The organism is Ignavibacteriales bacterium (genome assembly GCA_026390815.1).
Lineage (GTDB): Bacteria > Bacteroidota > Ignavibacteria > Ignavibacteriales > SURF-24 > JAPLFH01.
Genome location: JAPLFH010000032.1, coordinates 1 through 57671, shown reverse-complemented (window position 1 = coordinate 57671; position 57671 = coordinate 1). Strand labels below are relative to the sequence as shown.

Below are 57671 nucleotides of genomic sequence, written 5' to 3'. Positions count from 1 at the left end.
GTAAAAGTATTATCACTAAGATCATTTACCGTTGCATCACCGGCATCACTTATTCTTACTTTACAATTTGCTGATGGAGCATTCGGGATTACCCAGTTGTAGCTTGCAGGTATTGCCGCCACACTTGCAATGATTGTATTCCAGTTTGTTCCGTTGTTGGTTGTGTACTCAAGTTTTACGTTAGTTACATTACTACTTGTCCAAGTAATGTTCTGGTTAGTTCCAACCAACCAGTTCTCACCGCCATTTGGAGAAGTTACAGTAACTGCTGGCTGATAGATTGTAAAAATATTATCGCTAAGATCAATTACCGTTGCATCACCGGCATCACTTACTCTTACTTTACAATTTGCTGAAGGTGTATTAGGAACAGTCCAGGACATTCCAAGAGTTGCATCAACACTCGGATCAATAACTATCCAGCTTGTTCCATTATCTGTTGTGTATTCTACTTTTACATAAGTGAATCCGGACTTCGTCCAGGTAATATTATGTTGAGTTCCTACACGCCAGTTCTCTCCACCATTTGGAGAAGTAAGATTAATCGACTTTTGAGAAATTGTAAAAGTATTATCACTAAGATCATTTACCGTTGCATCACCAGCATCGCTTATTCTTACTTTGCAGTTAGTTGAAGGTGCATTTGGGATTACCCAGTTGTAGCTTGCAGGTATTGCCGCCACACTTGCAATGATTGTATTCCAGTTTGTTCCATTGTTGGTTGTGTACTCAAGTTTTACGTTAGTTACATTACTACTTGTCCAAGTAATGTTCTGGTTAGTTCCAACCAACCAGTCCTCTCCTCCGTTTGGACTAGTAACGGTAACACCCGACTGGTAAATATTAAATGTATTATCACTTTCATCAATGAAGGCATCATCACCATCTCCCCATACTTGTACTTTACAGGTTGTTGATGGAGTATTTGGAACTGTCCAGCTATAACTGCCAGTTGCAGCCGCCACAGAAGCCGCAACAAGTGTCCAACTACTTCCGCTTGTTGTCTGATAATAGATTGAAACATTTGTAATAAAATTACTTGTCCAGGTAATATTATGTTGAGTTCCTACACGCCAGTTTTCTCCACCATTGGGTGAAGTAAGAGTAATCGACTTTTCATATACAGTAAAAGTATTATTACTAACATCATTTACTGTTGCATCTGCAGCGTCACTAATTTTTATCTTACAATTTGCCGATGGTCCATAATTAACAGACCATAAATAGCTTCCGGTTGCGGCACTTGTACTTGCCGTTACTACATTCCAGTTTGTTCCGTTGTTAGTTGTAACTTCAATCTTAATATTTGTTACATTACTGCTTGTCCAGGTTATGTTACGGGTTGTTCCATATTCCCAGTTCTCTCCTCCGTTTGGAGAGATAACGGTTATCGTTTTAGGAACATTAGAATATTTCAGCAAAGTACTAGAAGAACCGCAAGCCCAACCTGTATTTGCATCTAAAAAGAATAGTGATTTAATTATGGAAGTAACGCCGCTTGCCTGGCTGCTCCATGTAGTACCACCGTTTGTTGAATGAATAATAGTTCCAGCATCATCGGCAGCCCAAATTGTTTGGTTGTCAATCGCACGGATATCATAAAGAGCATTCGTAATACCGGTGGTGCAAAGCGTCCAGTTAGTTCCTCCATTATTGGTTTTATAAACCGTACCATTTCCACCTGCTAAAAAAGCGTTATTCACATCAAGAGCAAAAACAGAGGAAAAACTTTCGCTGCCTACTGTGCCACCAGTCCAGTTAGCACCTCCATCTGTTGTTTTAGTCCATTGCCCGCCTGGTCTGCAGCTCCAACCGTTGTTTTCGTCAAGAAAGAATAAATCATTTACATAAAAACCTCCCGCATTAACTAAACTCCAGCTTGTACCGCCATTAGTTGTTTTAAAAATATATCCATTTGTTCCACCTACATAACCGGTGGTTGAAGAAACGAATGAAATTCCATCAAGCGTGTTTAATTGGGGAGCCCATGCCGGTGTGGTTTTTTGAATCCAGGTTGAACCGCCGTTTGTTGTAGCATAAACAAATTTATCGCCAACAATTGCAAATGCAGTGTTTTGGTCAACTACGCTTACTTTTTTAAAACCGTAATTTGTTGATTGATCAATCCAGGTAGTTCCGCCATTTGTAGTTTTAACAGAATTAGAACCACCAAAAGCCCAACCGTTGTTTGCATCAAAGAAATGAATTGTATTAAAGTCAACACTTACCGGGCTTGTCTGCTGTGTCCATTGTGTGTAAGCATTACCGCACAAGAACAGAATCAATGCGATTGTAAAAATTAGATTCTTCATTTTATTACCCTCTATAAAATTTATTTTTAGTAACCCAAAATTATTTCCTGAATTGAGCTTAAATTTTCCTTGAGTACATAAGCTAATGCTCCGGCTTCTCTTGCTGCAATTCTAAGCGAATCATCATTGAAATTTGTTGTAATAATTATTTTTGCTTCGGGATATGATTTCACGATTTCATTCGTTGCAGAAATTCCATTCATCTCTTTCATCTTAATATCCATTAGTACCCAATCCGGTTTGTATTTGTTGTAATCATTAACAGCCTGCTTACCATTGCTGCATTCATAAAATTGTTTAAACAATCCGGAAAAGGAATCTTTAATCATCTGCCGGATTCCAGCATTGTCATCAACTATCATTATTTTCATAAACACACCTTCTTTTCGGTAAGTAAATTGATAAGTATTAATCAATAAGAAAATAGTTGGAAGTACTTATTTTATATGAGTAGAGCTACTCAGGTTAAAGGTGCTGGCAAATTAAAAAGTTAGTTGAAGAATGAATCCAGTGTTAAGTCAAACATCAGAAATAAAAAGGGGAATTAGATCAATTATTCAATATTTACCATCTCACGCCTGTCCGCCGAGTCTGTTGCAGAACTAATCAGCTCGGCTGTCACGGACCAAGAGCCTGTCCGAGAACTAGTATTGCAAGAATAAAAATCCAATAAGAGGGGGTTATAAATTATTTAAATGCAATATTGTGAAAATTAATTTAACAAATCTAAGTTCTCGGACAGACTCCCAATCCGTGACAGAAGCGCAAAACATACACAACCAGAACAATTCAGTCACGGTGTGGACCGTGACTGCCAAATGAAAAAATTAGATGTTGATTTAGAGTTGGATTTAGAAAAGCTGCTTGTTTTCTATGGCAAACTTTATTAATGAATTGATCCCGTGCAGTTCAAGTTTATTACAGATATTCATCCTGTGATTTTCCACAGTTCTTTTGCTTATAAATAAAACATCTGCTATTTCCTTACTGGTTTTCTTTTCAGAAATTAATTTTAAAACCAGTCGTTCTGAAGGAGATAGTTTATTTAATCCTGTTTTCTCAATTTTATCTTTGCTAAGTTTTTCTCGGTTTAAGAGCAAATCAGAAATTTGCGGACTTATATAATGCTTGCCATTTATCACCCCTTTAATGCATTCAATAATATCATCGGTGGCACTTTCTTTTAACACATATCCACTAACTCCAATATCCATTGCATGAAAAAATACTTCCTCTTCTTTGTGCATAGTAAGGAAAATAATCTTTACTCCAATTTCTTTTCCGCGGAGCGTATTTACAACTTCAAACCCGGTCAATCCTGGCATTCGGATATCAAGTATTGCAACATCCGGTTTAAGCTTTTCTATTAATTTAACAGCGGTTTTTCCATCACCGGTCTCAGCAGAAATAATAAATGATTCCTCTGAAGAAATAATTTCTGACAGACCTTTTCTGAAAATTGGATGGTCATCGGCGATAACTATGCTAACTTTTTTTTGCAATTATGCCCTCAATAATTGGTAGTTCAATTTTTAAAGTTGTTCCATCGTTTGGTGCAGATAAAATATGTAAACGACCATGAATGAAATTTATTCTTTCTGTAATTCCTTTTAATCCAAAGCCCATTTGTTTCTTCTCACTACCAGCCGGTATGCCCCTGCCATCATCACGGATTATAATTACTACTTTATCCTTTTCCCTGTTAATTGAAACAATTCCTTGTTCAGCATCTGAATGTTTAATGATATTATTTATACCTTCCTGAATTATCCTAAAAATATTTATTTCCACATCAGCAGGAAACAATCCATCAATATTATCAGTGTATACCGAGAATTTAATATTGCTCGATTCAGACGATTTATTGAGCATAGATTGAATGGTATTTGTTAATCCAAATTCGTCCAGATTGTATGGATGAAGATTATAGGCTATTTTTCTTACATCTTCTATTGATTCTAAAGCTAAGTCCGAAATATTTTCAAGCTGCTTTTTTATGTCTTCATCTGTTTTACTTTTCAATCCCAATTTAGCGCGATTATTCATAATTAAAAGATTTTGTCCTATTCCATCATGCAATTCACCGGCAATTCTTTTCCTTTCCATTTCCTGAGAATCAATAAGCTGCTTGGAAAACTGCTGCTGAATTTCCTTTTCATTTTTTAATTGATTGAATCTTGTCTTAATAAAAACCAACACAATACTTACAAACAGCAAAACGGAAAGACTCTGAAACCACCAGGTTTTCCAATAAGGCGGCGATATAAAAATCTTGATTGCAATTCCCTTATTGTTCCATACTCCATCGCTGTTTGATGCTTTAACTTTAAAAATATATTCGCCTGGTTCCAAATTTGTGTAAGCAGCATAACGCCGTGTGCCAGAATAAATCCATCCGGAATCCGCACCCTCCAGTTTATAAGCATATTGATTTTTGGCAGGATCTGTAAAATCGAGTGCAGTAAACTCAAAGGAAAAATAATTGTCTGAATAAGAAAGAGCAACCTGCTCACCATCAAGCAGGAATTTTTTCAAATTTATTTCCTTGTTAAAAATTCTAAACTTTGAAACAACAATATTTGGCTGGAAGGTATTTTCCAAAAGACTGTCCGGATAAAAACTTGTTAAACCATTTATGCCGCCAAAAAAAAGCTTCCCTTTTTTATTTATTAAAAATGCTCCGGTGTTAAACTCGTCTGATGCCAAACCGTCTTTCAAATCATAATTTTTAAATTTTTCTTCTTTTGTATTGAATTTGGTAATTCCTTTATTTGTAGATAACCATATGTTTTCTTTCCTATCAATTAGTATCCCATAAATAACATCGTTTTGCAATCCATCTTTTTCAGAATAATAATGGACTGTATTTTTAACCGGATCGAATTTTACCAATCCCGCATCTAAAGTCCCCAGCCAAAGGATGTTATTTTTATCTTCAGATATTGCAAAAATGGCTTTAATAGCCGGTAACTTTTGGTTTTGTTCTGTTTGAAAATATCTTGTGAATTTACCGGTAGTCCGGTTTAAAAGATTTAACCCGAGTGAAGTACACAACCAAATGTTGCTTTTACTATCTTCAAAAATTCGAAGGACAATATTATCTCGAATGCTGGTTAAATCATTCGGATCATTCGTGTAGCTTTTATATTTATTCCTTAATTGATCAAATTTAATTAACCCTCCACCGTAAGTACCAAGCCATAAAACGCTGTCACCATCATTAAATACACATCTTATCAAATTGAATGGAATACTATTTTTATCGGAATAGCTGTTTACAAAGCGAACAAATTTGTTCTGACTGATATGATATTTATTTAATCCTTGTTGAGTTCCAATCCAAAAATTACCAGCTCTGTCTTCCGTTATTGCCCAAACTTTACTATTGCTTAATGAATTCTTGTTAAGCGGATTATGAAAAAATTTTGTCAGCTTTTTTGTAATCGGATCAAATTTATTAAGTCCATCATCTGTACCAATCCACAGGTTTTCATTTCTATCTTCAAAGATGGAACGCACGCTACTATTACTTAATGGAAATTCCGAATTCGGATTAGACGAAAAGTTATCAAACTTTTTAGTCGTGATAAGCAATTTGTTCAAGCCGCTTGTATTAGTGCCAGCCCATAAGATTCCGTTTCTATCAAGCAAAATTGAAGTGATATTATTTTCGCTTAAGCTATTTAAATTATTTTCATTCTTCTGAAACCGAACAAATTTTTTCTCTTCTTCATTAAAGTAATTCATTCCTTCCTCAACTGTTCCAATCCATATACCACCAATTTTGTCCTTGTAAACAGTTTGGATATCATTTCCACTTAAGCTTGCATTATTTTGGGGATTATTGCGGAATATTTCAATTTTATTGGTTTTAAGATTTAAAATATTAAAACCGTCCGCTGTTCCAATAAATAATTTATCGGGTGAACCAAAACAAATAGAAGTTATAATATCAGAGCTGATGCTGTTGTTATCATTTGGATTGTGTTTATAATTGTAAAACTTCTCGGTTGCTTTATGGTATCTGTTTAATCCTCCACCAAATGTACCCATCCACAAATTTCCGCTTTCATCACCACAAATGGATATTACACTATTATGACTAAGACTGTTAACATTTTTATTGTGTAAATATGTGATAAAATTATTATTCCTTTTATCAAACTTGCTTACGCCACCCAGGTATGTTCCTACCCAAATTGTTCCGTCTGTATCCTCATACAAAGATAAAACAGATTCCCCTTGCAAAGAGTTTTTATTATTCGGTTTGGGAACAAAACAAGTAAACCTGTTATTAATTGGATCATATTTATTTAAACCACCAAGAGTACCGATCCACAAAAAGCCATCTCTATCTTCCAGCAGGCAGGTTACTAAGTTTCCAAGAATAGAATTTGAATCCGAAGGATTGTGTTTGAACACTGTAAACTCATAACCATCATAACGATTCAGGCCATCTTGTGTACCGAGCCATAGAAAACCATGTTTATCTTGCAGAATACATCGCACATTTGCTTGCGATAAACCAGCCTCAAGAGAAATGTGCACGAACTTATTAGAAAAGTTTTGAGAGAAACAATTAACTGAGAGATAAAGGAAAATTAAAAATATTGTTGAGTTGTTTATCATGGAAATCATTTTATGAAAAGCCTGTCTGATTTTAAATAAATTATATGTGGGAAACAAGCAAAAATAATTTATTAGACGGGCGTTGTGTTATGGCTGATTCAATCTCCTAATTCGATTTATCATCAATGTTCTAAAGAAAAGAGTTAGCCGGGTAACAATTAAAACAATTTGATGCCACTAAAAAATCAGGGCATTGGTATTTTCATCTTTATAACCTATCTTATAAAAAGATAACCTCTTCAAAACAAATTGAAGAAAATAATTCTATACATCAAAAAAGAAAGAAGGATTATATGACAACTCTTAAAGAAGGAATGAATGGTACTGAAGTAAAGAATCTTCAGCAAAAATTGAATGAACTGGGATTTAATCCTGGAGCTATTGATGGCGATTTCGGATCGGGAACTGAAGCCGCACTAATAAATTTTCAAAAGAGCAAGGGATTGCTTGCCGATGGGATTGCCGGACAAAATACTTTAGATGCATTGGGTTTGGATATTAAAGTTGAAGTTCCAGATTCAACTTCCAATGTTACCGTTGCGATTGTATGTAAAATGTTTCCATCTGCTCCAATTGATAACATAAAAAAATATCTGCCATATATTCTTAATGCTTTGGCTGATGAAGGATTGAATGATAAAAGATTTATTTTAATGGCGCTTGCAACTATCCGTGCAGAAACAGAAGGTTTTGTCCCGATAAGTGAATACATTTCACGTTACAATACTTCGCCGGGTGGAAAGCCTTACGATCTTTATGATAACAGAAAAGATATTGGCAACCAGGGTGCGCCTGATGGAGCCAGTTTTAAAGGAAGAGGATTCATTCAGTTAACTGGCAGAGCCAATTATCAAAAGTATGGTAATGCAATTGGATTGGGAAATAAGTTGATTGAAAATCCAGACCTTGCCAATGACCCGGAAATTGCAGCCAAGCTGCTAACTAAATTTCTTAAGGATAAAGAAATGAAAATTAAAGAAGCGCTCCTGGATGATGATCTGAAGTCTGCCCGGCGGTTGGTAAATGGTGGAAGCCATGGGCTGGATCGTTTTACAAATGCGTTTGAAACCGGTAATACATTAATAGCCTGATATGAATTTTACAGCGGAACTATTTTTTATTTTTGTGCAATAGAAAATTCCGCAGCCAATTTTTCGCTGAAAGATTCAATTGAATCAGAACCCATTATTTCAATTCTTGGTAAAGAAAGCAGTTTATCTTGTAAAGTGCTTAAAGTATATTCAGTTGATACTGCATACAAATAGCCGCAAGCACCAATAATGTGTTTAACGGAATCGTTAACATCACCATATGGATATGCGAATAAATCAACTTGCGTTCCCAATTCACGCGATAAAATCTCTCTTGATTTGATTGCTTCTATTACCACTTCTGTTGGTGGAACAGAAGTTAACGGCAGATGATTTAGTGAGTGGGACCCAAACTGAATTCCCTGTATTTGCAGTTCCCGAATCTCATCCCAATTCATCAATTCAATTTCTTCACCATAATGACTATCCCATTTATTGGTTTTACCAATGCAATTGACCACCAAAAATACAGTTGCAGAAAATCCAAACTCCTTCAAAATTGGGGCAGCATAAGTGTAAAAATCTTTAAAGCCATCATCAAATGTTAGGCTTATAGCTTTGCCTGGAAGGGGCTTGTTGTTAAGTATCGCTTTTCCCCACTCATTTATGGAGATAGTATAAAAACCATTTTCAAATAAATATTTCATTTGTTCGTAAAAATCATCCGGCGTAATCTTATATCTCGAAGTTTCAACCAATCCATCGGCCGAAATCCGATGATACATTAATATTGGTAAACTTGAGTTTAATTCTTTGGATTTTACAATGCTATCCGGAACTACTTTTCCCTTCCACAAAACCTGGGAATAAACTTCTTTTGTTAATTTTGCCTGGAGAGGAAGTTCTATAATATTGGGTTTACTAAATATTCCAAAATCAATTTTCTGCTTCTTCATGAATTGCTGAATATGATATAGCGGGGTTTTTAATTCTTTTATTTTTCTTATGGAATTTATTGATGAAAAGGTTTCACCAATTACTTTTGCTCCAAAAGGAACATCCCAATTGAAACCCGTTTCATTCGGTTCATCTGCAGCTACATTACCATTTGCCATTATTAAAGTTCCACCAGGTTTTAATGCAGCAGAAATTTTTTTAGCAACTGCAATTAAATTTTCCTTCCCTTTCATGAATAATAGAACCTCGCTGCAAATAATCAGATTGTATTGTTCTGGAATGGCATCTTCAGAAATATCTAATTGAAGATAAGAGATGTTTGAATAAAAACTACATCTTGATTTTGTTCTTGCCAAAGCAGTCTGCGAAAAATCTGCCGCAGTAAGTTTCATCACACGCGGTGCAAGTTGAGCTGTAAAATGCCCTTCTGCACAAGCGATTTCCAGGGCTGAATTAATTATTTTTTTTGGAACTAGTGAAAGTGTCTGCTCATATTTAATCTGTTCATATTCAGAAGTATAATTCCATGGATCTTCAGCCGCAGAAAAAAGGTTTTCGAAAAAATCTTTGTCATAATGCGTAGCAATCATTGTCCTATCAATTACAGGTTGATGATTTTCCTCCTTCCTTATTAACGAAGGTAATGATGAAGAATTAATAACTTCGGGATTGTAAATAACTTTATCTGGTCCTTTTCCATTAAAGTTTTTTAATACAAAGTCATTATTCACTTTAGAAGAATTAAGCAGCTCCATATAAATCGATTTGGGTAAAATTGCTTTCCGAGAGGCACTTGTTCCAAATGAATCCGGATATCGCCTTCCAATTATCATACTACCTTCAGGTAAGGTAAATGATTGGAGATTAATATTGGAATCATTTTTACTATCTGAAATTGATTTTTCTTTTAATCTCTTTTCATAGGAAGCAATTAACCTGTTGTATAAAGTACCGGCATCATCGAATTCACTTCCAATTAATGTATTTTTTACGACTGCTTTGCAAAGTTCATATCCGGTTTTAGTTGTTATCTCTGTCCTAATTTTACCAGCAGAAACTTTACTGTGTTTAGCTTCGATATTAACAACACCAATTTTCTCTCCGCCAACTGAAACAAGCACATTCAAATATCTTGTAGATACTTGAACATCATTTAAGGCGCTACTAATTTCTATATTAATCAATCCGTCTTTTAATTTGATTTTTTTTGTGTTAAATAAACTCAAATTTGGATTGTAAAAATCATCACTGCTATATTTGGGTAAGTGCCAGGCTTCTTGCAGGAAAACAGTCCATCCAATATGATCATGAATTTCATCCCAATTAATTGTTTCTGATTTACTGTTTAATTCTCCTAATACAAGACTCCCTCTTTTAATCAGCAATTTATTTCCATTTCTAATTAAGAAGAGTTCTTTATATATCGTTTCTGAAAAATATTTTCTCAAAATGTCCCACGAGCATTTATTTGCAATATCGTCTATCAAGACATCCGCCGGAACAAAATTATCAAAGACCGGTAATTCAATATTTCCAATAATGTTCCCCTTGTAAAGAACCTGACAACCTAATCTTTCAACAGAATGCGGAAGATGCAGATCCATAACTTTTTTAGTAACCTCAATACTTGTCCAAAATGTCTTACCAAGAATGACCGGCTTATCAAATTTTATATTTTCTGCAATTATTAGTTCTAGTGACTGTTTAACTCTAAGCTTTAATCTTGTTGCTTTAGATTTAATTTCCAGAGCATCCAGGAATTTTTCCAAATCATTCTCAATTTCCGGTAAAAGTTGGACCCAATCTTCGGGCATCAAACACTTTGGGAGGGGAACAGATTCAAACAAAGTTTCTGCAATACCGTAGGGTTCTATTGTTGGGCAGGCTTCATCGCCTATTAGATCGAGCAGAGGAATCGGATCCTTTTTATTTCCTAATGCTAAACCTATTCCCCAAAAAGCAGAATGATATTTACGGTAAGTCAGCTCTTTTTTGGGCAAACCAAATTTATGTTCAGGTTTTGGATTTGGTACTCTTGGATCTTCTGAGTGCCCACGTTCTAAAACAAAAAGTGCGTCCTTAACCATTTGAAATCCATCATTGGATGCTGAAAATTCTCTCATCCGGTAAAAGGCGAGCACTTCATCAACAAATCCAAAATTTGCCCCGCTTCTGGTAATTTTTTGCCAAAGATCCCAATCCTCGCAGGTATTTAAGGAAGTATCAAAACAGCCAACTTCTTCAATAAGACTTTTGCGGAAAAGACAGGGATGAATAGTAATAGCGCAAGTTCTTGCAAATGTTTTAAATAAATCACCAGTCTCCTTAAAGGGTTTTTGATGAATGATTTTGCCGCCGGTTGCAACACGTACCCAATTTGAATGAACTGCATCGAGCTTGGGATCTTCTTTTAGTTTGGCTGTTAGCAGTTCAAGGTGTTTATTCGCTATCCAATCATCAGAATCCAAAAACAGAAGCCAGTCATATTTCGCATGTTTAATTCCAGTGTTTCTGGCTGCGCCAACTCCTTGATGTGAGCCATTTACAATTCGAAATCGTTTATCTGATTCAATGAATTTTTCTACAATCTTTGCAGTATCATCAGTTGAGCCATCATTTATAACAATTGCTTCCCAATCTTTATGTGTTTGTGCTTGAACAGATTTTATTGTGTCGGATATTGTTTCTGCCGAATTAAAAGCCGGAATTATTATGGATACTTTCAAATAGTCCTCAAAAAATTTTTAGATTGATGCAACTTATCATTTGCCACATTTATGGTACCTTATTAAAGGTAACCATTTTCGATTAGTATTCAATGATAATAAGCACAAACCAGCTTATTAGTTTCTTAACGAATCTGATATTAATTGGAAAGTGAATAGGAAAGTAATTCTATGAGTTAACCACCAATTTAAAACCTCTGCCGTGAACATTAACAATTGATATTCTTGAATCTTCCGCGAGACATTTTCTGATTTTGGAGATAAAAACATCCATGCTGCGGGCACTAAAATAAGAATCGCTTCCCCAGATTTTAGTAAGGGCTTCATTGCGGTCCAAAACTCTATTCATATTTAAGCAAAGTAAATGAAGAAGTTCTGATTCTTTTGTTGTTAAGAATTCTACTTGTTTACCAATCTGCAATGTTTGATTAATACTATCAAAAAAATATCTGCCGATTTTGAATTGAATAAGTACCTCATTTTCTAATCCATTAACACTTCGTCTTAAAACCGCTTGAATACGCAGCAGGAGTTCTTCCATACTAAATGGCTTGGTAATATAATCATCACAGCCAACTTTAAATCCGGTTATCCGATCTTCCTTAAGTGATTTTGCAGTTAGAAAGATAATTGGGATTTTCTGATCTTTTTGGCGGACTTCTTTTACAAAAGTAAAGCCATCCTTCTTGGGCATCATTACATCTACAAGACAAATGTTGTAATTGGCTTTATTATATTCGATCATTCCTTCAACACCATTTGTAGAAAGTTTTACATCAAACTCTTTCATTTCAAGATGTTCTTTAAGTATAAAGCCAAGATTTGCATCATCTTCTAAAAGTAGAATTTTCATCTTTTGCATTTATTGTAAATCCTTTTTAGCGAATGATGGAAGAAATATTTGCACTTCAGTTCCTTTATTGTATTTGCTGTTCATGGTGATGGTGCCTTTGTGAGCTTCCACCATTAGTTTTACATAACTTAATCCCAATCCAAATCCTTTAACATCGTGGATATTACCGGAGAGCACGCGGAAATATTTATCAAAAATTTTCTTTAAATCTTCTTCTTTAATTCCAATTCCTTTATCAGAAATCTTAATTAAAATCCCATCGTTTAAATCAACTGTAGTAATGTTTATTTCGATAATGTCCGGAGAATATTTAACTGCGTTATCTAAAATGTTATGGATAATGTTTGTCAGGTGAACTACGTCTCCTTTAACAAAATGGTTTTGGGCTGTTAGATTTAATAAAAGCTTACCACCATTTCCATCAACCTTTAGTCCGGTATTTTGTGCTGCTTGTTCAATTATTGAGTGAAAATCTAAGTTAGTTAAATCCAATTCATAATCACCTTCTTCCAGCACAGCCATCTGAAGAATTTTTTCTACCTGCTGGCGCATTCGCTTATTTTCATCTTTAATAATTCTATTGTACCTATTAAGTTTTTCTTTATCATCAGATACAACCGGATTATCAATAGCTTCTGAAGCAAGAGATATTGTGGAAATGGGTGTTTTAAATTCGTGCGTCATGTTATTAATAAAATCAACAACAAGGGAAGCAAATCGTTTTTGATTTACAATTGTTCTGATTGTATAAATAAAACTTAATACGATAATAAGAATAAATAAGAATGCCAGGATCATCAATAAAGAAATTTCTTTTAAGATGAATAATGTTCTTTCCGGAAAATAAATGGTTAACATATTCGGCGATGTAAGAACATCAGTCGGAAATAATTTTACTTTCAAATTTGAGGTAAGTAATTTTTTATCAGCTCCAACTGGAAATATTTTTAGTTTATTATCTTTTTCTGAAGTGATTCCAAATTTATAAGCTAAAGAAACCCCGGTTTCATTTAGCTTACTTTTTAGCAGGGAATCCACAGTACCAAGATTGATCCTTTTTTCTATCGGTATTTCATCGGTTAGGATTAGCCGGTCCATTACCCGCGTAACAATTCTCTTTTTGTTTTTTGTTGAAAGTTCACGAAGAAATATACCCACCTGTTTTTCGTCATCAATTTTAAAATCAACATTGCTATCTAAAGAATACTTATACGCAAATCCTTTTCTGCCGGAAGGCAGCCGTACATCTGGCTTAATTTGCAAAACAGAATCTTTAATTACTGTTGTTCTCTTTCCGGTAGAATCAATTTTAATTACAATATTTTTCGTCTTTCCATTTTCGTTCGAGGAATATGTAGATACAAATATTTGCGTTGGTTTTTTCATCCGGGAGTTATTTCTAAAATATTTAATTGTATCTAAATCAGGCTGAGGAAGTTTGCCATTCCAAAATGTGGTATCGTTAGCAGCAACTTCAAAAATTCCTTTGGTTGCCTCGTTTGCTTCAAGTTCTTGAACAACATTGTTAAGTACAATTTGAATATTATGATCAAATGCTTGTTCCTTTTGTTGAATTGCATTCTTTAAAAAATATATTTGCAGTAAAATCAATCCTGTTAGAGCAATTGAAATTAAGATTGTTATTAATATGATTGCTTTTTTCTTCAACTTCATAATACAAAGGTAACAATGGATAAGATAAAAATCTTCCATCTTAACATTTCTTAACACTTTGTTTGGTGCAATTTAAATCGAAAGGAAGTTAGAAAGTTAAAATTTATAGAGTAGCTGGATTCCTAAATTCTGTGGATGGATTATTGGAAGTATTGACAATTCATTATTAGTGGATTTTCCATTTGATTGTTCAACAGTTTTTTTCGTTGGGGCAACAATATTTCCCAATGTGTATCCAAGATAAATTCCGAGCGGAAAGTCGCTGTACCAGTGCCAGCCTTTGCTTACAAGAGAAATTCCGACAAGCCCGATAGCTGCATAACTGACTGGTTTAATCCAGGTTTCTTCCGGATAATTATTTGCTATTACCGTTAATGTGGCTGTTAAGGTTGCAATATGTCCGGATGGAAATGCGTAATACTTAGACTGGTTATTCTGATATTTTTTTATTGAAGGGAATAAATCCCAGTTGCCGCTTCCTGTTGAATTCACCGCGGGGCTTTCTCGTCCGAAAGATCTTTTAAGAACCTGAACCAAAATTCCGGTAGCAAGCAAGGCTTCAATTAAATTGCTGGAAGTTTTATAACTTTTTTGGTCGTTGGCAGCCAACCCATAAATGGAAAATAATCCGGCAACTATTAAACTAAATTTGCCATCACCAAGATATAATAATTTTTCTTTTGTATCGCGAACAAATGGATTTTTGGTGGATAATTTGTCGGTAAAATCCCATGCTTCATGATCCACCAAAGTTAATAATCCTGTTAAACTTACTACTCCAAATATTTCCCGGGTATTTTCAAAGTTTGTATGATACTTTCCAAAAGAATAATAATCATCCGGAATATTTGTAAACATTTGGTGCCATGTTATGGAATTTAACTTTTCTTTTTCAGAAGAGATTATTTGGGTTGAATCGATAACGTGCACATCAATGGGCAGGCTATCCTGTGCGTTTACAATCAAGGTAAGTAATAGAAAAAAGTAAGGAAATATGGAAAATATAATCATCATTCTTTAAAAGCTTAAATTGAAAGACAAGCCGAGACTGGTCCTGTTAACATATGGCAAGATGCTAAGTTTCTTTTTGCTGTTTTCATCTTCAGTTAAATTAATACTTTGTGGATTGGCAATCAACTTTCCAAAAGCATAACCAATTGCAATACCCAAAGGATAATCGCTGTACCAGTGAATTCCACTGTTAACCATGCCAAAACATATCAGAGCGGATAAGGCATAGCTGGCGTGAATCGTCCAGCTTTTATATTCCGGATAATTTTCTATAATAACAACAAACGTCGCAACAGAAGTCGCAATATGTCCCGAAGGGAATGCATCATAAACCGGAACATGTTTATGATATTCTATCTGGTTTGGAAAGAATCGCCACTTGCCTGTAGAGCTTGATGCAACAAAAGGGCTTTCTCTTCCGGTAACATGTTTTATTAACTGAACAACAGAACCTGCCGCAAGAACTGCTTCTACAATTTGACTTGCTGTTTTTAATGCGCGGTGATCATCTGAAATAAATCCAAATGCTGCAAACCCGGCTGCTAACCCAAATTGAGTTCTGCCGTCACCAATTTCTTTAAACCAATCGCTAAAGTTTCTTGTAAACTGACTCTGTTTATAAAATTTATCTGAGATTTTAAATGTATAATCATCATTAATAATAAGTGCGGTAGTTGCCCCAGCCAGCAAAATATAAAGCGGGTAATTGGGTTCATTAAATTGGTCCTTTGTAAAACGCCACCAATCATCTGGTACATTAGTTATCATTTCATACCACTTAGGAAGAATTACCGGGGGCAATTCTAATGAATCTTTTGAAATACTTTCAGAAGATACTTTTAGTGAATCGTTTTGTTGGGAGACAAAATTGGAATCGTTTAATGGCTTTGCAAAACTTTCTTTTGTAGTGATACTGCTATCCTGGGTTTTGGGGAATATTTTTTCCGCACCTTGTAAATTAGTTGAGAAGAAAATTGCAATTATAAACAGATAACGAATGGAAGTAAAAGTGCGTATTATTTTGTACCTCTCTAAAAATTGTTGTATCAAGGAAATATCTTGTTTGGGATAATTCTAAAAAATGGAGACGGATATACCGTCTCCTAAAGTTTATATGATTATTCTACAAATTGTTTAGCGTAATACTTCGCGGTTAATTTTTCTCCAGTGGCTTTTTCAATCATAGTATTCCAGGAATATTTTTCTCCAACGGAAAAGATATTGTCTATTAAATATTTACCAACTTCCTTTTTATTGTAGAAACTTTCGTTTTTAGGATCGGAAGATTTAAGAATTTTATCGGCAATATAATAACTAAGCTGTGAAGCAAACAACTCACCAAGCTGATAATTATGGTAGTAAGCTGGGTAACTTGCAATATGAATCTTAGATGCCCAATCCGGTTCGTTCCTTCCTTCAGGTCGTTTCAACATTTGATATTTTTCCACCAGGTCCCACCAAAGTTTATTTAAATCCTGATCCGGATTTTCATACATACTTTTTTCAAAACGGTAAACAACCTGTGTCCATCTGCTGAATACTAATTGTTCAAGCCGCAGCGATTTATTTGCGTCTTCTGCGATTTTTGTTTTTTCAGCATCAGAAATACCAAGATTGTCTTTCATCCATACTGGATTGGAAGCAAATCTTCCGAACAACATTGCAATTGCTTCTGTTGTAAAAGTGTGGGCAGGTTCGCGTAAAGTCCAGGGAAGTTTTTGATCGATATTTTTATCATACACCGCATGACCAAATTCGTGAAGTGATGTGCCCATCCAATTATAATTTGGCTTAACGTTCATTACAACTCTAACATCAGTATTACGCTCGATGGTTGTGCAATAAGCATGCTGGTACTTGCCTTCTTTTTCATAAAGGTCGCTTTTGGAAATCATCTCGTCTATTGGCAAACCAATGCCATCATAATATGTTTTGGTGGTGTTTACAATGTCTTTATCCTTGTAGTAGGAATCTAAATTAACGCTGTAAATTTTTGGTGCTTCCTGGAAAAATCTATTTTGATAATGCCAGGGCATCAGCTTTTCTTTTGCAATGTTATATTTTTTCGCCAGAACATCATCCATTTCACTTTTAATTTTTACAAATGTATCTCTTGTAAGGTTATCTAATTCATCAAATATTTTCTCTATCTCCTGTGGGTCTTGCTCGCTAAGCTTCAAACTCATTTCGTGGTAGTTATTAAAACCAAGTTCTTTTGCTGCACCATTTCTAAGTTTTACTAAGTTAACAACATCAGATGCAACAACTCTACCAATAAGTTTACTTCCGAGCCATGCTGCCTGAAGTTCTTTAGAATCCTTTGAATTTTTTAATATCTCTTCAATTTGATTATCAGTTAATTTCTTGCCGTTAACTTCTGTTCTGAAAGTAGAAAATTTGTTTTCAATTTCACTTTGCGCTTTAATCATCTTCTCAAGTTTGGCGTCATCAATCTGATTCCGGAGATAAGCATAATACATTATATCAAGCTGCCGCTTAAGGAGTTCGTCTTCTATCTTGTTAGATTCTTTAATTTTTTTCAACTTCGCAAAATCTACCTTGTTTGAATAGATCTTACTTCTTTTAATTTCTATCTCCGCAGACTTATCGTAGTCCTCCTTCCTACCGGAAATAGAAGCGTTGAAATATGCTAATGCTGATTCGTTGGTTAAAGGAATTACTTTTATTTCGTAATCCTTTATGAACTTGGTTAGTTCTTCTTTCATTTTTTCGCTCTCCGATTTACCGCATCCTAAAATTAGAGTTAATAAAACAAGGAAAGATCCGAAGTAAATTATTTTGGATTTCATAAAACACCTTTATTTTTAATTAGCTTTGAAGTCATTTGAATGAAAAAGAAAGAATCAGTCGTTTCATGGTAGTCTTTTTAATAATTAAGCATATCCTCTCTGAACAATAAAAGGACGGCAGATTGCGGAACGATAAGGAGTCTTTCTTTTTCAACTTCTATTTCAATAGCTTCCTTGCGAAGAAATACAGCAAGATCGCCATCCTTTGCTTGGAGTGGAATATATTTGGCGGAGTTTTTCTTTTCCTTCCAGGGTTCATCCTCATCCATATTTGCTGCCACCGGATAACCGGGACCAACCTTCAAAATATAACCAGACTGAACTTTTTCTTTTTCCTGTACATTTGGAGGTAAGTATAAACCGCTATTCGTTTTATCTAAATTTTCTTCCGGTTTAATTAAAACGCGGTCGCCTACTACAATTATTTTCTGAATGTTAACCAACTTTATTCCGTTACTTTTACGACCTAAAAATATTCAGAAAAAAATAGAATTGCTATGGTAATGTTTTAATATATCTTAAAGTGTATATGCAATGTTGAACGCCAAATTGTGTTATTTTGTTAACGGGTAAAGCAATAATTAATTTAGGAATTTCTGGAAATGGAAAAATTTTGGAATGAAAGATATTCAACCGAAGAATTTGTTTACGGCAAAGAGCCCAACGAATTTTTTAAGCAGGAGATTGAAAAGCTAAATCCTGGTAATCTGCTGTTGATTGGTGAAGGTGAAGGAAGAAATGCTGTTTATGCAGCTAAACTTGGCTGGCAGGTGGATGCAGTTGATTTTAGCGAATCAGCAAAACGGAAAGCACTTATTCTTGCAAAGGAAAATGATGTTGTCTTAAATTATAATGTACAGAACTTAATCGATTTTGTACCAGTTGAAAATTATTATGACGCTGTGGGAATAATTTACCTGCATCTAGAGGAAGAACTACGCAAAGCAGTACACAAAAAAATTTTTAAGGCATTAAAGAAAGATGGGGCGTTAATTCTGGAAGTATTTGAAAAGGAGCAAATCAAATACAGCTCCGGAGGACCGAAGGACGTCGCTTTGCTTTATTCGCTTGAGGATATCGTCGTAGATTTTATCGATCTTGATTTTAAGAAGCTTAGCAAAGAATCTCTGAACATTAACGAAGGGAAACACCATTTGGGAAAAGCGGCTGTAATTCGTTTTGTTGGAATTAAAACTACCGAATAACACTTTTTGTTACTTCCGAAGTTTTTTTGTAAAAAGATGGAAACTGCTCTTGACAAAATAGTTTCCGTTTGTTATTTTAGAAACCAGAAAAACTAAAATAGTTTCCAGAGGTAATGATGGATGAAGATAAAAACAAAATACTAAACTACGCTCACCAGAAATTTCTAACTGGAGGATTTTATAAAGTCTCCATGGATGAAATTGCTTCAGAGTTAAGAATGAGCAAAAAAACAATCTATAAATACTTTCCTTCCAAAGAAAAACTTGTGGAAGAAGTTTCTCTTCAATTAAGAGAAAATATGCGAGATAGAGTGAAAGAAATAATTAAATCCGATGAGAATGCAGTTGTTAAAATTATCGGACTCTTAAGAACCGTGGGAGAAGTATTCGCAAAAGTAGATGAAAGAATGATGGTTGATCTGCAAAAACATTTACCTAAAATATGGGCTGGTATAGATGAATTCAGAACAAAACAGATTAATCAATTCTTTACACTTATTGTTAACCAAGGAAAGAAGGAAGGATTTATTATTGATTTCCCAATTGAAATTATAATGACAATTTATATTTCATCAATACGAGCAGTAATCAATCCTACATTTGTAATGAACAATAAATTTACATTTAAGGAAGCAATGGAGTTTACTTTCAGAATTATTCTTAACGGTATTCTAACAGATAAAGGCAAGAAATTATTTAATCAATCAATCAAAGGATTAGACAATGAATAAGATATTTATATTATCAGCATTTATTATTTCGATGTTTATTTTGGGTTGTGGAAAAGGAAATAACCTAAAAACTATCGAAGCATCAGGTACAATTGAAGCAACAAATATTATTGTAAGTTCAAAATCCTCCGGACAAGTGAGTTCCCTAAATGTTGATGAAGGAACCATGGTTAAAAAAGGAGATACACTTTTGGTGATTGATCACGAATTACTTGATATACAATTAAAGCAAGCAATAGCAGGAAGAGATTTATCTTCAGCACAATATGCTATGTTGAAAAATGGTGCCAGAACTGAGGACATAAAACAAGTTGAAGAAGTGTTGAATCAAGCTGAAATTAACTTTGGCTTAGCTGAGAAAGATAAAGTTAGAATGCAAAGTTTGTATGAATCAAAATCTATAACAAAGAAACAATATGAAGATGCTATTGCAAAATTTGAAATCACTAAAGCCCAATTTAATTCTGCAAAAGAGAATTTAAGGAAGATCAAGAATCTGGCAAGACCCGAAGAACTGCAGCAGGCAGAGGCAAATTTTAAAAAATCGGAATCCAGTGTTGACTTATTTAAAAAGAATATTAAAGATTGCAGTGTGGTAGCGCCAATGGGTGGATTTATTGTAAAGAAATTTGTTGAGATCGGTGAAATGGTTAATCCGCTATCTTCTTTATTCAAGATATCAGATTTAAGCACAGTCGACCTGGTGATTTATGTTTCCGAGGAAGAACTGGGCTTGGTTAAACTTGGTCAAAATGCTGATGTTTCTGTTGATGCATTCAAGGATAAAATATTTGAAGGAGAAGTAATTTTCATCTCTCCGGAAGCTGAGTTTACACCAAAAAATATCCAAACTAAAGATGAAAGAACAAAACTTGTTTTTGCAGTTAAGATTAAAATAAAAAATCCCAGCTTTGATTTGAAACCTGGTATGCCGGCAGATGCGATTATAAAACTTTAATTACAAGATTACAAAATTACAAGATTGCAAGATTGCAAGATTGGAAAATTTAAATGGTATGCAGCAATTCTGTAAAGAATATAAAAGGAAGCAGGAATGAAGATTGAAAATTTGAAAGGTTCATTGATTTTTATTAAACCAATTTATAATCTCAAACTTTTCGTGAAAGTAAAAGAAGAATTGAAATTGACCGTGTTACGCTTATCTCTTCGAAAAGACTAAGAATATTAAAAATAAACCAAGTGTTGGCATAACAGTTTTAAAAGAATTGTAATAAAAGTTGGAAGTTTAATGGTCATTTTAATTTTAACATTAATTGCAGCACAATTTTCAAATTTTATAAAATATTTACGCGAAAGAATCAAAAAGTGAAGAGTAAAATAATTTTGAAATTTTGCAATCCTGCAATTTTGCAATAAGGATAAAATGAATTCAGCAATTAAAATAGAAAACCTTAAAAAAAGTTTTGGGGAAGTTAAGGCAATAAACGGAATATCCTTGGATGTAGAAAGTGGAGAGATGTTTGGCTTAGTTGGACCAGATGGCGCTGGAAAAACAACTACGATCAGAATATTGTGCAGCTTGCTAACACAGGATGAAGGGAACATAGAAATTCTTGGTATGGATTTGAAAAAAAATAAAAGTAAAATTAAAAATCAAATTGGTTACCTTTCACAAAAGTTTAGTCTTTATGGAGATTTGACGGTTGATGAGAACATAGAATTTTTTGCAGACATTCACGGTGTAAAAAATTACAAAGAAAGAAGGAACGAACTGCTTGAGTTTACAAGGTTAACTCCATTCCGCACACGGCTTGCCGGAAAACTATCGGGCGGAATGAAACAGAAACTTGCATTAGCCTGCACGCTTATTCATAAACCGAGCATTATTTTTCTTGATGAACCAACTACTGGTGTGGATCCGGTCTCGCGCCGCGACTTCTGGAAAATTCTTGCAAGTTTGTTAAAAGAAGGAATTACAATTTTTATGTCTACACCTTATCTTGATGAAGCCGAACGTTGCAACCGCGTTGCACTTATGAACAAAGGGGAAATTATCAGCTTCGATACTCCACAAAAAGTAAAATCGGCTCTTGATAAAGATGTGGTTGAAATTGTATGTAATCCTATTAGAGCGGCATATGCCATCATCAAAGAAAAGACGGATTTTGAAGTACAGATGTTTGGGGACCGGTTAAATGTTGTTGTAGATAACTGTAAAAACGATTGCAGCGCTTTGGAAAAACTTCTGACGGAAAATAATATTTCAGTAATGGATGTTAGATCTATTACACCTTCGCTGGAAAATGTTTTTATGCACCTGATTAAAGAAGCAAATTAGATTAAAGAATTATTGCAGGATTAAAATATTATTATTGATTCACTTGAACAAAGAAAATGAAATTTGAGGAAAATGGAAAATGAAAAAGTTGATCATTTTAAATATGTTTTTAGCGATTGGATTATTTGCCCAGGCACAAAAATTTACCTTAAAGGAAAGTATTGAACTGGGTTTAAAGAACAGCAAGGATTTGAAAATTTCCCGCTCCAAAGTTGTTAGTACCGATGCTAAAATAACTGAAACAACATCGCAGCTTTTGCCGCAGTTAAAATTCCAGGCTGGATATTCACGGTTAAGTGATATTCCTCCCTTTGAAGTTAAAGTACCATTCTCCCCAACTCCAATAAGATTGTCTGACGTAATATTAAATAATTACACAATGAAGTTATCGCTTCAGCAGCCTCTGTTCACAGGATTTAGATTAACATCCATTCGCAGTGCTGCCAAACTAAATAATCAGGCAACTGAACTGGAATTGATAAAAGATATAAATGAAGCAGCTTTCAAGATTCAAACTGCATTCTGGAATTATTATAAAGCTCAGCAGCAAATAGATTATATCAATGAAAACCTTGTTCAAACAGAAAAACATTTGCAGGATACGAAAAACTTTTTAGAGAATGAGTTGGTTACAAAGAATGATATGTTAAAGCTCGAAGTCCAATATTCCAATACAAAATTAATGCAGATTGATGGACAGAATAATTTAGATATTGCGCGAATGGTATTTAACCAGGCGCTTGGTATTCCTCTTGAAACGCCAACGGAAATTGATATAAAAGATATTAATTCTGAGCAGGCAAATTATAAATTGGATGATCTTTTTCAGGAAGCTAAAGAAAACAGAAATGAATTGAAAGCAATGCAGTATCGCCTGGAAGCAAGCGAAAATGGAATTACTGCGGCTAATTCTGGTTGGTTTCCATCGATTTATCTCTCCGGAAATTTTTATTACAACCGACCAAATCAACGCATTTTACCAACACAGGATAAATTCAAAGATACCTGGGATGTTGGTGTGGCACTTAACTGGGATTTGTGGAATTGGGGATTCACTTCATCCCAAACTGCACAGGCAGAACAAACAAAGATTCAAACAGAAACTTCTCTTGCACAATTAAATGAAGCGGTGGAGATTGAAGTATATCAGAATTATTTAACTTATCAACGTGCAGCAGAAAAAATTTCTGTTAGCAGAACAAGTCTTGAACAAGCAAAAGAGAATTACAGATCGATAAAAGAAAAATACAATGCTCAGTTGGCAACCAGCACTGATTTGATCGATGCTGAAGCGTCGGTTCTTCTAGCAGAAACAAACAACAATACGGCATTGGTGGATTACCAGTTAGCAAAGTCCAGGTTAGAAAAATCAGTTGGAAGAAAAATTTATTAAATAGAAGACAGAAGTCAGAAGGCAGAATTAAAAGCGTATATACTTGAAATAACTTGGTTTTCAGTTCCTTTAAATAAGTTATGCTTTATGGAGATGCAGGGTATAAGGATATAAAGGTATAATGGTATAAAGCATGGATATTTACCTTATGCCCTATACCCTATACCAGTATACCTATTTTAGGAAAACCACTTTTCATTTAGTATATGCATATTCGAAAGCAATATTAAATCAAGCAGGGAATGTGGAAAATGAATAAATTATTTTCTAACAGACTCCTTACTTCTGTCTCCTGGCTTCTTCAAAAATTAAAAGGATAATTAATTAACGAATGTATTCAATTGAAATAAAAAACCTAACAAAGAAATTCGGCAAGTTCATCTCGGTTGATAATATTTCCTTTAATGTTAAGGAGGGTGAAATATTTGGATTCCTTGGTGCAAACGGCGCTGGTAAATCTACAACAATAAGAATGCTGTGCGGAATTATAGAACCAACCAGCGGAGATGCTTTGGTTGGCGGGTACAGCATTAAAAAAGAACCCGATATGGTTAAGAAAAATATCGGTTATATGTCTCAGCGTTTTTCACTTTATAATGATCTTACAGTTGAGGAAAACATTAATTTTTTTGGTGGAGTTTATGGTTTATATAATCACAAGCTGAATGAAAGAAAAAAATGGGTTCTTAAGGTCGCAAATCTTGAAGGAAAAGAAAACACATTAACCGCTTCATTACCCGGTGGAATAAAACAGAGACTCGCTCTTGGTACCGCAGTTATTCATCAACCAAAAATTGTTTTTCTTGATGAGCCTACAAGCGGAGTTGATCCAATTTCCAGAAGAAATTTCTGGGATCTGATTAACGATCTTTCTGCCGAAGGAACAACTGTATTTGTTACAACGCATTATCTTGAAGAAGCAGAATTCTGTAATAATATTATTTTAATTAATGCCGGTAAATTGATAGCCGAAGGAAATTCAAAAGAATTAAAAACAAATTATCTGAAAGGAACAATACTGCAAGTTGAATGTGATAAACCGGTGGCTGCACTTGAGATTCTTGAGAAAGAAAATTTTGTTGATGAAGTTTCTATCTTCGGCAACAATATCCATCTGGCTGTTAATGAAGGGTATATTGATGAAAGGCAGATTTTTGATGTCCTGCTGCTTAATTCAATTTCCACAAAACGGGTGGATAAAATTGTTCCAACACTTGAAGATGTTTTTATTCACCTTTTAGAAAAGGATAGCAAATAACACCAACCTTCAAGGTTCTTAAAACCTTGAAGGTTCTATTGGGACAAAAAATATGGAAAGCCCAAAATATTATCATATGAACACTTATCATCATCTTTATAACCAGGGTGTAAACAAGGATAAAATATTTAGTGATAAAAGTGATTATGTGTATTTCTTAAGAAAGATGGTGGAGTATAAATTAAAATATTCCGTGAAAATACTTTGTTATTGTTTAATGCCAAATCATTTTCATTTGTTTGTAAAACAGATTACCACTGAGCATGAAATCGGAAAGTTTATTGGAGATTTAACCAACGCTTACACTAAAGGAACAAATAAAAGGTATGGAAGAACGGGGGTTTTATTTCAAGGACGAACAAAAAGTAAATTAATAATAGATAAAAACCATTACATAACACTTTTCAAATATATTGTAAATAATCCAGTTAGATCCGGTTTAGTATACTTGCCAGAAGACTGGGAATATTCTTCAGCAAAAGAATATTTTTCTTATTCATCTATAGTAACAGATACATCTGAAATACTAAAGATATTTGACAAGGTCGCGGATTTTAAGAATCTCCTTATTCAGAAAGAAGAAAGATTTGATTATTCAATTTTATTTTAACTAAAAAAAGACAATAATCTTCGAGGTTTGTTGAACCTCGAAGGTTGTAAGGGAAAACATGTTTAATAGAATTAAAGCAATAGCAAAAAAAGAAATAAGGCAACTTAAAAGAGATGTTAGGATGCTGATGGTACTCTTTCTGTTTCCAGTTTTACTGCTGGTAATTTTTGGCTATGCTATAAATTTCGATGTTCATCATATTAAAGTTGCAATTTATGACAAAGATAAATCTTCCAACTCCCGTGAATTTATAAATGCATTAACAAGCTCAAATTATTTTGATTTGGTTGGTTCCCTAAATAACGACTATCAGATAAAGGAATATCTTGACGGGCAGAAAGCACAATGCGTGATTGTGGTTTCAAAAGAAACATCGCACGATATTTATTCCAAAAACGATACTAAAGTGCAGGTTTTAGTTGATGGAGTAAATGGAAACACTGCAACTATTATAATGAATTATATGAATGCTGCAACACGGGATTACTCGCAAAAATTTTCTAAAGAGTACTTGGCAGTAACCGGAAAAAGTTCTTATGTACCAATTGATTTACAACCGGTTTTTTGGTTCAATCCCGATTTGAAGTCAACAACATTTCTTATTCCAGGCTTAATTGCAATGATTATGATAATAACTTCTGTCATTTCAATTTCACTTTCTATTGTTAGAGAAAAAGAACAAGGAACAATTGAACAAATAAATGTGTCACCGGTTAATGCCATCGAGTTGATGATTGGTAAAACTATTCCTTATGCAATAACTTCTTTAATGATAGCCGGGATGATTTTGATAGCAGGATATTTTTTATTTGGAATAGTAATTAAAGGAAGCATATTACTTCTTTTCATTACAATGTTGATTTTCATTTTCGCTTCTTTAAGTTTAGGTATTTTTGTTTCTACTATTGCCGAATCTCAGCAAGTTGCATTTCAAATGGCAACGCTTATTTCAATGCTGCCATCTTTTATACTGTCCGGATTTATTTTTCCAATAGAGAGCATGCCGGTAGTAGTCCAGATTTTTACAAACATTACTCCGGCAAAATTTTTTATTGTTATTCTAAGAGATATATTAATTAAAGGAGTGGGGCTTGAAGCGTTTTGGCAACAGGTTATTTACTTAATCATTTTCTCAACCATATTTTTAGGATTAGCAACAATCAGATATAAGAAATCTACAAATGCTTAGTTATGCATCATCATTCTAAAGTTAGGAGATAATTTTGAAAACGATATTTGCAATTTTAATAAAAGAATTTATACAAGTTAAACGCGATCCTAAATTATTTGGAATCATTTTTCTGGCACCGGTGCTTCAATTGTTACTGCTGGGGTATGCTGCAACCATGGATGTAAATACAGTTAATACAGTTGTATATGATCAGGATAAATCCGAAACAAGCCGGCAGTTTGTTCGAAGTCTTGAAGGCTCCGGATATTTTGCTGTTGATTACTTTGCTGATAACTATGAACAAGTAACAGATCTTATCAATAAGGGAAAAGCAGTTGCTGCTTTAGTAATTCCTAAAGATTTTGAGAATAAAATAAACAGAAGGGAAACAACACAGCTCCAGGCAATATTTGATGGTTCTGATGGAAACAAAGCTTCCATTGCATTGGGGTATGTTCAGGCAATTACAATTGGTTTTTCAAAAAATATATTACTCGATATTCAGGATAAGAGCGGAAGAAAAGGTTTACTTGTTGGTTCGTTAACCCCGGAAGTTAGGATTTGGTACAATCCCGATTTGAAGACACGTAATTTTATGGTACCAAGCATTATGGGATTAATTCTTATGGTAATTACAACCATTCTTATGTCGATGGCTGTTGTTAAAGAAAGAGAAATTGGAACACTTGAACAGTTAATTGTAACTCCTATTAAACCTTACCAGTTAATAATCGGAAAGCTAATTCCGTTTGTTATCATCGGTTTTATTGATGTACTTATCGTTACCACAATTATGGTTTTCTGGTTCAATATTGGAATCCGGGGTAGTTTTTTCTTTTTAATGTTTACATCCCTATTATTTGTTTTGTCTACTTTAGGATTAGGATTATTTGTTTCCACAATTTCTAAAACACAACAACAGGCAATGATGGTAGCACAGTTTGGCATCCTTATGCCAATGATATATCTATCCGGTTTTGCATTCCCAATTGAGAACATGCCGCAGGTTATTCAATGGATAACTTACGTTATTCCTCTTAAGTATTATATTACAATTCTTCGTGGAATAGTTCTTAAAGGAATTGGCTTTTCCGATCTCTGGTTGGATACTTTAATACTTTTCTTAATGGGAATTGCAATTCTTATAGCAAGCTCTTTAAGGTTTAAAAAGAAATTAGAATAGAATAGTAATTTAGAAAAGGGGATAGGAGCATTAAAATTTATTTGGTACCTGCTCTTGTCCTCAATCTCTCGTCACTCACCCTCGCCTCGTGTTTTCTTCCAAAATCTTACTGCTCATTTTTGGTATTAAACTATTTTTACTTTTTTCGATAATCATATTGAAGCAGGATTATAAATGTCGTTAGAAATTTTTGCTAAAAATATTTGTCCTGCTTTCAATGTTCTCCTTAAAATTTATTTGTCTAAAAGCACAATTATTGTTGAATAAATTTTGTTAATAAGATAGGAGCAGCGTACAACCAAAAGAAAGAATATTTGTAAGGGAAAAGCGAAATGAAAAAACTAACATTAGATACATTTTTATCATCGGCAACTGATTATGAAATGAGTCAATATCAGTTGCTTGGAACCTTGAAGAATTATTCAGAACAATTGCATAAAAACAAGGTATACCCTGCTCTTTCAGAACTTATTGAAATGGAAGAATTGCTTGATGGTATTATAAAAGAAAAAACTAAACTGGAAATTATTTTCCCGCAGCTAACACCAAATACTTCGCTGGCAAAGGAAAAAGATTTTCCGGATGATTCCGCGATTGCAAATGATGTTAACCAGGTCTTTGATTTTGTAAATTGGGCTCATCCGCAAATTTTGGAAATTATTACTGAAGGAAAGGCAATTTATAGTTTTGTTAAACAGAATATACAGATTGAAGAAATTGGATTGATACCGCTTTATAAAAATGAAGGATACTTTTTTATAACTAATCAAAAAAATGATTCTGAACAGATTTACCGTTACGAAATTCCTTTTATTTCTCTTGATACAAATTCTTCATCACTAATGAGAGTTTCTTTAATTCAATCTTTATGGAAAAATGATGTTGAACAAGAATCACTAAGTTCTATTAAATTAAATTTGATAAAAGAATATGATACGTTGCCAAATCCGGCAACATTTAATATGGTTTGCGATCTTGATTTTCCGTTTGAAGAAACAATTTTACCAATTGCAAAAAGAAGATTAGCAAAAAAATTGGCGGTGTAGAGTTTCTCCTCCTTATTATTAGCTTCAGCCTGAATTGAATTTCCTTATCGGGTTGGAGTTTTTTTATTTTAAAAAAATTCCCGTCCTAATTAATTGGGTGGGAATTAAATAACAATTTCTATTCTATTACATTACCATTGCCATCAATGTATTTTATTTCGTAACCTAATTCCTTTACTGGACCTTCAATCTTTGCTTTATCTCCAACTATTACCCAAACCAATTTATCAGGAAAAACAACTTTCTTAGCTGCGTTTGTAAGATCACTGATTGATAAATTCTTAACAACATTAATATAATTAGAGTAATAATCGTCCGGCAGATTGTACATAAGAATATTTGAAATTGAACCACCTACGGCGCCCATAGTTTCCCAGGAACTGTCGCTGTAAAGTTTGATTCAGTTTTATACTTAATTTCACTTATTCCAAAGTATTTGTAGAATTTAAATTTGTATTAAATCAAAGAAACCCAAAAAAAATTTTCGTTATTTAATCCACTTTAACCGATTCTTTTACGGAATAAATGATTTTTATTTCATAAATTCCGTTGTAAAATTGAATTAAGGGAAATAATGAATGATATAATTACTAACGAAGAATTACTAAAAGAAATAAAACTGCTTAACAAAGAAAACGAGGATCTGAAAGAGCAAAATGCCAACAAAGACAAGTTCTTCTTTACATTGGCTCATGATCTAAGAAGTCCTTTTCAAGCGCTACTTGGTTTGTCCGAAATTCTTACAACAGAATTAAATACATTAAATAAGGAAGAAATATTCCGGTTCAGTTCCGAACTTAATAAGTCCATACATAATCAATATGATTTGCTTACAAATATTCTGGATTGGGCACGAATTAAAACCGGCAAGATTGATTTTAATCCCAAACCGATCGACATTTATGAAAATGTGAAGAAAATTTTATTATTGTTTCAATCTAAAGCTTCTAAAAAGGAAATCAAATTTATAGCTGATATAAATAAAGACACCTTTGTTAATGCGGATGAAAATATGTTTGCAGCAATACTAGGGAATCTTATATCTAATGCAATTAAGTTCAGCAATAAAGGCGGAATTGCTAAAATTGCAATGAAGGTAATTAATGAAAATGTGGTAATTTCTGTTATAGATGAAGGTGTTGGAATGGATAATGAAATGATTTGTAAAATCAATAACTTTGATTCCAAATTTTCTACTATTGGTACTGCCGGTGAGAGAGGAACGGGGTTGGGACTTTTGATAACAAATGATTTATTACTATTACACAATAGTAAACTAATTTTGGAAAGTGAGCCGAATAGAGGAACAAAATTCTCCTTTATGTTACCAAAAGGTTAAAATATTTCCATCCAAAGTTTGGTTGGATCTTTATAATAATTTTCTCTTTGATTATATTGAAAATAGTTTATTGTTCTAAATCCAAAAAGAAGTGAACTAGAAATGCAACCATTAATTCCAAAATCTGAAGTGAGAAAATTAGTTTTAGAGAAAAAACGAAACATATCCCCGCAGGATGTTAATATTAAAACTGATAAAATAATTCAAAGGCTTTCTTCTGCGGATGATTTTGTTTACGCCAAGAAAATCCATATTTATATATCCAACAAACCTGGCGAAGTGGATACAAAGAAAATAATTAACTTTGCTGCTGGATGGGGAAAACAAATTTTTTTACCAAAACTTCACAAAGAAGCTAAATTATTCAAACGCTTTCAATTTACAGGTTGGGATAACCTGGTGGAAAATCGTGATGGATATTTAGAACCGCAAGTTGGCTACGATGAGGATCTATCCGATATCGATTTAATATTTGTTCCGGCTACCGCAGTTTCACTTTTAGGTCAGCGTGTTGGTTCCGGCGGTGGATATTATGACCGACTTTTAATTAATTCATTCGCAACTAAATATGTAGTTGCATTCGAATTTCAACTTTTTGACAGCATTGAAACTGACCGCCACGATGTTAGAGTTGATAAAATAATTACTGAGCGAAGAACTATTAACACCAGGGAGGCTTATAAGCTTAGTTTTGTTTAACAATGTAGTTGAAAGTAGATCAAGAGGAAGATCAGGATTGAAATCAAAATTGGAAGAATAACTTGGTTTATACTTAGTACGAACAGATTATAACTAACACTTCATTTTACGATCACTTTATTACTAAAATTTTTAGAAGTTGATATAATATTTTATGGAAGAAAATAATTTACCCGAAGAATCTAATTCCGAATTTGATGAAGATGCGTCGCAAAAAATTTCAGAAGAAAATAAATTAGTTCAACCAAAAAGATTGTTCAGATCACGAACTAACAAAATTATTTTTGGAGTTTGTGGCGGTCTTGCAGATTACTTTAATTTAGATCCGATAATCTTCCAGTTGTTTTTTATTCTTAGTTTAATTTTAGGTGGATGGGGAATTGTAATTTATTTTATCCTTTCTATTGTACTGCAAACAGCGCCGTACTCTAATTACCAGACGAATGATTTAACTGCTTCCGTGAATGTGGAGAATGTGAAAATTCTATTCTCAGCTTTTTTAATATTGCTGGGCACGTACCTTCTACTTTTACACTTTGGCTTATCAAACCATTTCAGTTTCTTTGGGATAAGACAACAGGTAATAGTTCCGGCTTTTTTAGTTGTTGTGGTTATTATTTTGTCTCTTCGCTTTGATTTTTCTTTTTCTGAAGTAATTCAACCATCGGGTTTGTTTAGATCATCACAAAACAAAATGATTGCCGGAGTTTGCCTTGGTTTTGCCGAATATATAAATGTTCCGGTATTAAGTGTAAGAATTTATTGGGTTGCTCTTTCAGTATTAACGCTTGGTGTTGGAGTAATCATTTATCTATTAATGGTGTTTGTTGTCCCAATTAAAAATGGTAGTAACAATGCAGAATAAAAGCAGCCAATCAATTATTAAATTAATTATTGTGTTAATCGGGTTTGCATACTTACTTAAATTAATTGGAGCAATCAGAATAAGTAATACCGGATTCTTTTCATATGCTTTTTTGGTTTATGGTATTGTGTCTGTTTACTTTTCTTTTAACACAAACAGAAAAGGATTCCTGTTTTTTAATACTTCGGCTTTTATGGTTGGTGTACTTTTATTTGTTCTGGAAAATTATACGATCAAGTTTCCAGCACCGCTTATTTTGCCAGCTATAATATTTGTGCTGGGATCTTGTTTTTTAATTTTATATCTCGATAATTATTCTAATGTAATAATTCTTTATTGTTCACTAACGCTTTTATTCTTTGCGGTCTTTATTATTTACCTTTCTAAAAATTATACTGTACGCGGATCACTTTCCACACTTGGGAATTTATTCCTTGAGTATTATCCGGTTTTAATAATTCTTACAGGAGTAATAGGTTTGTTGAACAGAAAGAATACGTCTATTAAATAACTAACTTCGCACAGTTTTTCTTTTATTAAACGTTCTCGATCATAATCAGTAACTTGCTCTTTCTCTTTCTATCTGTTTCCTTTTGTTGTTTGTTGAAATGTGGTTGATAAATACTGAATTCCCAGTGGAGTTAATGCTCCTTCACCTTCTTCAATAGTAACTACAAACGATTCTATTTCTCCCTGGGGTATTTCCGGTATTTGACTTACAGGCAAATATTCTACTGTTCTTCTTGGTTTATAAGTGCCAAGTGAGTAAGCCGAACCTTTGCTCATTAACCAAAGCTGATAATATTGTTTTGGTTGAAGTAAAGGCATGTTGTATAATTGAAGTAATCCTTCTTTTGCCTGGTAGTCAATTACAAGTTTTCCAAATCCTGTTGGATTGCTAACTGTGCCATTAAGATTAATTGTCCAGATATCTTTAGAGCCAAGGATGGAAAGTATTCTTTGAATTTTATTCAACCGGCTAATCTCACTATTTACAGCAACAATTTCACCATTTAGTGAGGCAATCTGTTTTCTGTTGGATTGGACTTCTTTGTTCATTAAATAGTAAACTATTCCAGCCGCACTTAATGAAAGTAAAAACAGAATTACAATAAGCAATATCAAACCAAGTTTACTTTCCTTTTGGGGTTTTGGAAGAACTAACTCCAGATTACCGGCAGGCAGGGGTTCATATAACATTTTTTTTACAGGCTTTTCACTCTCAACAAAATCAACATCTTTTATGGATGGTAATTCTTCAATTTCTTCTTCAATCCTTTCCTGCAATTCTTTAAATTGAATTTCATCAACAAGAGCTTTCTCGTAACTTCTTTCAGCTTCAGGTGCTTCTTCTATTTCCTTTTTACTTTGCGAAACTTCCTCAATAATCTCCGGCTCAATTTGTTTTTCTAATTCCGGAGGCACAATCGTTATTGATTTTTTCCTTTCCTTTATTTCTTCTCTGAACTTATAAAGTTTTTGAGCAACTTTATCTTTGATGTTTAGTTGAGGATATTCCAGTTCCAATATTGCCGGTAAAAGACTTATTACGTTTTGTAGCTCGCCAAGCTCTACTGTATTGAACTCAGCAGATTCCGGGTGATTGAGGAACAACCGCAATTCGTTATCATCAAGGCATCCTGCCGCAAACGCATGAATTAAATCATTTAGGTTATTTTCTTCCATGTTAACTACTCTTTTTCCTTTATCAGGTTGTCTCTCAAATTATTCAATGCAATTTTTATTTTGCTTTTAACTGTTGGTAAAGGAATTTTTAATTTATCGGCAATCCCCTTTTGTGTGTATCCTTCATAATAAGAAAGATGTATTACATATTTTTGTGCATCAGTAAGTTTGCTCAATGCTCTTTCAATATTGCTTTTTATTCTAAAAGCGGTATCAAGATCCAGGCTGTCTATTTGGTCAGATAGCTTTGGAATGATAAAATTATCTTCATATTCATCATTGTAAGGTTCGGTAAACTGGTTTGGAGAATTGTTTCTTCTTAAATAATCGGTTGCTTTATTTCTTGAAAGGGTAACTAACCACGCATAAGTATTTTCTGAAGAGAAATTAAATTTATCAATTTTCTTCCAGAGTATTTCAAAAACATCCACCAATATTTCCGCAGCTACTCTATCATTTGAAACAATTTTTTTTATCAAGGTAAATAGCAGTGGCGAATATCGATCGTAAAGAGTTTCAAGCGCTTTAGAATCATTAGCGGCAATATTTTTGAAAAGATCAATTTCGGTTAGGGATGAGTTTTGGTTCAAGGTGGTTTCTTATTTTTTGTTTGTATTACTTTAATTGTAAAACTATAATTATAGTTTGTAAAAATCAAATAGAAGATTCACTCGCCATTATAATAAGATAAAAGTGGAAATGCGACTGGAATAATAATCATCATTCCAGTACTCCAGTCTTTAAATAATAAGTCGCCTTACGCAAAGAATTGTAATTGTCATATTGAGCGGAGCGAAATATCTCAAACCAGTTTGAAATCGAGATATCGAGATTCTTCACTCCGTTCAGAATTACAATTTTGCGTAAGGTGACATAATAACTACAAACTAAAATCATCAGAGTGTAACAGTCATTTCCAGGGCAACGCTAATAAAGCATTTTAAAATAACATTTGTGTTTGCTGGTGTCGCGTTTTGAACTTCAAGTTCAGCGGTAAAACTTATTGTATCGAAAAGAGCACTGTTACTTAAATAAGAATTTATAGCGTCAATTTCAGTTTGTGTTAGATCAAGATCTTTGGCTTGCACCCCCAGATAATCGTTTGGTTTAAAACCTGTTAATGTTTTTGTAAATAACGGTATTCCGGTTGCAGTTTTAAGAGTAAGAATTATATTCCCCTGAAGTGCAGGCACATTATTTTCCGTAACGCAAAACGCAGCCGCTTTATACTTTAACTTCTTTATTTTATCCTTATTATCCTGGTATAATTGAGAATCACCAAGTTTAAATGTTTCCGATTGTTTCGGGATATTATTAGTATTTCCAGAAACAGTAAAGTTGCGTTCGATAGATAAGTTTTGCACTAACTCATCGAAAGCATCTAAAATACAGCCATTGAAATAAAAAGCTGCTGCTGTTACTAAAGCTAAAGTTGATAGTAATTTATATTTTTTCATGTTTCCTCTCCTCATTAAAATTCAAAAGTTAAACCGGCAGAAGCTACCGATTGTGAACCTAAACTATAATCAGCATTTATTACAAGGAATGCAAGGCTGAACGTACCGCCAACTGTAAGTCTAACAGAATTATCTCCATCAACATCAGCGGAAACTTTCCTGTCCTTTTGCAGTAAAGGATTAGCGCTTTTAGGATCTCCTTTTATATTATATTCAAACTTAAGCTTAGAAGACTCATATTGCAAACCACCGTAGAGAGTGAACATACTAAATGTTTTGCTTACTTGACCGCTAAAAGCAAAATGAGTAGAAGTAACCAGGTCTTGCACGCTAAAATTGTTATATAAAACCTGAACAGCAATATCAACCGGAAGCAACGGAATGTATTGACTGATACTGTGTTTTAATCCCACACCAATGAGATCTATTTTAGTGTCTTTTATTTTTAATGGTACATATCTAAGTAGCAATTCCGTTCCCATAAAACTAACAGTTGCCTGGGGAAAAATAAAAGGAATAGTGGATTCATTAATTCCATTTGGATATGTAATAAATCCACCGGGACCTGAATATATCCCGCCTTCGTTACCAAAGAAAGTTGCAGTTTCATCTTTACCCGTGGTTGATTTATAGCCATCAGGAAGATTGGGCATAAATGTTTTTTGTTTATCAGGAATCATCATGATCATTCCTCTTATACCAATAGAAAATCCAAAGATTTTTGGAATGCTTGCACTATGAAATGCACCCGTATTCATCGCTATGCCAAGTGAAGTAACAAGTGGTTTACCAAACTGTTTTATCTCATTTTCGTCAATATAACCAAAATGGTCGTCTACCTGCGAAAACAAAGTTTTGGTAAATAATAAAGACAGAAAAATAACCAGAGATATTTTTTTCATAAAGTTCCCTCATAATTATTATTTGTGAAGCATATTAATATTATTTGAGGATAAATCAAAGAAGAAAAAACAATTGGAAAAAGTTAAAATTGAAGTAATGTATATCTTATCGCAAAAAAAATAAAAAACCCGGCTCCATTAAACCGGGTTAAAATGAATTGGAAGATTGGCTAATCACATAAAGTAGCTTATATCACCTGCACCATGTCTTACAATTTCAGGATTGTCTGTGCTTAAATCTATTATACTGGATGGCTGCCCTTGCAAATTTCCACTTGCTAACATTAAATCTACCTGGGTATTAAATATCATTTTAATTTCAAGAGCATCGTACAACACTTCTCCTTTTCTGCTTGTAACACTTGTGCTAACAATAGGGTTACCAAGTTCCCTGGTTAATGTTAAGGCGACATTATGTTTTGGAATTCTGATTCCAACCGTTTGTCTTTTAGTCCAAAGTTTTTTAGGAATTTCTCGCGCTGCCGGTAAAATAAATGTGTAAGGACCTGGTAGTAAATGCTTCATACTTTTATAAGCATAGTCCGAAACTTTTGCATACTTTGCAATATCTTTTAAATTTGGGATTACAAAGCTAAAAAGTTTTGTGCCGGAATCCTGTTTGATTGCAAATACTCTTTCTAAAGCGTTTTTGTTGAATATATCGCAGCCGATGCCATAGACTGTATCGGTTGGATAGATTATTACACCTCCTTCTTTTAATACTTCTACTGCCTTGTTAATGTACCTCATCTGAGGCGTTACCGGATGCAGTTCGTAATATTCCATACATCACTCCTTTGCCTTTAGTTTTTTTAAATGGTTAGCTATTTGAGAAATGAGGCTTGATCGGTAATTTCATTCTATAAATCCAACATTAATAATTTACCTTAGTAGAAAGATAACATACCTAATGAAATTGTCAATGGAATTTTTTTGGTGAAAAAAAATATTGATTGAAAACAAAAGCATTTCTATTATATTTCTCCAATTAAATATTGGAATTTATTTTGGTGAATAGTAAAAAATTATCTAAACAAGTTATTATACTCGGCTTAGTAAGCTTGTTTACGGATATAGCAAGTGAAATGCTCTATCCAATTACTCCCATTTTTCTTACAGCGGTTCTCGGTACTTCTATGGCTGCAGTTGGGTTGATTGAAGGCATTGCAGAGGTTACCGCAGGTTTTCTTAAAGGATATTTTGGAAAGCTATCAGATAAAGTTGGTAAGCGCTCAATTTTTGTAGTTTTTGGTTATGCAATATCTGCTATAGTAAAACCGCTGCCTGGAATTTTTCCTTATTTCTCAACTGTTTTAGTCTCAAGAGTATCTGATAGAATTGGTAAAGGAATTAGAACCGCTCCACGTGATGCTTTGCTTGCAAGTTATTCAGATGGAAATTCCGGTGCAGTATTTGGTTTTCATAGGGGAATGGACACTCTTGGCGCTGCTATTGGACCGGTACTTTCATTAATACTTCTTGCACTTTATCCCGGAAACTTTAGCTTGATTTTTTTAGTTGCATTCATTCCATCCTTTTTTGCTGTCGCATTTACATTTACTGTTAAAGATAAACCAACTTCTATTAAGACAAAACGATCAAATCATTATTCGGTATTTTGGAAAGAAGCGCCAAAGCAATATCGTACTTTGATAATTCTTCTCACTTTATTTTCACTTGTAAATAGCAGCGATGTTTTTTTGATTTTGAAGTCGAGAGATATTTCACAATCAAACACTCTGGCAATCGTAGGTTACATTTTTTACAACATAGTTTATGCAGCTTCCTCATATCCCGCAGGATTGATTTCCGATAAACTTGGTAAGAGAAATGTTTTTGTGTTTGGCATGTTAATTTTCTCGCTTGTTTATTTTGGGTTCGGGTTGTCTCAAAATTTTGTTCTTATGTGGGTTCTCTTTGCTCTTTATGGAATTTACGCAGCATCAACAGAAGGAATTGCAAAAGCGTGGGTGTCAGATTTAATTCCCGATGAACAACGTGGTACGGCAATCGGTTTACTAACAATGCTATCAAGTTTTGCGGTTATGATCGGTTCAATCTTAACTGGATTTCTCTGGGATAAATTTGGTTCGGCTATTCCATTTTATATCTCATCAGCAGTAAGTTTTATTTTAGCAATAATATTATTTGCACTACGCAAAAAGTAAAATTCTTTTAGTGGAAGAGTTGCTAAGTACATTACTAAATCTTTTTTTCCCATTTTCCATTTTCCATTTTCCATTTTCCATTTCCCATTTCCCATTTCCCATTTCCCAATTTCCATCAACCATCTTTTTCCTTTTCAAATCACTTTTTCGTATTTTTATTGCAACTCTTTCTTAATTAAGAATTGTTGAATGAAAGAAAAAAAAATAGCTGTAGTTGCTGTAAGTGGAGGAATGGATAGCTGTGTTACTGCTGCCATCGCCAATGAAAATTACGAATTAGCTTTTGCTCATATAAATTATGGACAGCGTACCGAAAAGAGAGAACTAAAATCTTTCAACGATGTTGCTGATTTTTACAATGTTAAAAATAAATTAGTAATTGATTATACACATCTCTCAAAAATTGGCGGATCTTCTCTTACAGATAAAAGAATTGAAGTATCCAAAGCTGATTTAAGCAATAAAGAAATCCCAACTTCATACGTTCCATTCAGAAACGCAAATATTCTTTCAGCTTGTGTAAGCTGGGCGGAAGTAATTGGAGCGACAGCAGTTTTTATTGGTGCGATTTTCGAAGATTCATCCGGGTACCCCGATTGCCGTCCTGATTTTTTTAATGCTTTTGAGAAGATGGTTGATCTTGGTACAAAACCGGATACAAAAATTAAAATTGAAACTCCAATAATTCTTCTTTCCAAAAAGGAAATTGTTCTGAGAGGAATTGAATTAAAAGCACCGCTTCATCTTACCTGGTCTTGTTATCAAAATGAAGATGAAGCATGTGGAGTTTGCGATAGTTGTGCATTACGATTGAGAGGATTTCAACAAGCTGGTATTGAAGATCCAATCATTTATAAATTTAAACCTGATTATTTTAAGGAGAACTGATGAAAGAAAAATATAAATTGCTTGAAACGTTTGAGAACCAATATTCGGACAGGGATTACACAATTATTCATGAAGCACCGGAGTTCACATCTCTTTGCCCAAAGACCGGGCAGCCCGATTTTGCAAATATTATCCTGGAATATATTCCGGATAAACTTTGCGTGGAGCTCAAATCATATAAAATCTATCTGCAATCTTTTCGCAATGATGGTATTTATTATGAAAGTGTAACAAACAAAATCTTGGATGATCTTGTAAAGGTTCTTAAACCAAGATACATGCTTCTTACTGCCGAGTTTAATGTTCGCGGTGGAATTTCATCTGTAATTGAAGTGGAATATGCAAAAGACTGATTTGAAAAATATTCTGGCAACAAATCCAAGTTGGATGCTAACAAAAATTTTTAGTTTAATTTTACTCCACCGGGAATAGGGGATTGAGTAATCTTTCTTTATTCAAATAACAATTTAATATCAATAATTATTCTCGGAGATTAAAATGGCTAAGAAATTACTTAAAAGATCCTGGGCGGAAAATTTTAAAATAAAAGTTGTCGAACCAATCAAAATGACAACTAAAGAATACCGCCAGAAAGCTGCTAAAGAAGCTGGTTATAATACTTTTTTACTAAAATCTGAAGATGTTTACATTGATTTGCTGACTGACAGCGGTACTAATGCAATGAGCGATTACCAGTGGGCGGGAATGATGATTGGTGATGAAGCATATGCCGGCAGTAGAAATTTCTATTACTTATGGGATAATGTAAAAAAGTATTATGGTTATCCTTACTTTGTTCCAACACATCAGGGAAGAGCAGCCGAACATATAATTTCAAAAATATTAATTAAACCAGGGGATTATATTCCTGGCAATATGTATTTTACAACTACCAGACTACATCAGGAATTAGCCGGAGCAACCTTTGTAGATGTTATTATCGATGAAGCTCATAATCCACAAAGCACACACATTTTCAAAGGTAATATTGATCTTAAAAAATTGGACAAACTTGTTAAAGAAGTTGGAGCAAAGAAAATTCCTTATATAAGTATTGCTGGACCGGTAAATATGGCGGGCGGACAGCCTGTTTCTATGGCTAATATTCTTGAAGTAAAAGAATATTGTAAAAAGAATGGAATTGCCATGTGGCTGGATGCTACACGCGCAGTTGAAAACGCTTACTTTATAAAATTACGCGAGAAAGGTTACGCAGAAAAAACGGTTGCGCATATCTTAAAAGAAATGTGTTCCCACTTTGAAGGTATTTGGGTTAGTGCTAAAAAAGATTTAATGGTAAACATCGGAGGATTTTTAGCAACAAGAAATAAAAAAGTGTATGAGGAATCGAGAAACTTAGTTGTTGTTTACGAAGGATTACATACTTACGGTGGATTAGCCGGAAGAGATATGGAAGCTATGGCACGGGGAATTGAAGAAATGGTTGACTTCGATACGATAAAAGCAAGAGTTGGACAGGTTGAGTACCTTGGGAAAAAACTTATTGAATATAATGTGCCGATAGTTCTGCCAATAGGTGGGCATGGAATTTTCCTTGATGCAAAAAGATTTTTGCCTCATATTAAACAATCGGAATTCCCGGCTCAAACATTAACGAATGAGATTTATGTTGATTCCGGTGTTCGCGCAATGGAACGAGGAGTAGTTTCTTCCGGAAGAAATAAAGTAACCGGAGATCATAATTATCCAAAACTTGAACTGGTTAGGTTAACATTCCCAAGGAGAGTTTATACTCAAGCTCATATTGATGTTACCCACGAATCCATTGTTCAGGTTTATGAAGACAGGAAGAAAATAAAAGGTTTGAAGATGGTGTACGAACCAAAGTATCTTCGTTTCTTCCAGGCAAGATTTGAAAAACTTTAATTGATTAAGTAATAGAAATTTCTGATAATTTCAATATGTCATTCCTGCGAAAGCTTGCCTACTGGTAAGCAGGCAGGAATCCATTGATTTTATTTTAGATTCCCACTCCTGCCTACTGCTGGCAGGTTCGTGGGAATGACACTCAACTTATTATTGATTTTTCAGAAGTTTCTAATAACTATTTACTTACTCCCGATTTTTTAACGGCTTAGAAAATTGAAATTTATTTTTTAGGATTAATGTTTTACTAAATTCAAAGAGACGAGATTCCCCTCGCCTCTGGAATTATAATACAAAGAAATTTTATTATGCCTAAATCTGCAACCATAAAAAAGAATTTTATTAAAGATCGGGAGAAGAGTTTTAAAGATCCTGAGCTGTTGAAAGATTCTTTTAAGTTTTGTGTCGCGTACAGTCTTTTAGTTGAAGAGTACATATTTAAAATATTCGAAGGACAGAAATTCAATTTTGTTATTGCGTCAGTCGGCAGTTTTAGCAGAAGAGAGCTTTCACCAAACTCCGATATTGATTTAATGTTTATTGTTGAATCGATTGAAGAGAATGTTGATCCGATACAAAAATGTATTCATCAGTTGTGGGATTGCGGTATAGAAGTATCTCACACGGTACGGGATTTTACAGACATCGATAAATACCTTGCAGATGATTTACATGCTTTCACTCAATTTTTTGAAACACGTTTGTTGTTAGGCGATGAAAAAATTTATAACAAATGGCAAACGCAGTTATTTGATTGTCTTGATGAAAAAAATCAACCTGCTTTAATCTTTCAATTTTTTGAAGATACTCAAAAGCGATATCAAAAGTATGGCAGCTCTTCAAAAATGCTTGAACCAAATGTAAAATATTCTGCCGGCGGCTTGCGCGATTTGCAAGCGGTAGAATGGATTTATTCATTGAAGAATAAAATTTCTTTAACCAGCCAGAATGAAATAACCCAGACGGAAAACTTTTTTAATATTCTTCGCGGAAAGAAACACGCTTCACAAAAGGAATATAAAAAAGTGCTGGAGAGTTATAAATTTATTCTGCATATCCGTAACCTGATGCACCTTTTAACTAAGCAAAGGAATGACCGGCTGGAATTCACTTCCCAGGAAAAAATAGCGCATCATTTAAGTTACAAAGGAAAATCATCCGTTGTTAATTTTATGCAAAGCTACTTTGATGCTTCCAATAGAATTAGCCGGTTCTTTAAAACAATGACACGCAGGATTGAAGAAGAAATTACAGATCCGCTTTCCCAGTTTTTAGCAATTCAACTTGACGAAGATTTTTTTCTTAAAGGAAATAGTCTTTCCATCGTTAATAATAGAGAACTTTCTCTTTCGGATATATTAAGACTATTTTATTATCGTGGTTTGCACAACGGCAGATTTGATGAAAATCTTCGCTCGCTTGTAATTGAATGTGTAGAGCATCTTGAAAATTCTGAATTAGATGAATCCGAATCTTCAGTTTTCTTTAGAGAAATTTTAAGACTGCCCAAAAATGTTGGGGAAACTCTTTTTCATATGAATGAATTGGGTGTTTTAAGTTTGGTGCTGCCGGAATATAAAGAGTTGAATGGATTTTTCCAACCTGGAGTTTACCACAATTTTACGGCTGATGAACATACTATTGTAGCAATCTCAAATGTAGAAAATCTTGTTAAGCAGGAAACTCAGCTTGGTAGACTTTTTACTGGGTTGAAAGAAAGAGAAATTCTTTTTCTTGCCATTCTCTTCCACGATATTGCTAAACCAATTAGTGTATCCGGTCACGAAATTCTTGGTGCCGAGATTGCATCTTCTGAAATGTATCGTATGGGTTATGAGGAGGAAGAAGTTGACCAGGTAAAATTTCTCGTAGCAAATCATTTGGTAATGGAGCAGGTTGCTTTCCGTAGAAATCTTAACGATCCTGAAACATTAAATAACTTCACCTCAAAATTTAATTCCGTATTGCAATTGGATCTACTTTATCTTGTTACTTATGCAGATCTTTCGGCAGTTAATCCAGTTGTTTGGACCGAATGGAAAAGCAATTTGCTGGATGAATTATTTCGTAAAACCCGCGCCATGCTGGAAGAACAAGTATCCGGCGAAGAACTTCTCTATTCAAGCATTATCAAGTTTCCTCAAGCTATAGGTGAAATGAACGCCTCACTTCAGGATCATATTGATTCTATTAATGATATGAGCTATACGCAAGTTTTTACTGAAGATGAAATCGCCCTACATTTAGAAGAAATTGAAAAAGGATCAAATATCTCCACCTTCTTTAAGGAATTAAATACTTTTACAAATATTACCATCATTGCTAAAGATGCTCCGATGCTGCTTTCAAAATTGTGCGGTGTTCTTTCTATAAATGATTTGAACATCCACGATGCAAGAATATTTACACGTAAGGATGGAGTTGTAATAGATAGTTTTGCAGTAACAGATTTTAGAACTCATAAACTTGTAGAGCCTGAAAGGTATGATAAAATAAGCAAGGATCTGAATGCCGTTATGGATGGTTCTCTTCAGCTTTTACAGGAATTTACAAAACTGAAATCCAAATGGTGGAGAATTGAAAATAAATTCTTCAAGCGGTCTGGTAAGGTGAAAGTAGTTTTTGAAGAACATGAAAAATTTTCGATACTGGATATTTTTTCTCCGGACAGATTAGGTTTGCTTTACCAGATTACAAGAAAAATGGGCGAACTTGGTCTATCAATTTTCTTTGCAAAAATTTCCACAAAAGCTGATGATGTAGTTGATTCATTTTATCTTCTGGATCGTAACGGAAAAAAAGTTTCTCCAAATGATTACGAGTTTATTAAAGCTGAACTGACAGCAGCGATTGAACAAATTTTATAAATTGATTTATAGAAATTATTATTGATGGAGAAATTTTTCAGACCATCATTCATTCTTTAAGGATTGCACATGAATTTTATGGAAAAGGAAAAACCAATCGGAGTTTTTGATTCTGGTATTGGCGGTTTAACAGTTGTAAAAAGAATAATCTCAATCCTGCCATTAGAAAACATTGTTTACTTTGGCGATACCGCCCGCGTTCCTTATGGTTCAAAATCAAATTCTACTGTAATTGAATATGCAATCCAGGATGCGAAATTTCTTTTGAATAAAAATGTTAAAGTAATTGTTGTTGCCTGCAATACTGTATCTTCGGTTGCTTTGAGCGAATTACGAAATCGATTCAGTGTTCCTGTAATTGGAATGATTGAACCCGGCGCTTTGATGGCAATTGAAAATACAAAGAGCGGAAAGATTGGTGTAATTGGTACAAGCGCAACAATTAATAATAAAGCTTATTCTAAAGAAATTAATCGCCTCGATCCTAAAGCCCGGGTTTTTGAAAAAGCCTGCCCACTATTTGTTCCATTGGCTGAAGAAGGTTGGATTGATCATCCTGCAACGTATTTGATTGCTGAAGAATATTTGCAGGAAATTAAAGAACAGGATATTGATACTCTGGTTTTAGGATGTACACATTATCCAATCCTTGCAAAAGTAATCCGGCAGGTTGTAGGTGATAAAGTAACTTTAATTGATTCCGGAATTGCCGCTGCAAAAGTACTTGCAAGTGAATTGGATAGAACAAATCTTCACACAAATGCTAACTCGCTTGGTTTACAGGATTACTTTGTAAGTGATATACCCCAGAAGTTCAAAGAGATTTCCGAAATTTTTATGGGAAGAACTTTAGAGCATATTAAAAAAGTAGATCTGGAAACTTTAATTTCGTTTTATCAGCGATAAGAGTTCGTTATTGATAATATACTTGAAATAAATTGGTTTTCATTTTCAAAGTAAAAAATAAATTATATATTGAAAGATGTTTTGGTATAAAGGTATATTGGTATAGAGGTTTAAAGTATGTAGTGAACTTTATTATATACCTTTATACCCCTATACCAACATACCGAAAACCACTTTCTATTTAGTATACATGAAATGAAGATCTCTGATAAGTTCATTGCTGTACCTTAAGGAATGTTATTTTAAAAACAATTTTGCCATCTGAATTCCACAAATACTTTTAGCATCCATCAACTCGCCGGACTTTATCATATCATCAATCTCGGGTAAAGAATATTCCAGTATTTCCATGCCATATTCACCTTCTTCGCGGTTGTGGTTACCGGCTTGTAAATCTCTTGCAAGATAAATATGAAGAATCTCTGTACAAAACCCTGGCGTGGTAAAAATTGCACCAAGCCTTACAACATTATTTGATTTATAACCGGTCTCTTCTTCAAGCTCTCTAACTGCACATACAAAAGGATCTTCATTCTTATCTAATTTACCAGCGGGCAGTTCTAATAAAACTTTTTGAAGAGGATAGCGGTACTGCTGAACCATAACAATCTTCCCATCATTTTTTATTGGAACAACAACGGCACCTCCGGGATGAACAGCAATTTCCCGAACACCGCTATTACCGCTATTGTATTCCAGTTCGTCAACCTGTAAATCAAAGACTTTTCCTCTAAAAAGTATTTCACTCTTCTTGATTGAAAAATTCATTTAAATCTCTTAATTAATTTTTCTTTATTCTGCTTTTATTCACGGAAGGATAAATTGTTAAATTGCTTAATTGTTGTTAAAACAATATCAAAACAATTTAACAATGCAACTACTCTACCTTCTGTAACTTGTTTCGTAATATGGAATCAATTCGCTTCCAAGAAATTTTAGTACTGCTGTAATTACACCAAGATCATCAAGGTAACCAAAGAGTGGGGTTAAATCCGGGATTGCATCAATTGGTGAAATAAAATAAATCAAAGCTGCAACTACAATTGCTTTGCGGTGCCACGATACATAACGGTCGCGCATATATCTATACAGCGCCATAACATCCTTTGCAAAAGAAATTTTCTTGCCGACCTGTTCAAGCTTTACCCACAATCCATTTTCAACTTCCTTTTTCTTCCTTTCAAATTCTTCTTCATACATCATATCATAATCAAGATCGTTAATGTTTGGAATTGTTTTACTCATCTCTTAATCCTCCTATTTGCGATATTTTTCAAACCAGTCAAAAATAGTATTCCACCACAAATTTGAGTTTTGCGGCTTTGTTACAAAGTGTGTTTCATCCGGAAAGTAAAGTAATTTACTTGGAACTCCCATTCTTTGTAACGATGTAAATAATTGGAACGCCTGCTCTTCAGAAAGTCTGAAATCTTTTGCGCCATGAATTACCAGCATTGGCGTTTTAAAGTTCTGGACGTATGAATGTGGAGACCATTTGTGGTAAAGATTTCTGTTCGTCCAAGGTTTGCCACCAAGTTCCCATTCCGGAAACCAAAGTTCTTCAGTTGTTCCGTACATGCTTTCAAGATTGAAAGTACCATCGTGGCTAACAAGTGCGTTAAATTTATTGGTGTGTCCTTCAATCCAGTTTGTCATGTACCCACCGTAAGATGCACCAGCAGCAAAAGTATTTTTCTTATCGATGAAATTAAAATTTTTGATTGCATAATCATAACAGTTCATTAAATCAGTATAAACTTTTCCGCCCCAATCGCGGGAGATTTCATCAGTAAATTTTTGTCCGTATCCTGTGCTGCCGCGTGGATTTGGAGCAACAACAATATATCCCCTTGATGCGAATAATTGATAATTCCACCTGTAGTGAAATTCATCTTCCCACTTTCCCTGTGGTCCACCATGAATTAAAAATATCATCGGGTATTTCTTATTGGCATCAAAGAATGGCGGTTTAATTAAAACTGATTGCACTTTGGTTTTCCCGGCACCTTCGCACCAGAAAGTTTCCATTGGATTCATTTCAATCTTTTCTAAAATATCTTTATTTAAAAATGATATTTGCTGAAGATTGGAACCAGAATTATCCATCGAAAAAATTTCATCCGGAAGATTACTCCGCTGCTGTCTGAAGAAAAGCTTTTTTCCATCAGGCGAGATAAGAATATTTGCGTTGCAATGTTCTTTTAGCACAACTTCTATTTTGCCGGTTGAAACATCAACTTTTAAGATTGGATTATTCGTTTCTTTTTGCGAAGTAAAATAAATTGATTTTGAATCCGGTGACCAAATGAATTCTTCAACATTAAAATCAAAACCATTTGTTAACTCATTTGTTTTTCCGGTTCCTCTTTCAAACAACATCAACCGCTTTCTATCAGCTTCAAAGCCAGCTCTTTCCATAGAACAAAAAGCAATATACTTTCCATCTGGTGAATAAATGGGTTGGAAATCATTTCCTTTGCTAACAGAAATTTTTTTGTAAGGAGTTTTACTTCCCGCTTTCACATCTTTTAAATCAATAATAAAAATATCATTGTTTGTACTGGCAGCCAGTGTATCAGCTTCATTCATTGTAAAGACAACTTCATTACCATCTGGGGAAAAGTTATAATCGTTAGAGCTGCCAAGTGCAAGCGGAGGGCAATCTGATTTGGAATTGAGCATCAGGTCAACGTAATTTTTCTTATTTAATTCCATCAGGAATAAATGACTTCGTTTTTCTCCTCTCCAGTTATCCCAATGCCGGAACATTAGTTCAGTAAAAATGCTTGCTTTAACTTTACTATCTTCTTTTGCTTTGTCTTTTGTTTTGTTGCAGTTCTGATCTTCGCATTCTGGATAAACAGAAGAAACAAAAAGAAATTTACTTCCATCTTTTAACCAGACCAATCCGGAAGCTCCGGTATAAAGATCAGTTAATTGTTTATCGTCAGATCCATCAATGTTGCAGTACCAAATTTGATCTTCAAGAGTATAAACAATTCTTTTTCCATCTGGAGAAAATTTTGGCTGGGCTTCATTCTTTTCTGAGTTCTTTAATGTTCTTAAATTTTTACCATCCGAACCAATCAGCCGTATATCAGTGTTCCCTTTATTCTTTTCCATATCATATGCGGTTAAAGCGAATGCGATTGTATTTCCATCAGGTGAAAGTGAAATATCGCCAACTCTTTTCATTGCCCAAAGATCATCAATAGTCATAGCTTTCTTTTGTGGCAAAAGAAAATTAGAAATTGTTAGGAAAATGACTGAAAGAAAGAAAACTTTTTTCATTTACTCCTCGATGTATAGAATATTCTGAGAATAAAAATAGTTTAAGGATTTACTAAAGGCAAGAAGGAAAAAAGAAGTGCCAGATAAAATAAAATAACAAATACCAAAACATAAATAACAAATAATTTCTAAATACCAACAACAAAATTACAAAAACTTTTTGGGGATTGGATCTTGAAGATTGAAGCATATTTGCAATTTGTTATTTGGAATTTTACTTCATTTTCATTTTGCACTTACTTATAGCCAACAAGCAAGATTTGATGATTAAGAAATTAAATGATCTACAATTATCTTAGTAATTCTTTCCGCAGCTTTCCCGTCCCATAATTCTGGAATTGTCCCTTTTTTAATTTTCCCATCAAGGATTTCAAGAGCAGCTTTTTCTACTTTCTTTAAATCAGTTCCGACTAATTGATTGGTACCAACTTCAACAGTTATTGGGCGCTCAGTATTATTCCGGACAGTTATACATTGAACACCAAGGAAAGTGCTTTCTTCCTGGATACCGCCGCTATCAGTGATTATCAATTCAGCATCTTTTGTAAGAGCAAGAAAATCTATATAACCGATTGGTTCGGTCAGGATTATATTCTCACTTAGCAGATCATCCAATCCAAATTTTTGCATATTGGATTTAGTACGTGGATGAATCGGGAAAAGAAGATTGCGTTTGTTTGCTACGGTATTAAGCATATTCAATAATGCTTCAAGTCCTTCTTTAGTATCAACATTACTCGGGCGATGTAGAGTGACAAGAATATATTTTCCTTTTTCCAAATGATGTTCTTTAATAATATTAGACTTTTCAGTTTTAGGTAAATAATTAACAAGGCTGTCAATCATTACATTGCCAGTAAAAAAAACTTTTTCGTCGGGCACCCCTTCGTGTTTTAAATTTATTATTCCAGTTTTTTCTGTTACAAAAAGAAAATCGGCTATGGAATCCGTAAGCAGCCTGTTGATTTCTTCTGGCATCTCTCTATCAAAACTTCTTAACCCGGCTTCTACGTGCGCAGTTTTAATATTTAATTTTGAAGCAACTAAAGTACACGCAATTGTTGAATTAACATCTCCAACAACAATCACCAGGTCAGGTTTTTCTGCCAGAAGAACTTTTTCAAATTCGATCATAACTTTAGCAGTTTGTTCTGCATGAGAACCAGAACCAACTCCTAAATAAAAATGAGGTTGTGGCAGTTCCAGGTCATCAAAAAATATTTTAGACATCTTTTCATCATAATGTTGCCCGGTATGACAAATCAGGTGTTCAATTTCTAATTTTTCATTTTTCATTTTTAATTTTTCAAATGCTTTATGAATTGGTGCTACTTTCATAAAATTTGGGCGGGCACCAACAACTGAAATAACTTTCTTCAAAATTTTTCTCCGGAATGTGAATATTCTAACAAAGATTTTTTATCTGTTATTATAATTGAAAATTATAAATGAAGCAATCGGGATAATGCCCTTAACGTCAATTATTAAAAAGATTTTTATGTAAAAGGCAAATATTTCAAATTCCCCGCTATCAGAATTATAATTTGGAATTAGTTATATTTACCGCGTGCTTAATTTAAGGTAATTATGAAAAACAAAAAAATCTATGTTGCTGGTCACCGTGGAATGGTTGGCTCTGCCATTTATAGAAAGTTCTTGTCGGAAGGCTGCAAAAATATTGTTACAAAGGAATTGAATGAATTAAATCTTATCCGCCAGGATCAGGTAGAAAAATTCTTTGAAATAGAAAAACCAGAATTAGTAATTATTGCCGCAGCAAAAGTCGGTGGAATACTTGCCAATAATACTTACCGTGCACAGTTCATTTATGAAAACCTGATGATTGAATCTAATTTAATTCACGCTGCTCACCAGAATGGAGCTGAAAAACTTTTGTTTCTTGGCAGCTCGTGTATTTATCCCAAGCTGGCACCTCAACCTTTAAAGGAAGAATATCTTTTATCAGATAAACTTGAATATACAAATGAACCTTATGCGATAGCAAAAATTGCCGGAATTAAATTATGCGAAAGTTATTATAAACAATTTGGCAGTAATTTTATTTCAGTTATGCCAACTAATCTTTACGGACCAAATGATAACTTCAATCTGGAAACATCGCATGTACTTCCAGCTCTAATAAGGAAATTTCACGAAGCCAAAATTAATCAGCAAGCAGCAATCCACAATCAGCAATCGGTAGTAGTGTGGGGAACCGGGAATCCTAGAAGAGAATTTCTTTATGTAGAAGACCTGGCAGAAGCTGTTTATTATATTATGCAAAAAGTAAACGCTGCTGATTTATATGAGAATGGAATTTCTCACATTAACATCGGGACAGGTATCGATCTAACGATTAAAGAATTAGCTAAGATAATTTCTGAAGTGGTTGGGTATAATGGAAAAATTGTATTTGATGCAGCAAAACCGGATGGTACTCCCAGAAAACTTCTTGATGTAACAAGACTCAACAATTTAGGCTGGCAGCACAAAACCAATTTGAAAGACGGAATAGAAAAAGCTTATAAATGGTTTTTGGTAAACATAAAGTAGAACAAGTACATAAAAATGATGAGTAGCAATTTCTGTGTATTAAGTTCTTCTTTGGGTAAGGGTAGGTTTCTGTATCACATAAAAATGTGATATAAAAAGAATGTTATTATTACTAATTTTTGCTCGGAGGTATTAATGAAAAAAGCACTCATAACCGGCATTACCGGGCAGGATGGAAGCTATCTTGCGGAAATCTTGTTGGAGAAAGGTTACGAAGTTCATGGAATAATCAGAAGGAGCAGTTCTTTTAATACCGGAAGGATCGATCACCTTTATAATAATCCTGAGATTGTAAATAAAACATTATTTCTTCATTACGGAGACCTGGTTGATACAAGCAATTTAAATAGGATATTGGAAAAAATTGCTCCGCACGAAATTTATAACCTGGGTGCGCAAAGCCATGTAAAAGTATCTTTCGAAATTCCTGATTACACAGCACAGGTGGATGCACTTGGGACATTGCGATTTTTAGATGCCATAAGAGAAGTGGGATTAGGAAAAGAAACAAAATTATATCAGGCTTCTACAAGCGAGCTTTTTGGTAAAGTGCAGGAAGTGCCGCAAAAAGAAACAACTCCTTTTTATCCCCGCTCACCTTATGGGGTAGCAAAACTTTTTGGCTATTGGATAATAGTTAATTATCGCGAAGCATATAATCTTTTTGCCTGCAATGGAATTTTATTCAATCACGAATCGCCAAGAAGAGGTGAAACTTTTGTAACAAGAAAAATTACCCGCGCTGCTGCAAGGATTATTTTAGGTTTACAAGATAAACTTGTTTTGGGTAATCTAAATGCAAAACGTGATTGGGGTTTTGCTCCGGAATTTTGTGAAGGCATGTGGCGGATTTTACAGCATGAAAAAGCTGAAGATTTTGTGCTTGCTACTGGTGAGACTCATACAGTACGCGAATTTACAGAGCTGTCATTTAGAGAATTGGGAATTGAACTTACGTGGATTGGTGAAAATGAAAATGAAAAAGGAATTGTAAAAGAAGTCATTAAACAGAAGTCAGAAATCAGAAGTCAGAAATCAGGGGTAGGCGGTTCCAATTTTTCAAATCCGCAATCCGCAACCCGCAATCTGCAATCTGGAGATGTGGTTGTAGAAGTATCACCCGGTTATTACAGACCGACAGAAGTGGAATTGCTTATCGGTGATGCAACAAAAGCTAATGAATTATTAGGATGGAAGGCAAAAACAAAATTTGAAGACCTTGTAAAATTAATGGCTAAAGCTGATTTTGAAAAAGTATTAAAAAGAGGTTATTAAACAAAAATCATTATTTATTTAAAAAAAATTTCCATTTTAGTTTTTTTTTAATATCTTAAGTTTGCAAAAAACATATTGGGGTGATATTAACCAAATATTTTTATAACCCGTATCCCCCAAAAAGATTTTGTGAAATACACTCCGAATTTAAAGGGGTCTTTTGTAATCAGTTCGTTCTATTATTTATTATATATGTAAATCCAAAATTGTGACTCACATGGCGAAGCTGTATCCGGAACAAACTTCTATTGTTAAAATATCCCAAGAAAAGTTCAAAGAGTAACTAATATTTTCATTTAACATTTAGAATTAAACCTTCATAATTATTATGACACTATTAGAAAAAATCAACAACACATCTGCCGTTATTGGCATTATTGGACTTGGTTATGTTGGCTTGCCTTTAGCCCTGGAATTTGTAAACAAGAAATTTAAAGTTATCGGATTCGATCTCGATCCGAAGAAACCCGAGATTTTATCAAAGGGTAAATCTTATATAAAGCATATAAGTGAAGAGCGGATTAAAACTGCCATATCGAGTGGATTCTTTTCTGCAACAACAAATTTTTCGCTTTTACCGGAAGTGGATGCGATTATTATCTGTGTTCCAACTCCTCTTGATGAACACCGCGAGCCAGATGTAAGTTATATTGTTAATTCCGGTAAAGTAATTGCTCAGTACTTAAGAAAGGGGCAATTGGTCGTATTGGAATCTTCAACTTATCCCGGAACAACAGATGAAATTCTTCTGCCGATGTTTGAGGAAAGTCAAAACTCAAAACTAAAAACTAAAAACTCAACATTCAATGTAGGTGTGGATTTTTATTTGGCATTTAGTCCCGAACGTGAAGATCCCAACAATCCTGATTTTACAACAGGAACGATTCCCAAAGTAGTGGGAGGCGTTACTCCTAAGTGTTTGGAAATCGCTAAAGCATTATATGATAAAATAATTGTTAAGACTGTACCGGTAAGTTCTACCAGAGCAGCAGAAGCTACAAAGCTATTAGAAAATATTTATCGCTCTGTTAATATTGCGCTGGTGAATGAACTTAAAATGGTATTTGACAGAATGGATATTGATGTTTGGGAAGTTATTGAAGCTGCTAAGACAAAGCCATTTGGTTTTCATCCTTTTTATCCTGGACCAGGGTTAGGTGGACATTGTATTCCAATAGACCCTTTCTATTTAACATGGAAAGCGCGGGAATACGACATCAATACTAAGTTTATAGAGCTTGCAGGTGAGATAAATACTTTACAGCCATACTACGTTGTGGAAAAGTCATCAGAAGTATTAAATAAATTTAAGAAATCCCTTAATGGTTCTAAGGTTCTTATCCTTGGAGCTGCATACAAAAAAGATATTGATGATATGCGCGAATCACCAACCTTAAAGCTGATAGAAATATTTGCTGAGCAGGGTGCTGATGTTAGTTATAATGACCCTTTCGTTCCTAAATTGTACAAGACAAGAAAATATAATTATGATTTACAATCGGTTGATCTTACAAAAGAAAATCTGAAAACCTACGACCTGATTGTTTTAAGCACCGATCATTCTTCTTATGATTATAAGTTCATAGCCGATAACTCAAATTTGATTGTTGATACCCGGAATGCATTTGAAAAAAATGGTGTGAAATCTGGTAATATTTTTAAAGCCTAATAAATCATTTTTACTTTTTGTTATTAGTCTTTAACTAAAAACTAAACACTTGCCTACCGCCTACCTACCCTGCCTACCGCGGGCAGGCGTCAGGCAGGTCAGGCAGGCTCAAAACTAAAAACTTCTTATTTTGTTTCCTTTCTTATAACTTTATTGGTATTGCTAACAAATAGATGGGTATGCTAGAAAATATAAGAATAGATGCTGCAGAAAAACGTGCACTATTGTATGCTATAAAGGATATTACTGAGGAGGTATATTTATTTGGCTCCCGATTAAATTCCTTAAAAAAAGGCGGAGATATTGATATACTGATCTTTTCAACCCAAAATAGCCTGGATTTATCCAGAAAAATCAGCCGCAAATTCTTTATGGAATGTGAAGAAAAAATTGATGTACTGGTTTTAAACAAAGAAAATCTAACTGAAGAACAAAAAGCTTTTATCAATACTATTAAACCAGTAAGAATAAAATGAAAAATAACTATAAGATTTTGTTTGAAAACTCCAAACAGAAAGTTATATCTTCTATTGGTTTAGTTGAAGCGTCACTTATCGGTCTTGAAAAATATATTATAAACAAAAAATATAACCCTAAAGAGCTTGAGCCTTATGATGCTTTATCTGACAGGTTTATCAGAGCAGTAGAAACTTGTATTAAATTTTTTAAAACATATGAATATTACCTGTATACATTTTCGTCTGATACTTATAGGGATCTGCTTTTAAATATGGAAAAGCAAAAGATAATATCAGCAGTAGAAATCTGGGTAGATATGCGGGATATCAGAAATCGGATTGTACACGATTATTTACCTTATGAAATACAAAATATTTATGATCTTCTTATGGGCGCATTTAAAGATGAACTCAATAATGTGAAGGAAAAAATTATTACAATTACTACTTGACCGCAATGTTAAACTGATATAGCTCAATACGGAATACTCAAAATCTTAGCAAAGCGTAGAACCCGAGAATCGGGACTTAAAACTTAATTAGTTGTTATTCTTAAATTCTTAACTCAAGACTAAACACTAAAAACTCAACACTGAATAAGACTAAACACTTGCCTACCGTCAGGCAGGCTCAAAATTTAGAACTAAATAGTGCTCAACACTTGTTAGCTTATGCGCTTAAATGAATTTGAAAAAGGAATAATAAAGAATACTGCTAAAGAAATTTTTGGCGAAGATACCGAAATATTTATCTTCGGTAGCCGAGTTGATGATACGCTGAAAGGCGGGGATATTGATATTTACCTTAAATGCTTAAATAAAGAAAACCTGTTGGATAAAAAAATTAAGTATTTAATAAAACTTGAAAAATTACTAGGCGAGCAAAAAATTGACGTGATTATTAACCACCCCAAAGCTATTGTAAAACCTATATTTAAAATTGCTGAATCAACAGGTATCAGATTGTGAAAATGGCAATTACAAAATTATACGAAGCCTTAAAAGAATGTAATACGCATATTAAAAGGCTAAGCTCTGCAGTAAAAGATCTTAAAACTACTATTCCTCTTAATGCCGAAAAGTACAATTCATTATCTGAAACTGACATCAGAACACTTGATCAGTTTATCTACAGATTTTTCAAATTACAAGATGCGATGGGTGAACGTTTATTTAGCGCTGTACTTCTGATGCTTGCTGAAGATATAAACAAAATGTCATTTCTTGATATACTTAATAGATTAGAACAACTACATTTACTGGAATCAAAAGATTCATGGCTATACCTAAGAAAGCTACGTAATGAATTTTTGCATGAATACAGTAATTCGTTTGATGATAATATAACGGCAATTAATCAATTATATTATAAACTGCAGGATATTTACAATATTTTTATAAACATCAAAAATTTAGTAATAAATAAATTTGAAAATGAGTTAAAACCGTACATCGAAGAGCTTGAGACACCAACACTTTTTTAACTGCGGTTTCATCTGTAGCATCTTCTCCCGTTTGACCTTTGTCGTTTCACTTTTTATTATTCTGGCTTCTGAACAATTACTAAAAAACAAAATTTTTTATAAATGATAAATAAATTATGAAAGTAGTAATATTGGCTGATGGACTTGGAGCCAGACTTAGCAAGGAAACTACTATAGTAGCATAAGTATAACAAAGTTTTGTATATGGAGCCATCCTTTTTTCAAACACAGAAAATAGTAATTAACCCATGTCAATAGAAGAAAAATACAACACTCTAAAAAAAATATTCTGGGATTATAATATTGATCTACTCCCTTTGAATAATGTTGTGGACATGCAATTTGATGTTATTGATAAATATGAATTTGATCTGATAATTAATCGTATGCTCGAAAGATTAAGTTGGTTTGATCTTCTGGACATTTTGGGAATTGATTTATTGAAGAAGATATTAGTTTCCGGTTCAGTAAATAGATTGAGAAGCAATGAATTAAAGGATAGATATGAACGAATCCGACGAATTTTATATAAAGAGCCTTTACCCCTTTCAGGATGGGATTCTGAATATATTAAGAGAATTAAAACTACCATTTTATCTAACAGGTGGTACGCCTCTTAGCCGCATTTATTTTAAGCACCGTTATTCCGATGATCTCGATTTATTTGTTAATGATGATAGCAGTTTTAGTGAGTATTGTAATATCATTTTTAATAAATTAGCCGATTCACAAACTAAACTTAACTTCATCATCGATAAACAAAAGCTCAATCGATCAAACAATTTTATGCAGGTATACATCTCAAAAGCTGACCTCGAATTAAAAATTGATTTGGTTAACGATGTTGCTCCGCACTATGATGAGTTTTATTTTGACGCAGTGCTTGGGAAAATCGATAGCCTAAGGAACATTTTATCCAATAAATTTTCCGCTCTTTACAGATTCGAACCGAAGGATATTGTCGATATCTGGATTATTTGTAAAAATTTTAAGTGCAACTTTAAAGAGATTATTTCTGAAGCAAAAAATAAAGAAGCTGGAGTTGACCCTGTTTCAATTTTTGAAATCCTTAGCTCTTTCCCGGTTGATAAGTTGAATCTTATTAAATGGATTAATAAACCCGACCCAATTCATTTTAAAAATGATCTTTCAGTTATTGCAGACGATATTTTTAACGGCAGGATAAATTCATTAGTTAATTAACGTAAGAACATTTCTTGTTTCTATTTTAATAATTATTGGCTACTAAAACTTGATGATGCTTTGTGAAGCTCCGTGCTAACTCTCAGGAACTCTGTGTAACAAAAATTTACCATGAAAACGTTGACGGTATGCTCAACATCCAAAACATCTTTACTGAAAACGGCATCAACAACGATTATTTTATTTCTGACCCGCCTATATTGATAAAGAACTTTAAGCATTGCCTTCTAAGTGAACAAGTTCAAGCAGGTAAGATTATAACAGACGGTTGGGAATAAAGAGACACGAATTATTACAATGTAAAGTTAAATTTAGAATTGAAGAAAAATGCAACATGATAATACAATACCGGATAGAACTTGCAGATATTTTTAATTGTTTTTGCATAAGATTAAGATAATAACGATAGTCTAATGATAAGAGAACAAAAAGAAAATTCTCCTGAGCTGAAGACATTTATTAGAGATCACAAGGATTTATTTTGGTATATAAAAGAAGAAGCAAAGGAAAGAATCAGTCTTGAATTTTTAATAGAGACCATATTAAACTATGGAACACTTAATGATGTAAAAAAAATGTTCGAGCTAATCGGTTTCAAAAAAACAGCTGAAATATTCTTTAAACAAAGCAGTAGAGAAAGAAATAGCTACTTGCCCAAAGTAAAAAATTATTTTACACTTTATTTCAACAGGCATGCACAAAGAAATACTTCTACCATCACAAGTTGAATTGCTCCCGTTTATAAAAAAATTCAAAAAGGACTTTTATTTAGTTGGCGGTACAGCTATAGCATTACAACTGGGGCATCGGCGGTCAATAGATTTTGACTTGTTTATTAATGCCGAATCGTTAAACCTGAAATATATTAAAAATGAATATAAAAAAGTTCTAAATGCTAATAAAAGTGTTTTATATGAAGCATTTGACCAATTTCATATAAAAATAAATGATGTAAAAATTACTTTTTTTACTTATCCCTATCCCGTTAAGGCGGATCTAGAATTTGAATCCATTTGCAGAATGCCTGATTTGTTGGAACTAGTATAACGTTTCACAAATAGCTTTACAAATAGAAATAAAAGAGTTATATTTACTTCTGAAAAGAAAAGGAGTAAATATGTCCAGAAAAAGTAGTCGTCCACGATTAAAATTGGATGAAAAAGAATTAAATAAGTT

Annotated in this window: 53 protein-coding genes (1 of these 53 running past the window's edge); 31 read left to right on the top strand and 22 right to left on the bottom strand. The window is 33.8% G+C overall.

The genetic code is table 11. From position 1 onward, the window contains the following. From NTX22_09745 to NTX22_09730, 4 genes are all read right to left on the bottom strand, one after another. Nucleotides 1-2312: the 5' end (the start) of a YCF48-related protein gene (locus NTX22_09745; protein ID MCX6150795.1), read on the bottom strand. Its footprint begins 6298 nt before the window's first position; 2312 of the gene's 8610 nt are visible here — the first part of the coding sequence; it begins with the start codon at nt 2310-2312; its stop codon lies beyond the left edge, outside the window. Nucleotides 2313-2338: 26 nt separating this feature from the next. Beyond that, nucleotides 2339-2683 (bottom strand): response regulator transcription factor, encoded by a 345-nt coding sequence (locus tag NTX22_09740; protein MCX6150794.1) that lies wholly within the window; start codon nt 2681-2683, stop codon nt 2339-2341. A gap of 480 nt (nt 2684-3163) precedes the next feature. Further along, a complete protein-coding gene (locus NTX22_09735; protein ID MCX6150793.1) occupies nt 3164-3814 on the bottom strand; it encodes a response regulator transcription factor in 651 nt (216 codons plus the stop codon). Beyond that, nucleotides 3798-6950, bottom strand: a complete 3153-nt coding sequence (locus NTX22_09730; GenBank protein MCX6150792.1) for a triple tyrosine motif-containing protein — start codon at nt 6948-6950, stop codon at nt 3798-3800. The genes NTX22_09735 and NTX22_09730 overlap by 17 nt, the downstream gene beginning before the upstream one ends. 284 nt (nt 6951-7234) lie before the next feature. Here NTX22_09730 and NTX22_09725 point away from each other — a divergent pair, with 284 nt between their 5' ends. Continuing rightward, nucleotides 7235-8032 (top strand): peptidoglycan-binding protein, encoded by a 798-nt coding sequence (locus tag NTX22_09725; protein ID MCX6150791.1) that lies wholly within the window; start codon nt 7235-7237, stop codon nt 8030-8032. A 26-nt stretch (nt 8033-8058) separates the two neighbouring features. On the opposite strand, the gene NTX22_09720 is transcribed toward NTX22_09725, so the two are convergent. From NTX22_09720 to NTX22_09690, 7 genes are all read right to left on the bottom strand, one after another. Next, the gene (locus NTX22_09720) at nt 8059-11655 is read right to left on the bottom strand and encodes a trifunctional glycosyltransferase/class I SAM-dependent methyltransferase/polysaccharide deacetylase (protein ID MCX6150790.1); all 3597 of its coding nucleotides are present in this window, start codon (nt 11653-11655) and stop codon (nt 8059-8061) included. A gap of 169 nt (nt 11656-11824) precedes the next feature. Next, nucleotides 11825-12517: a response regulator transcription factor gene (locus tag NTX22_09715; GenBank protein ID MCX6150789.1), complete on the bottom strand. Its 693-nt coding sequence runs from the start codon at nt 12515-12517 to the stop codon at nt 11825-11827. Then, nucleotides 12518-14221 (bottom strand): HAMP domain-containing sensor histidine kinase, encoded by a 1704-nt coding sequence (locus NTX22_09710; GenBank protein ID MCX6150788.1) that lies wholly within the window; start codon nt 14219-14221, stop codon nt 12518-12520. It lies immediately after the preceding gene. Between the two features lie 57 nt (nt 14222-14278). Next, a complete protein-coding gene (locus tag NTX22_09705; GenBank protein MCX6150787.1) occupies nt 14279-15196 on the bottom strand; it encodes a phosphatase PAP2 family protein in 918 nt (305 codons plus the stop codon). A 3-nt stretch (nt 15197-15199) separates the two neighbouring features. Continuing rightward, nucleotides 15200-16243: a phosphatase PAP2 family protein gene (locus NTX22_09700; GenBank protein ID MCX6150786.1), complete on the bottom strand. Its 1044-nt coding sequence runs from the start codon at nt 16241-16243 to the stop codon at nt 15200-15202. Nucleotides 16244-16311: 68 nt separating this feature from the next. After that, entirely contained in the window at nt 16312-18003 is a 1692-nt protein-coding gene (locus tag NTX22_09695) for a M2 family metallopeptidase (GenBank protein ID MCX6150785.1), read from the bottom strand. Between the two features lie 77 nt (nt 18004-18080). After that, nucleotides 18081-18446, bottom strand: a complete 366-nt coding sequence (locus NTX22_09690; protein MCX6150784.1) for a co-chaperone GroES family protein — start codon at nt 18444-18446, stop codon at nt 18081-18083. 159 nt (nt 18447-18605) lie between these two features. Between NTX22_09690 and NTX22_09685 the strand changes: the two genes are divergently transcribed. The 10 genes from NTX22_09685 to NTX22_09640 all read left to right on the top strand — a co-directional run bounded on the left by NTX22_09685 (nt 18606) and on the right by NTX22_09640 (nt 28899). After that, complete coding sequence (locus NTX22_09685; GenBank protein ID MCX6150783.1) at nt 18606-19208, top strand: class I SAM-dependent methyltransferase; 603 nt, start codon at nt 18606-18608, stop codon at nt 19206-19208. Between the two features lie 116 nt (nt 19209-19324). Continuing rightward, on the top strand, nt 19325-19939 hold the full coding sequence (locus NTX22_09680; GenBank protein ID MCX6150782.1) for a TetR/AcrR family transcriptional regulator: 615 nt from the start codon (nt 19325-19327) through the stop codon (nt 19937-19939). Beyond that, complete coding sequence (locus tag NTX22_09675; protein ID MCX6150781.1) at nt 19932-20897, top strand: efflux RND transporter periplasmic adaptor subunit; 966 nt, start codon at nt 19932-19934, stop codon at nt 20895-20897. Before NTX22_09680 ends, NTX22_09675 begins: the two co-directional genes overlap by 8 nt. A 426-nt stretch (nt 20898-21323) precedes the next feature. Then, nucleotides 21324-22238: an ABC transporter ATP-binding protein gene (locus NTX22_09670; GenBank protein ID MCX6150780.1), complete on the top strand. Its 915-nt coding sequence runs from the start codon at nt 21324-21326 to the stop codon at nt 22236-22238. Between the two features lie 79 nt (nt 22239-22317). After that, nucleotides 22318-23631, top strand: coding sequence for a TolC family protein (locus NTX22_09665; GenBank protein MCX6150779.1), 1314 nt, complete (start codon nt 22318-22320; stop codon nt 23629-23631). A 331-nt stretch (nt 23632-23962) separates the two neighbouring features. Then, complete coding sequence (locus tag NTX22_09660) at nt 23963-24889, top strand: ABC transporter ATP-binding protein (protein MCX6150778.1); 927 nt, start codon at nt 23963-23965, stop codon at nt 24887-24889. 52 nt (nt 24890-24941) lie between these two features. Next, nucleotides 24942-25499 carry a transposase gene (locus NTX22_09655; GenBank protein MCX6150777.1) on the top strand — a complete coding sequence of 186 codons (558 nt, stop codon included), beginning with the start codon at nt 24942-24944 and terminating at the stop codon, nt 25497-25499. Between the two features lie 58 nt (nt 25500-25557). Beyond that, nucleotides 25558-26688 carry an ABC transporter permease gene (locus tag NTX22_09650; protein ID MCX6150776.1) on the top strand — a complete coding sequence of 377 codons (1131 nt, stop codon included), beginning with the start codon at nt 25558-25560 and terminating at the stop codon, nt 26686-26688. 34 nt (nt 26689-26722) lie between these two features. Further along, the gene (locus NTX22_09645; protein MCX6150775.1) at nt 26723-27853 is read left to right on the top strand and encodes an ABC transporter permease; all 1131 of its coding nucleotides are present in this window, start codon (nt 26723-26725) and stop codon (nt 27851-27853) included. A 332-nt stretch (nt 27854-28185) separates the two neighbouring features. Continuing rightward, complete coding sequence (locus tag NTX22_09640) at nt 28186-28899, top strand: hypothetical protein (GenBank protein MCX6150774.1); 714 nt, start codon at nt 28186-28188, stop codon at nt 28897-28899. A 118-nt stretch (nt 28900-29017) separates the two neighbouring features. Here NTX22_09640 and NTX22_09635 read toward each other — a convergent pair whose 3' ends face one another. Further along, nucleotides 29018-29266 carry a hypothetical protein gene (locus NTX22_09635; GenBank protein ID MCX6150773.1) on the bottom strand — a complete coding sequence of 83 codons (249 nt, stop codon included), beginning with the start codon at nt 29264-29266 and terminating at the stop codon, nt 29018-29020. A 207-nt stretch (nt 29267-29473) separates the two neighbouring features. Between NTX22_09635 and NTX22_09630 the strand changes: the two genes are divergently transcribed. From NTX22_09630 to NTX22_09615, 4 genes are all read left to right on the top strand, one after another. Beyond that, nucleotides 29474-30238, top strand: coding sequence for a HAMP domain-containing sensor histidine kinase (locus NTX22_09630; protein ID MCX6150772.1), 765 nt, complete (start codon nt 29474-29476; stop codon nt 30236-30238). A 102-nt stretch (nt 30239-30340) separates the two neighbouring features. Next, the gene (locus NTX22_09625) at nt 30341-30937 is read left to right on the top strand and encodes a 5-formyltetrahydrofolate cyclo-ligase (protein ID MCX6150771.1); all 597 of its coding nucleotides are present in this window, start codon (nt 30341-30343) and stop codon (nt 30935-30937) included. Nucleotides 30938-31091: 154 nt separating this feature from the next. Further along, nucleotides 31092-31802 (top strand): PspC domain-containing protein, encoded by a 711-nt coding sequence (locus tag NTX22_09620; GenBank protein MCX6150770.1) that lies wholly within the window; start codon nt 31092-31094, stop codon nt 31800-31802. Then, entirely contained in the window at nt 31792-32313 is a 522-nt protein-coding gene (locus tag NTX22_09615) for a hypothetical protein (GenBank protein MCX6150769.1), read from the top strand. The genes NTX22_09620 and NTX22_09615 overlap by 11 nt, the downstream gene beginning before the upstream one ends. 68 nt (nt 32314-32381) lie before the next feature. Here NTX22_09615 and NTX22_09610 read toward each other — a convergent pair whose 3' ends face one another. The 5 genes from NTX22_09610 to NTX22_09590 form a co-directional block, all read right to left on the bottom strand. Then, on the bottom strand, nt 32382-33488 hold the full coding sequence (locus NTX22_09610; GenBank protein ID MCX6150768.1) for an anti-sigma factor: 1107 nt from the start codon (nt 33486-33488) through the stop codon (nt 32382-32384). 5 nt (nt 33489-33493) lie between these two features. Continuing rightward, a complete protein-coding gene (locus NTX22_09605; protein MCX6150767.1) occupies nt 33494-34078 on the bottom strand; it encodes a sigma-70 family RNA polymerase sigma factor in 585 nt (194 codons plus the stop codon). Nucleotides 34079-34384: 306 nt separating this feature from the next. Beyond that, the gene (locus tag NTX22_09600) at nt 34385-34945 is read right to left on the bottom strand and encodes a hypothetical protein (GenBank protein MCX6150766.1); all 561 of its coding nucleotides are present in this window, start codon (nt 34943-34945) and stop codon (nt 34385-34387) included. A 14-nt stretch (nt 34946-34959) separates the two neighbouring features. Further along, on the bottom strand, nt 34960-35847 hold the full coding sequence (locus tag NTX22_09595; protein ID MCX6150765.1) for a hypothetical protein: 888 nt from the start codon (nt 35845-35847) through the stop codon (nt 34960-34962). 174 nt (nt 35848-36021) lie between these two features. Continuing rightward, the gene (locus tag NTX22_09590) at nt 36022-36633 is read right to left on the bottom strand and encodes an L-threonylcarbamoyladenylate synthase (GenBank protein MCX6150764.1); all 612 of its coding nucleotides are present in this window, start codon (nt 36631-36633) and stop codon (nt 36022-36024) included. Nucleotides 36634-36857: 224 nt separating this feature from the next. Between NTX22_09590 and NTX22_09585 the strand changes: the two genes are divergently transcribed. Then, complete coding sequence (locus NTX22_09585; protein ID MCX6150763.1) at nt 36858-38015, top strand: MFS transporter; 1158 nt, start codon at nt 36858-36860, stop codon at nt 38013-38015. Here the strand turns inward: NTX22_09585 and NTX22_09580 are convergent. Continuing rightward, nucleotides 38001-38153: a hypothetical protein gene (locus NTX22_09580; protein MCX6150762.1), complete on the bottom strand. Its 153-nt coding sequence runs from the start codon at nt 38151-38153 to the stop codon at nt 38001-38003. The two genes, NTX22_09585 and NTX22_09580, sit on opposite strands and share 15 nt — an antisense overlap. Before the next feature lie 51 nt (nt 38154-38204). Between NTX22_09580 and queC the strand changes: the two genes are divergently transcribed. From queC to murI, 5 genes are all read left to right on the top strand, one after another. Continuing rightward, nucleotides 38205-38903, top strand: coding sequence for a 7-cyano-7-deazaguanine synthase QueC (gene queC / locus NTX22_09575; protein ID MCX6150761.1), 699 nt, complete (start codon nt 38205-38207; stop codon nt 38901-38903). Further along, nucleotides 38903-39256 carry a preQ(1) synthase gene (queF, locus tag NTX22_09570; protein ID MCX6150760.1) on the top strand — a complete coding sequence of 118 codons (354 nt, stop codon included), beginning with the start codon at nt 38903-38905 and terminating at the stop codon, nt 39254-39256. Before queC ends, queF begins: the two co-directional genes overlap by 1 nt. 145 nt (nt 39257-39401) lie before the next feature. Then, a complete protein-coding gene (locus tag NTX22_09565; protein ID MCX6150759.1) occupies nt 39402-40790 on the top strand; it encodes a tyrosine phenol-lyase in 1389 nt (462 codons plus the stop codon). Between the two features lie 308 nt (nt 40791-41098). Further along, the gene (locus NTX22_09560; GenBank protein ID MCX6150758.1) at nt 41099-43657 is read left to right on the top strand and encodes an HD domain-containing protein; all 2559 of its coding nucleotides are present in this window, start codon (nt 41099-41101) and stop codon (nt 43655-43657) included. A 69-nt stretch (nt 43658-43726) separates the two neighbouring features. Further along, entirely contained in the window at nt 43727-44563 is an 837-nt protein-coding gene (gene murI, locus NTX22_09555; protein MCX6150757.1) for a glutamate racemase, read from the top strand. Between the two features lie 237 nt (nt 44564-44800). Here murI and NTX22_09550 read toward each other — a convergent pair whose 3' ends face one another. From NTX22_09550 to wecB, 4 genes are all read right to left on the bottom strand, one after another. After that, the gene (locus NTX22_09550) at nt 44801-45331 is read right to left on the bottom strand and encodes an NUDIX hydrolase (GenBank protein MCX6150756.1); all 531 of its coding nucleotides are present in this window, start codon (nt 45329-45331) and stop codon (nt 44801-44803) included. Nucleotides 45332-45445: 114 nt separating this feature from the next. Next, complete coding sequence (locus NTX22_09545; protein MCX6150755.1) at nt 45446-45808, bottom strand: YkvA family protein; 363 nt, start codon at nt 45806-45808, stop codon at nt 45446-45448. Nucleotides 45809-45820: 12 nt separating this feature from the next. Beyond that, nucleotides 45821-47854, bottom strand: coding sequence for a S9 family peptidase (locus NTX22_09540; GenBank protein MCX6150754.1), 2034 nt, complete (start codon nt 47852-47854; stop codon nt 45821-45823). A gap of 267 nt (nt 47855-48121) precedes the next feature. Further along, nucleotides 48122-49234, bottom strand: coding sequence for a UDP-N-acetylglucosamine 2-epimerase (non-hydrolyzing) (wecB, locus tag NTX22_09535; protein ID MCX6150753.1), 1113 nt, complete (start codon nt 49232-49234; stop codon nt 48122-48124). A gap of 207 nt (nt 49235-49441) precedes the next feature. Here wecB and NTX22_09530 point away from each other — a divergent pair, with 207 nt between their 5' ends. The 10 genes from NTX22_09530 (at nt 49442) to NTX22_09485 (ending at nt 57542) form a co-directional block, all read left to right on the top strand. Next, nucleotides 49442-50407, top strand: coding sequence for a GDP-L-fucose synthase (locus NTX22_09530; protein MCX6150752.1), 966 nt, complete (start codon nt 49442-49444; stop codon nt 50405-50407). Between the two features lie 135 nt (nt 50408-50542). Continuing rightward, a complete protein-coding gene (gene gmd / locus NTX22_09525; GenBank protein MCX6150751.1) occupies nt 50543-51682 on the top strand; it encodes a GDP-mannose 4,6-dehydratase in 1140 nt (379 codons plus the stop codon). Nucleotides 51683-52010: 328 nt separating this feature from the next. Continuing rightward, a complete protein-coding gene (locus NTX22_09520; protein ID MCX6150750.1) occupies nt 52011-53351 on the top strand; it encodes a nucleotide sugar dehydrogenase in 1341 nt (446 codons plus the stop codon). 179 nt (nt 53352-53530) lie between these two features. Beyond that, nucleotides 53531-53827 carry a nucleotidyltransferase domain-containing protein gene (locus NTX22_09515; protein MCX6150749.1) on the top strand — a complete coding sequence of 99 codons (297 nt, stop codon included), beginning with the start codon at nt 53531-53533 and terminating at the stop codon, nt 53825-53827. Beyond that, a complete protein-coding gene (locus NTX22_09510; GenBank protein MCX6150748.1) occupies nt 53824-54261 on the top strand; it encodes a nucleotidyltransferase substrate binding protein in 438 nt (145 codons plus the stop codon). Before NTX22_09515 ends, NTX22_09510 begins: the two co-directional genes overlap by 4 nt. Nucleotides 54262-54480: 219 nt before the next feature. Continuing rightward, a complete protein-coding gene (locus tag NTX22_09505) occupies nt 54481-54777 on the top strand; it encodes a nucleotidyltransferase domain-containing protein (GenBank protein ID MCX6150747.1) in 297 nt (98 codons plus the stop codon). Nucleotides 54778-54779: 2 nt separating this feature from the next. Continuing rightward, a complete protein-coding gene (locus NTX22_09500) occupies nt 54780-55292 on the top strand; it encodes a hypothetical protein (GenBank protein MCX6150746.1) in 513 nt (170 codons plus the stop codon). A gap of 504 nt (nt 55293-55796) precedes the next feature. Further along, nucleotides 55797-56495: a nucleotidyl transferase AbiEii/AbiGii toxin family protein gene (locus tag NTX22_09495; protein ID MCX6150745.1), complete on the top strand. Its 699-nt coding sequence runs from the start codon at nt 55797-55799 to the stop codon at nt 56493-56495. Nucleotides 56496-56908: 413 nt separating this feature from the next. Then, complete coding sequence (locus NTX22_09490) at nt 56909-57223, top strand: hypothetical protein (protein ID MCX6150744.1); 315 nt, start codon at nt 56909-56911, stop codon at nt 57221-57223. Then, entirely contained in the window at nt 57189-57542 is a 354-nt protein-coding gene (locus NTX22_09485; protein MCX6150743.1) for a nucleotidyl transferase AbiEii/AbiGii toxin family protein, read from the top strand. Before NTX22_09490 ends, NTX22_09485 begins: the two co-directional genes overlap by 35 nt. The last annotated feature ends 129 nt before the right edge of the window (nt 57543-57671 follow it).

Bases quoted from the DNA above. Each gene is read 5' to 3' on its own strand.
- NTX22_09610 (MCX6150768.1), bottom strand. From the start codon at position 33,488: ATGGAAGAAAATAACCTAAATGATTTAATTCATGCGTTTGCGGCAGGA.
- NTX22_09715 (MCX6150789.1), bottom strand. From the start codon at position 12,517: ATGCAAAAGATGAAAATTCTACTTTTAGAAGATGATGCAAATCTTGGC.
- NTX22_09510 (MCX6150748.1), top strand. From the start codon at position 53,824: ATGAAAAATAACTATAAGATTTTGTTTGAAAACTCCAAACAGAAAGTT.
- NTX22_09515 (MCX6150749.1), top strand. From the start codon at position 53,531: ATGCTAGAAAATATAAGAATAGATGCTGCAGAAAAACGTGCACTATTG.
- NTX22_09725 (MCX6150791.1), top strand. From the start codon at position 7,235: ATGACAACTCTTAAAGAAGGAATGAATGGTACTGAAGTAAAGAATCTT.
- NTX22_09660 (MCX6150778.1), top strand. From the start codon at position 23,963: ATGTATTCAATTGAAATAAAAAACCTAACAAAGAAATTCGGCAAGTTC.
- NTX22_09540 (MCX6150754.1), bottom strand. From the start codon at position 47,854: ATGAAAAAAGTTTTCTTTCTTTCAGTCATTTTCCTAACAATTTCTAAT.
- NTX22_09530 (MCX6150752.1), top strand. From the start codon at position 49,442: ATGAAAAACAAAAAAATCTATGTTGCTGGTCACCGTGGAATGGTTGGC.
- NTX22_09740 (MCX6150794.1), bottom strand. From the start codon at position 2,683: ATGAAAATAATGATAGTTGATGACAATGCTGGAATCCGGCAGATGATT.
- queF (MCX6150760.1), top strand. From the start codon at position 38,903: ATGAAAGAAAAATATAAATTGCTTGAAACGTTTGAGAACCAATATTCG.
- NTX22_09650 (MCX6150776.1), top strand. From the start codon at position 25,558: ATGTTTAATAGAATTAAAGCAATAGCAAAAAAAGAAATAAGGCAACTT.
- NTX22_09565 (MCX6150759.1), top strand. From the start codon at position 39,402: ATGGCTAAGAAATTACTTAAAAGATCCTGGGCGGAAAATTTTAAAATA.
- NTX22_09635 (MCX6150773.1), bottom strand. From the start codon at position 29,266: ATGGGCGCCGTAGGTGGTTCAATTTCAAATATTCTTATGTACAATCTG.
- NTX22_09670 (MCX6150780.1), top strand. From the start codon at position 21,324: ATGAATTCAGCAATTAAAATAGAAAACCTTAAAAAAAGTTTTGGGGAA.
- queC (MCX6150761.1), top strand. From the start codon at position 38,205: ATGAAAGAAAAAAAAATAGCTGTAGTTGCTGTAAGTGGAGGAATGGAT.
- NTX22_09500 (MCX6150746.1), top strand. From the start codon at position 54,780: ATGGCAATTACAAAATTATACGAAGCCTTAAAAGAATGTAATACGCAT.
- murI (MCX6150757.1), top strand. From the start codon at position 43,727: ATGAATTTTATGGAAAAGGAAAAACCAATCGGAGTTTTTGATTCTGGT.
- NTX22_09695 (MCX6150785.1), bottom strand. From the start codon at position 18,003: ATGAAATCCAAAATAATTTACTTCGGATCTTTCCTTGTTTTATTAACT.
- NTX22_09495 (MCX6150745.1), top strand. From the start codon at position 55,797: ATGAACGAATCCGACGAATTTTATATAAAGAGCCTTTACCCCTTTCAG.
- NTX22_09550 (MCX6150756.1), bottom strand. From the start codon at position 45,331: ATGAATTTTTCAATCAAGAAGAGTGAAATACTTTTTAGAGGAAAAGTC.
- NTX22_09685 (MCX6150783.1), top strand. From the start codon at position 18,606: ATGGAAAAATTTTGGAATGAAAGATATTCAACCGAAGAATTTGTTTAC.
- gmd (MCX6150751.1), top strand. From the start codon at position 50,543: ATGAAAAAAGCACTCATAACCGGCATTACCGGGCAGGATGGAAGCTAT.
- NTX22_09485 (MCX6150743.1), top strand. From the start codon at position 57,189: ATGCACAAAGAAATACTTCTACCATCACAAGTTGAATTGCTCCCGTTT.
- NTX22_09625 (MCX6150771.1), top strand. From the start codon at position 30,341: ATGCAACCATTAATTCCAAAATCTGAAGTGAGAAAATTAGTTTTAGAG.
- NTX22_09545 (MCX6150755.1), bottom strand. From the start codon at position 45,808: ATGAGTAAAACAATTCCAAACATTAACGATCTTGATTATGATATGATG.
- NTX22_09490 (MCX6150744.1), top strand. From the start codon at position 56,909: ATGATAAGAGAACAAAAAGAAAATTCTCCTGAGCTGAAGACATTTATT.
- NTX22_09730 (MCX6150792.1), bottom strand. From the start codon at position 6,950: ATGATTTCCATGATAAACAACTCAACAATATTTTTAATTTTCCTTTAT.
- NTX22_09615 (MCX6150769.1), top strand. From the start codon at position 31,792: ATGCAGAATAAAAGCAGCCAATCAATTATTAAATTAATTATTGTGTTA.
- NTX22_09680 (MCX6150782.1), top strand. From the start codon at position 19,325: ATGGATGAAGATAAAAACAAAATACTAAACTACGCTCACCAGAAATTT.
- NTX22_09710 (MCX6150788.1), bottom strand. From the start codon at position 14,221: ATGGAAGATTTTTATCTTATCCATTGTTACCTTTGTATTATGAAGTTG.
- NTX22_09595 (MCX6150765.1), bottom strand. From the start codon at position 35,847: ATGAAAAAAATATCTCTGGTTATTTTTCTGTCTTTATTATTTACCAAA.
- NTX22_09655 (MCX6150777.1), top strand. From the start codon at position 24,942: ATGGAAAGCCCAAAATATTATCATATGAACACTTATCATCATCTTTAT.
- NTX22_09640 (MCX6150774.1), top strand. From the start codon at position 28,186: ATGAAAAAACTAACATTAGATACATTTTTATCATCGGCAACTGATTAT.
- NTX22_09520 (MCX6150750.1), top strand. From the start codon at position 52,011: ATGACACTATTAGAAAAAATCAACAACACATCTGCCGTTATTGGCATT.
- NTX22_09675 (MCX6150781.1), top strand. From the start codon at position 19,932: ATGAATAAGATATTTATATTATCAGCATTTATTATTTCGATGTTTATT.
- NTX22_09505 (MCX6150747.1), top strand. From the start codon at position 54,481: ATGCGCTTAAATGAATTTGAAAAAGGAATAATAAAGAATACTGCTAAA.
- NTX22_09620 (MCX6150770.1), top strand. From the start codon at position 31,092: ATGGAAGAAAATAATTTACCCGAAGAATCTAATTCCGAATTTGATGAA.
- NTX22_09560 (MCX6150758.1), top strand. From the start codon at position 41,099: ATGCCTAAATCTGCAACCATAAAAAAGAATTTTATTAAAGATCGGGAG.
- NTX22_09665 (MCX6150779.1), top strand. From the start codon at position 22,318: ATGAAAAAGTTGATCATTTTAAATATGTTTTTAGCGATTGGATTATTT.
- NTX22_09630 (MCX6150772.1), top strand. From the start codon at position 29,474: ATGAATGATATAATTACTAACGAAGAATTACTAAAAGAAATAAAACTG.
- NTX22_09705 (MCX6150787.1), bottom strand. From the start codon at position 15,196: ATGATGATTATATTTTCCATATTTCCTTACTTTTTTCTATTACTTACC.
- NTX22_09590 (MCX6150764.1), bottom strand. From the start codon at position 36,633: ATGGAATATTACGAACTGCATCCGGTAACGCCTCAGATGAGGTACATT.
- NTX22_09600 (MCX6150766.1), bottom strand. From the start codon at position 34,945: ATGAAAAAATATAAATTACTATCAACTTTAGCTTTAGTAACAGCAGCA.